Here is a 57,671-nt window from a genome sequence, read left to right on the forward strand (position 1 = left end):
CTGCCGGGCAGGCTGGTGCTGCCGGGCAGGCTGGTGCTGCCGGGCAGGCTGGTGCTGCCGGGCAGGCTGGTGCTGCCGGGCAGGCTGGTGCTGCCGGGCAGGCTGGTGCTGCCGGGCAGGCTGGTGGCCTTGGGCAGAGCCTGCCTGCAGAGCGGGCAGCGGCTGTTGAACAGCACTCGACCGCCGGGCATGGTGCTGATCCAGAGGGGTCGGCCGGTGGGCCGGATCCTGCGGTCGGACCGAGCGCTGCGGCAACACAGACCCCATTGGCGGAAGAGGCTTCGACCGCGCGCGGGCATTCTGTCGAGCAGGGTGCAGCCGCAGGTCAAGCCGATGCCGGAGCCGGATTCGCTTTCGTGCCGGATGATTCGACGGCCGAGCCTGGCGAGACGCAGACGGATGCCGATCGCACGGCTGTCGATCCGGGTTCGAGCACTGAACAGGTCGTTGCGGCAGAGCAGGCCGGAGTCGATGCCTCCGACGAGACAAGCGGCGCGCCCGTTGATGCGGCGTCTGTGGGACAAGCGCGCTCTGATGCTTCGTCGGGTGCTGGGGCTGCCCCGACCGATGCCGCACCTAGTCAGGCTTTCGCCTCTTCAGGCGTCGAATCTGCGGATCGGGCCGCCGCATCCGGTCGAGGTGCGGCCGACTCGGCGGGCGACGAGGGTTCGCAGGCTGCCGCCGGATTGCTGGAATCCGAAGGGACGCAGGCGGTCTCCGAGACAACGGCACCGCGAGAGCGCGACCACGCCGGGGTCGGCGAGGGGCAAGCGCCGTCTAATTCGGAAGTTGCGCAGTCGATTTCGGCTCGGCAGTCCGACCAGGCTGCGGCAGAGGCGGCGTCCAGGGCCGGTTTGGCGCAATCGAGCGAGCAGACCAGTGGCGCGGGCACGAGTGCCGCGGCGCACCACGACGCTGCGGTGCAACGGTCGGAGCGAGGTGTCGCGGATCGGACCACAGCTGGTGCGGCGGAACTGAGTGAGTCGACGACCGGGGCGGGTCCGGGTGGTGCGGCGCCGCAGGGCGGCGCGCGAGCTGCTGTGCAGCAGGGGCGCGCGCAAGGTGCCGTGCAGGAGAGCGGTGCGCAGGGGCTCGCGGACCAAGCCGGTGCGGAGGCCGGTGGGCAGGGGGATGGGGATTTGTTGCGGGCGGTGGAGGGGGCCTGGGCGGAGATTCGGGCGAAGGTTCGGGAGTTCGGGCCTACCGTGCAGGCGTTGCTGTCGGGGGCCTCGGTGGCGCGGATCGAGGGGGAGGTGATCGTATTCGCGCATCAGCATGCGCCGTTGGCGCAGCGGTTGTCGGATCCGCGGAATGTGGAGGCGGTGCGGTCGGCGGTGCGGGCCGTGCTCGGCAGCGATCATCCGGTGCGCTGGGAAGCGGGTGGGGCCGCGCCTCGGCCCGCGGCTGCCACGCCGAAGGCGAGTCGGGGGCGTGGTCAGGCAGGGCAGCAGGCCGTTAGTGCGCCGGGACGTGAATCCGGCACTGCGGCTGGGCGCGCTTCGGATGCGCCTACGCCGCCGCGGTTCTCGCGGCCGAGTCAGGCCAGGGCGGCGGCCTCCGATCCAGCGGCGGGCCCTGGTCGGCGGCCCGCACCGAGTAGTGACGCGCGGTCGTTCCGCGGCGACGACGATATTCCGCCGCCCGACTTCCCGGATCTACCGGATGACCCGGGTCCGATGGATTACGCGCCGATCGATGGCGTCCCGCCGCCCTCCACGCCGGAGGAGGAACAGGAGATGCTGGCCGAATCGCAGACCCCGGTGGCGCCAGGGGATCGACGCGACCCGGATGAGGTGGCCTTGGAGTTGCTCAAAAGTGAGCTGGGTGCCACACGGCTGGATGGTTGACAACCCTCGTTCACAAGACGTTAAGTTAACCGGAGTTCGCACACCACGGTAGTATGAACGGGTGGCCGCGAGCCGCGGTGTGGCGAAGTTCTATGGTATGCGGAGGCATGCGGGTATCTGGAACTCGTCATCGCCGCTGCTTGTCGACTTTTGTACAGCGTCAGGACGGTCGGTCTCCGGACCGATCGGCGAGGTCACTCGCATGGACGGACGAATGTTCGGCCGCCGCACCCTTAAGGAAGGAACACTCCGATATGACCACAGAGGCCTACATTTACGAGGCCATCCGCACCCCGCGCGGACGCGGCAAGAAGAACGGTTCGCTGCACTCGGTCAAGCCGATCGACCTGACTGTTGGTCTGATCCAGGAGCTGCGCGGCCGTTTCCCGAACCTCGATGAGGACCGGATCTCCGATCTGATCCTGGGCGTCGTCGCGCCGGTTGGTGACCAGGGCGCCGATATCGCCCGCACCGCCGTGACCGTAGCCGGCCTGCCCGACACCGTCGGCGGCTTCCAGCTCAACCGCTTCTGCGCCTCCGGCCTCGAGGCCGTCAACCTGGCCGCGCAGAAGGTCCGCTCGGGCTTCGACGACCTGGTCCTCGCCGGTGGCGTCGAGTCCATGTCCCGCGTGCCGATGGGCTCCGACGGTGGCGCCTGGGCACTGGACCCGGCCACCAACTACGACACCTACTTCGTGCCGCAGGGTGTCTCCGCCGACCTGATCGCCACCATCGAGGGCTTCTCCCGCGATGACGTGGACGCCTACGCCGTGCGCTCGCAGGAGCTCGCCGCCAAGGCCACCACCGGCGGCTACTTCGCCAAGTCGATCGTTCCGGTCAAGGACCAGAACGGCCTCGTCGTCCTCGACAACGACGAGCACATGCGCCCCGGCACCACCGCCGAGGACCTGGCCAAGCTGAACCCGTCCTTCGCCGTGGTCGGCGAGATGGGTGGCTTCGACGCCGTGGCGCTGCAGAAGTACCACTTCGTCGAGAAGATCAACCACGTTCACCACGGTGGCAACAGCTCGGGCATCGTCGACGGCGCCGCGCTGGTGCTGATCGGTTCGGAAGAGGCGGGCAAGGCCTCCGGCCTGACCCCGCGTGCACGCGTCGTCGCGACCGCGACCAGCGGCGCCGACTCCACCATCATGCTGACCGGTCCGACCCCGGCCGCCAAGAAGGTGCTGGCCAAGGCGGGTCTGACCCTCGACGACATCGACCTGGTCGAGATCAACGAGGCGTTCGCCTCGGTGGTGCTGAAGTTCCAGAAGGATCTGCAGATCCCGGACGAGAAGCTGAACGTCAACGGCGGCGCCATCGCGATGGGCCACCCGCTCGGCGCCACCGGCGCCATGATCACCGGCACCATGGTCGATGAGCTGGAGCGCCGCAACGGCCGCTACGCGCTGGTCACCCTCTGCATCGGTGGCGGCATGGGCGTCGCCACGATCATCGAGCGCGTCTAACCCCAACCGACAGCTGAGAATTCACGGCGGCGTTCGCGCAGGCCCGGAGGCGGTAGCTTGCGTAACCACGTAGGGACCGCGAGCGCCGCCAATTAGACACAGGAGACACAGAGCTGTGAGCGAGACCAACATGATCGGTTGGGAGCAGGATTCGGACGGCATCGTCGTTTTGACGATGGACGACCCGAACCAGGGCGCCAACACGATGAACGAGCTGTACAAGACGTCGATGACCGCGACCGTCGACCGGCTCGAGGCCGAGAAGGACAGCATCACCGGCGTGGTGATCACCTCGGCGAAGAAGACCTTCTTCGCCGGCGGCGACCTGAAGAACATGATGAAGGTCGGCCCGGAAGACGGCCAGGCCCTCATGGAGGAGCTCGGCACCATCAAGTCGGCGCTGCGTCGGCTGGAGACCCTGGGCAAGCCGGTCGTCTCGGCGATCAACGGCGCCGCACTCGGCGGTGGCCTGGAGATCACCCTGGCGACCCACTACCGGATCGCCGCGGATGTGCCGGGTGTGCAGCTCGGCCTGCCCGAGGCGACCCTGGGCCTGCTGCCCGCCGGTGGCGGTGTCATCCGCACCGTGCGCATGTTCGGCCTGCAGGGCGCGCTGATGCAGTTCCTGCTGCAGGGCAACAAGTACCGCCCGGGCAAGGCCAAGGAGATCGGCCTGATCAACGAGGTCGTCGGCTCGGTCGAGGAACTGGTGCCCGCGGCCAAGGCGTGGATCAAGGCCAACCCCGAGGGTGGCGTGCAGCCCTGGGACAAGAAGGGCTTCAAGATCCCGGGCGGCACTCCGTCCAGCCCGGCCTTCGCCGCCAACCTCCCGGCCTTCCCGGCCAACCTGCGCAAGCAGCTCAAGGGCACCAACATGCCCGCACCACGCGCCATCATGTCGGCCGCGGTCGAGGGTTCGCAGGTCGACATCGACAACGCGTCGCTGATCGAATCGCGCTACTTCGTCTCGCTGCTGACCGGCCCGGTCGCGAAGAACATGATCCAGGCGTTCTTCTTCGACCTGCAGTCGATCAACAACGGCGGTTCGCGGCCCAAGGATGTCCCGAAGAAGGAGATCCGCAAGGTCGGCGTGCTCGGCGCGGGCATGATGGGCGCGGGCATCGCCTACGTCTCGGCCAAGGCGGGCTACGAGGTCGTGCTGAAGGACGTCACCATCGAGGCGGCCGAGCGCGGTAAGAACTACTCCGAGAAGATCGAGGCCAAGGCCCTTTCTCGCGGCAAGACCACCGAGGAGAAGTCCAAGGCGCTGCTGGACCGGATCAAGCCGACCGCGGATGCGGCCGACTTCGCCGGTGTCGACTTCGTCATCGAGGCGGTCTTCGAGAACACCGAGCTCAAGCACAAGGTGTTCCAGGAGATCGAGGACATCGTCACCCCGGACGCGCTGCTGGGCTCGAACACCTCCACCCTGCCGATCACCGGTCTGGCGACCGGTGTGAAGCGCCAGGAGGACTTCATCGGCATCCACTTCTTCTCGCCGGTCGACAAGATGCCGCTGGTGGAGATCATCAAGGGTGAGAAGACCTCCGACGAGGCGCTGGCCCGGGTGTTCGACTACACCCTCGCGATCAAGAAGACCCCGATCGTCGTCAACGACAGCCGCGGCTTCTTCACCTCGCGCGTGATCGGCACCTTCGTCAACGAGGCGATCGCCATGCTCAACGAGGGCATCGAGCCCGCGACCATCGAGCAGGCCGGTCTGCAGGCGGGCTACCCGGCCGCGCCGCTGCAGCTGTCGGACGAGCTGAACCTGACGCTGATGCAGAAGATCGCCAAGGAGACCCTGGAGGCCGCCGAGAAGGGTGACAACACCCTGGGTGTGAAGCGGCACCCGGCACAGGATGTCATCGACTACCTGGTCGAGCAGGGTCGCCCGGGTCGCCTTGGCAAGGCCGGTTTCTACGAGTACGACGAGGACGGCAAGCGTCTCGGCCTGTGGCCGGGTCTGCGCGAGCACTTCAAGACCACCGCCGGTTTCGGTGTGCCGCTGCAGGATCTGATCGACCGCATGCTGTTCATCGAGGCGATCGAGACCCAGAAGTGCTTCGACGAGGGTGTGCTCATCACCACCGCCGACGCCAACATCGGCTCGATCTTCGGCATCGGCTTCCCGGCCTGGACCGGTGGTGTGCACCAGTACATCGTCGGTTACCCGGGCGGCCAGGCGGCCTTCGTCGAGCGCGCCGACTACCTCGCCAAGACCTACGGCGAGCGTTTCGAGGTCCCGGCCTCGCTGCGCAAGTAGTCACGCGGTAATTCGCAACGGGCCGTAGCGACTGCTTGCAGGTCTCGAAAAGGTCAGCCCGCCACCGCATTTCGCGGTGGCGGGCTTTCGCTGTTCCGGGCCGGGGTTGCGGCCGCGCGGGCATTGCGGGATGTGCTGGTTCACCTGAGGGCGCGACCTGGGTCCGCGCCTGCCGTCGGGCGAACGCACTCTGATCCTGGTCAGCGACAACACCTTTTCGAATGCCGTTAACCTGTGCGACCGGCCTCGTCGATACGGTAGGTGATTGTGGTCAGAAGTAAAGGGTCCCTGCTTGTAGCGACCTTCGCGCTCGCATGTGCTGTCGCCCCGGTTGCCGACGCAGCGCCGCCGCCGGTCGCGTCCGATGCCGCACCGGTGCGCTTACTCGGCCAGCAGATCATTCCGTTCGACATGGACTTTCGGGGCACCACGGTCGGCGGGTTGTCCGGTATCGATTTTCAGCCGAGCACCGGCGAATATGTGTTGATCAGCGACGACAGGTCCGAGCGGGACCCGGCGCGTTTCTATACCGCGCGATTCGGCGTGGGCGAGGGCGGCATCGGTCCGGTGACGTTCACCGGGACCTGCCCGCTGCGTACTCCGGACGGCTCGCTGTACGCGCCGAAGTCCTTGGATCCGGAGGAGATTCGGGCCGACCCGTGGACCGGTGACTACTTCTGGACGCAGGAGGGTGAGCGCACCGATGCCGTGCTCGCCGACCCCTCGGTCCGAATCACCCACCCGGACGGCACTTTCGCCGCCGAACTCCCGATTCCGGAGAACGAGCGGATGCGCCCGACCACCGGCCCGCGCCAGAATCTCGCGCTCGAGGGCGCGACCTTCGCGGCGGGTGGCGCCCTGTTCGTGACCTCCGTCGAGGGCCCGATGCTGCAGGACGGTCCTGTCGCAACGGCGAAAACCGCTGCCACCTCACGGATTACGGTGCAGGCGCGTTTCGGCCCGCTGCTCGCTCAGTACGCTTACCCGATGGAGCCGGTCTTCGCCGAGTCGAGTCCGGAGCCGGGCCAGGGCATGAACGGCATTGCCTCGATCCTGGCCGCCGATCCGCTCGATCCCACGAATTTCCTTGTCCTGGAACGCTCTTTCGTGCTCGGCGTCGGCAATAAGATCCGGATCTACGAGGCCGATACCAATGGCGCGACGAACATCCTCGATGCTCCGCTCGGCACCGCCCGACCGGTCGCCAAGCGCTTGCTGGTCGACCTCGCCGACCTCGCGCTCGACCCCATCGACAATATCGAGGGCATGACCTGGGGGCCGCGCCTGCCGTCGGGCGAACGCACCCTGATCCTGGTCAGCGACAACAACTTTTCGGATAAGCAGGTCACCCAGATCGTGGCGTTGGCCGTCCGGTAGCAGGTCGGCCGGCTCGTAGTTCAGCTGGGCCGCAGATCCTCCGCCGCCTGGTAGTACGCGTCCGCGGCGCGGGTGAAGTAGTCGAACAGAACTTCACGCTGTTCGGCGGAATACCCGCCGAGGATTTCGCCGATGGCGCGCCGCGCGGGGGCCAGGACTTCGTCGAGATCGGCTGGCTTATCGATCAATTCGACGATCACCTTGCGGCGGTCACCGGGCACCGGGACGCGCCGCACATAGCCCGCGTCTTCCAGGCGATCGATGAGGCGGGTGGTCGGGCCGGTGGTCAGTCCGCTGCGCGCGCCGAGTTCGCCGGGCGTCATTGCGCCGTTGAGTTCCAGGATGTTCAGGGCGTAGAGGTCCGTCGCGCCCAGGTCGACGGCGCGCGCACCGGCCTGTCCGTGCAGCATGACCGCGCTCAGATAGCGGCGGTAGACCTCGCTCGCGTCCGGGCGCATGGCAGGTGTTGACACGGATACCTCCATCTTCTAATCTCTTCTTCAACGAAGAGACTTCCTAGACGAAGAAAGCTCTTCTAAGAAGAAATCTAGCACGGAGGGCAAAATGAATGCAGCATCGCGTAGCGATTCGATGAGGGGCGACGGTCGGGCGACGGGTGGGCACAGCAATGACACAAAGGCGATCGAAGCCGTACTCGCGGAATTGGTCGACGCATGGGGCCGCGGCGATGCCGACGCCTACGGCACCGTCTTCACCGAAGACGCCACCTACACAAGCTTTCTCGGCACCCTCTACCGCGGCCGCGCCGATATCGTCGCCTCGCATCGCGCCCTGTTCGGCAGCGTCCTGAAGGGCACCCGGCTGGCCGACGACATCGTCGACATCCGCTTCTACGGCCCGGACACCGCCGTGGTCAACAGCCACGGCGACACCTACAAGGGCAAGCCCAAGCAGCTCACCAAGACCCAGACCTACACCATGGTCCGCCGCGACGGCCGCTGGCTGATCGCCGCCTTCCAGAACACCAAGCGCAACAAGCTCATGGAGCGCATCACCTACCTGTCCACCCCCGCCGCCCGCCCCGCCGCCGAGCGCTGAACTCCCACTGCCCCAAAAGGATCCGCCATGAACGCCCCCGCACACCGCCATCGCCGCCGCATCGTCTCCCGCGTCCTGGCCGCCTCCGCCGTCACCCTCGGTGTCGCCGCGGGCGGCGGCTACCTCTGGCTGGACCGGACCTCGGACGTGCACAACCTCGGCACGACCGCCTGCGCCACCGTCACCACGCCCGCGCCGCAGTCGGCCCGGGAAATCTGTGATCTGCTCGACCAACTCACCGACGCCTGGGGTCGCGGCGATGCCGACGCCTACGGCGCCCTGTTCACCGAGGACGCCACCTACACCAGCTTCGTCGGCACCTACTACCAGGGGCGCGCCGATATCGTCGAGGGCCACCGCGCCCTGTTCAAGGGCTTCAAGAAGGGCACCGAGCTCACCGATTCGATTCTCGGCATCCGCTTCTACGGCCCGGATACCGCCGTCGTCACCAGTCGCGGCGATACCTACAAGGGCGACCCGAAACAGCCCGAGGAGCTGTCGAAAACGCAGACCTACACCATGGTTCGCCAAGACGGTCGCTGGTTGATCGCCGCGTTCCAGAACACGCAGCGCAACAACGTCATGGAGCGGATCTCGTTTCTCTACGATCCGGCGACCAGGCCCGCCGCCGAGCGCTGAGGCGGTCGCAACCACGCTGTTTCGAAAGCCACCCACTCGGGTTGATACCGCGCTACGTTGGAGTATGCGTGACATATCGGGCATCGCGAGATCGTTTCGCGATGTCCGATGTCCGTGTGTTTCTCGGTCGCCGGTGACGCCGATTCGATGTGAATTCGAGGTGGTCACATGAATCCACAGATGCGTTCGGGCAAGGCAAACGCCGAATCGACTTCGGCCGAATCGGACACACAGCGGCATGCGCCCATCGAAATGGTCGACGAGCTGGAGGCGATGGGCCTGTCGGGTGCGGTCGAGATCGGCCGGGGCGGGTTCGGGGTGGTGTACCGCTGTGTCCAGTACGCATTGGACCGGGTGGTCGCGGTCAAGGTGCTCTCCTCGGAGATCGATGCCGAGAGCCGGGAACGGTTCCTGCGCGAGGAGCAGGCGATGGGCCGGCTGTCCGGCCATCCCAATATCGTCGACATCCTGCAGGTCGATGTCACCCCGACCGGCCAACCATTCATCGTGATGCCCTTCTGCACTCGAGGATCGCTCGAACAGGTCATTCGGGACCAGGGTCCGCTCACCTGGGCGGATTCGCTGCGGGCCGGGGTGAAGCTGGCGGGCGCGATCGAGAGCGCGCATCGGGCCCAGATTCTGCATCGGGACGTCAAACCGGCGAATGTCCTGCTCAGTGCGTACGGCGAACCGCAACTCACCGATTTCGGAATCGCCAGGATTCCGGGCGGTTTCCGCACTTCCAGCAGTTTGATCACGGGCTCACCCGCCTTCACCGCGCCCGAGGTACTCAAGGGCGACGAGCCGACCGTGCTCTCCGATGTATACGGACTCGGCTCGACGCTGTTCGCCCTGCTGACCGGCCATGCCGCCTTCGAACGGCAATCGGGGGAGAAGGTGGTCGCGCAATTCCTGCGGATCACCACCCAACCGGTGCCGGACCTGCACGGCCACGACATTCCCGACGATGTCGCCGATGCCATCCAGTATGCGATGGACACCGATCCGGGTAACCGGCCCGCGTCGGCCTTCGAGTTCGGCGAGCTGCTGCGCACGGTGCAGCGCGAGCACGATCAGATGCCCGATGAGATGGCGCTACTGGATACCACGGTGGTGGCGCCGGATGAGACGGAACATCCGAACGCGGCCGAGGTGACGGTAACGCGACCGGCGGTGACCGCACGCCGCAGTTGGCCGTTGACATTGCGTCCCGCGGTCTCCCAGCATCCGGCCAACTCGACCTCGGTCGCGCCGACACTGCCCCCGACGGCGACGACGAAATTCCGCCCGCCGACCCCGGCCCGCGAGCCGGTGCCGCGCCCGCGCCTGCTGGACACGCTGCGCGCCGGTGGCCGCCGCCGACTCGCGGTCATCCACGCACCGGCCGGATTCGGCAAGAGCACGGTGGCCGCGCAGTGGCGCAATGAGCTGACCGATGGCGGGGTCCCGGTGGCCTGGCTCGGCGTCGACCAGGACGACGATAACGAGATCTGGTTCCTGGCCCACCTCATCCAGGCGATCCGCCGGGTTCGCCCAGATATCGGCGAGGGCTTGGACCAGGTGCTCGAGGAACGGCCCGCCGACGCGGTCGCCTATGTCATCTCCACGCTGATCGATGAGATCCACGCCGGCGGGACCACCGTCGTGGTGATCGTGGACGACTGGCACCGGGTCGGCGATGCGGGTGCGCGGCGGGCGATGGATGCGTTGCTGGACAACGGATGTCACCACTTGCGCTTCGTGGTGACCAGTCGGGAGCAGTCGGGCCTGCCGACCAGTCGGATGCGGGTGCACGACGAATTGGTCGAAATAGGCTCCTCGGCGTTGCGCCTGACCAGCGCAGAGACCAAGGAAATCCTGGTGCAGCGCAACGGATTCGCACTCACCGATAACCAGATCGAGGAGATCCACGCGGCCACCGACGGCTGGCCCGCCGCGGTCCAACTGGTGAGTTTGTCGTTGCGTGGCAATGTCGATCCGGATCGATTGATCGCGAATCTGGCCGAGGGCAGTCACGGCATCCGCGAGTATCTCGCCGAAAACGTCCTGGACGCCCTCGAACCCAAGATGCTCGACTTCCTGACCTCGATCTCGATCACCGAGCGGGTCAGCGGTTCGCTGGCCTCGGCGCTTTCGGAGGAGCCGGACGGCGAAGCGATGCTCGAGCAGGCCGAACAGCGCGAGTTGTTCGTCCGGCGCATTGCCCACGATCCCGAGTGGTTCCGGATGCAGCCGCTGTTCGCCGAACATCTTCGGGCGCGGTTGGAGCGGGCCGATCCGAGCAAGGTGCGGGCATTGCACCGCAAGGCATCTCGCTGGTATGCCGAACATAATCTGCTGCGCAAGTCGGTCGATCACGCGCTCGCGGCGACGGATCTGAAGATGGCGCTGGATCTGCTCGAGAGCGGCGGCATGGACCTCATCGATAAGTCCCGCCTCGCGACGCTGCTCGGGACGGTATCGAAGCTGCCGGTGCAGCAGGTGGCTTCGCGATCCAAACTGCTCATGGCCGTGGCCAGGGCGAATGTGAATCTGCAGCAGCCCGCCGCGGCGCGCGCGGCCTTGGGCCGCTTGTCCAATGTGCTGGCGCGCGGGTCGTCCACCGATGACGATGCGGATCGGCAGCGCTGCCAGGCAGCGGTGCTCGCGGCCTCGGATCAGATCGCGCGCGACCACACCGAGGGTGTTCTCGACCAGGTGGCCGAATGCCTGGAGAAACCCGATGAACTACCCGCCTGGACCGTATCGACCGCCGCGAATCTGACCTCCTTCGTGCGCTTGTGCGAATTCGACTTCGACGGGGCGCGCGAAATCCAGGAATGGGCGGCGCCGTTTCACGCTCGATCCAAGGATCCGCTCGGCGAAGTTTTCGGACTGTGCGGCAAGGGTGCGGCAGCCTATGAACAGCTCGATATCGCCACTGCCACAAGCTGTTTCCAGCAGGCGTGGGAGGCCGCACGGCAGAAGTCGGGACCGCGCTCCGATGCGGTGCGGGTGGCCGCGGCGCTGCTCGGCGAAATGAGTTACCGCCGGGGCGATCTGGATACCGCCGACCGGCTGCTCGACGACAGTCATCAGTTGGTCACCCGGGTCGGGCCGGTCGACTTCCTGATCTCCACCTTCGTGGTCGGTGCCAGGGTCAAGGCCGCGCTCGGCGATCTGTACACCGCGACCGCCCGCCTCGACGAGGGCGATCGAATCGCGGCCGATAACAGACTGATCCGGCTCGCCTCTCATATCCGCGCCGAGCGGCTGCGCCTGGGACTGCTGACCGATACCGCGGCCCGGCGCGTCGCCGATGCCGCGACCGGATACGAATCGGATATCTCCGGAACCATTCACCAGGCCCATCGGATGACGGGCGCGGCGGCACTGGCCGCCGAGGCGGAGGAGATCGCCGCGATCCGCGCGCTGCTGTCCGAACGTCAGCTGCGCGCCGACGATCGCGCGGTGCGCCGGGCCCGCGCGCTGCACGCTCGCATGGTCGAACAGCACCGTCCTCGAGCGGAATTGGATACCGTACTGCTGCTCGCCGAATGTCTGGCCGCCTCCGGCTGGGTCGGCGAGGCCACCGGACTGCTGCTGCCCGCGGCGGCCACCTGCGCCGAACACGGTTGGACCATGCCACTTTTGGATGCGGGACCCGGTGTGCTCGGCATCCTGCGCGTGCTGCGCACCGAAGTGCGTGCGACACCGGGACAATCCGGCGAAACGACGCTGCCCGCCCTATTCCTGGATGAACTCCTGGGCTAGGACGGGCAGTATCAGTCGCTGATTACGGCTGCCACCACGGGCGCAGCGGCAGACCCGATTCGCCGTTCGGGCCCAGCTTGACGCCGAGCACCTGGTGCAGCTGAACCACGTTGCGCTGGAAGCCGAGTCGGCAACCGGCCATGTACAGGCCCCACACTTTCGCGGTGCCCTCGCCGACCTCTTCGACGCAGGCATCCCAGTTGGCGACCAGATTCTTACACCACTCGTGCAGGGTGAGCGCGTAGTGCTCGCGCAGGTTCTCCTCGTGGATCACCTCGAGGCCGATATTCTGGATCTCGGAGATGATCCGGCCGGAGCCGATCAGTTCGCCGTCCGGGAAGACGTAGCGGTCGATGAAGTCACCGGCCTTGGTGGTCCGGGTGTTGTCCGGCCTGGTGATGCAGTGGTTCAGGAACAGGCCGCCCTCGCGCAGCTTGCTCTTGATGTAGTCGAAGTAGAACGGGTAGTTGTGCACCCCGATGTGCTCGGTCAGGCCGATCGAGGAGACGGCGTCGAAGTCGACCTCCGGAATATCGCGGTAGTCGGAATGCCGCACTTCGGCGAGGTCGGACAGACCTTCTTCGGCGATCTTCTGCTGCGCCCATTCCGCCTGTTCCGCGGATAGTGTCGCGCCGATGACCTTGACGCCGCGCTTGGCCGCGTAGCGCACCATACCGCCCCAGCCGCAGCCGATATCGAGCAGCCGGTCGCCCTCCTTCAGCCGCAGCTTGTCGAAGACCAGGCGGTACTTGTTCTCCTGGGCCTGCTCCAGCGTCCAGTTCTCGTCCCCGTAGGTCGCGCAGGTGTAGGTCATCGAGGGGCCGAGGACGTATTCGTAGAAGGTGTTGGAGACGTCGTAGTGGTGGTGGATGGCCTCGGCATCGCGAGTCTTGGAGTGCCGCAGGCCCTCCAGCGCGATCCGGCGCCAGCGCGGCAGCGTCTCCTGCGGTGGCGGCGCGATCGGCTTGAGCCGCTCCCAGCCGAGCGAGCGCGCGATGGTGACCAGCGCGAGCGCCGACGGACGACGGAACTTCAGCCCATCCATCGCCCGCAGAATGTCGTACGGATCGCCGGGGTGCACGCCGGTGGCGGTCATATCGCCGGCGATGTAGGCACGGGCCATGCCGAGATCACCCGGCGCGGTGGCCAGATAGTTGATCCCACGCGGGGACTTGATCTCCAGGGTGTATTCCGAATCCTCCGGCCCGGTCGCGCTGCCGTCGTAGGCGGTCAGCCGAATCGGAACATCGCCGTCGATCAGCGTCTCGAAGATCTCGGCAATGCTGAGTTTTGTCCCGAGGTCCGCGAAGACATCGGAACGGTCCTTGAATGTAGTCATTTGCGTTGCACCGCCTTCGAATACAAATCCAGCAGTCGCTGGTCCGGGTCGTAGCGCTTCTTCAATTCGGTGTAGGTCTCGCCGCCGTACAGGGCCGCGAATTCATCCTTGCCGTAATACGAATCCGAGTACAGGGATTTGTGCCCGTCGAACTCGGTGACGGTCTGCTCGATCGCGCGGTTGGCCTTGCCCTCCTGCTGACCTGCGACGGTCGGCACCGCGGACCAGAATCCGACATTGACGTAGGTACGGTTCGGCTGCAGCGGATACAGCGGCCATGGACGCCCCGTTGCAGATGCGTCGTTTTCGCGCAGTCGCAGCGGGCACAGCCAGATCGGTTCGATCGGAATTTCGCGCAGGAACCATTCGACGAAATCCGCGGTCCGCTCGACCGGAACCTCGACGTCCTGCACCACACGCTCGCGCGGCGGATTGCCCTGGCGGGCCTCCAGTTTGTCGCCGATATCGTACTTGTGATCGAGTGCGATGAGCTTCCAATAGAAGCTGCTGCGCCGGTAGCGCTTCGGCCAGAACCGGCGGATCTTCGGGTTCTGGGCGCCGAAGGCGCGCGAACACCAGAACCAGTCGGTGTCCCAACGCCAGAGATAGTCGTGGATGCTCAGCCGGTCGCGTTTGGGCCGGTCGGAGTCGTGCTGGATGGACCGGTAGTAGATGTCCATGCCGGTGTAGTCGCTGACCGGGCCGGGCTCGTCGGTCTGTCGGCCGAGCGTCAGATAGCTTTCGTCGGCGGTGAAGACCACGCCGTCGAGGTAGTCGACGCGTTCGCCGTCGTAGGTCTTGTCCGTGACGATCCGGGCGAGCGTGGACTCCAGCTCGCGCAGGTCGTGGAAGCGGACGTGGCGCAGCGCTACATAGGGCTGGACGGTCTCCAGTTCGATCTTCAGTCGGACCGAATAGCCGAGGGTGCCGTAGGAGTTCGGGAAGCCGCGGAACAGGTCCGCGTGCTCGCCATCCGGTGTCGCGGTGATGATCTCGCCCGCCCCGGTCAGCACGTCCATCTCCAGTACCGACTCGTGCGGCAGACCGCTGCGGAACGAGCTGGATTCGATGCCGAGGCCGGTGACCGCGCCGCCGAGGGTGATCGTCTTGAGCTGCGGCACCACCAGCGGGGCGAGCCCATAGGGCAGTGTCGCGGCGACCAGATCCTCGTAGGTGGTCATCCCGGCGACGTCGGCGGTCCTGGCGTCCGCGTCCACCGCGATGACCTCGGCGAGGCCGGAAACATCCAGGCCGGGTGCGGTGTTCTTGGCCCTGGCCCGGAACAGATTCGAGGTCTTCTTCGCCAGTCGCACGTTGGCGTTCGCGGGTATCGCGCGGTAACTGGCCAACAGTCGGTCCACACCCGCTCGATGCGCGGCGAACCCTGATTCGTGTGCGGCCGATGCGTGTCCGGCCTTCCCCAACAGACTCACTGCCACTCCTCGACGCTAGTACGCACCGGTAACACAAGCCACTGCGAGGTCACCGACGAGGGATAAATGTCACGCATCTGTTGCATCGGGAATACCCAGGACTCGCCGTGTCAGTCCGGCGGCGGTCCGGGCGGTTTCGAACACCCGCTTCGCACGACATATTGCATGGATCCCCTCCGGCGCAATCTGATCGGGAAGCCTAACAGTGCGGACCGGTCGGCGCGCGGTGATCAACAGGACCGACCTGGTCGTCGCACCGCGGTGGGGACAGGGCAGGATAGAGGCAAATCACTGCCCGGACAAGGAGCTCATCGTGGGACAGGTCAGCGCCAGCAGTTCGATCGCCGTCGCGGCGGATCCGCAGCGCGCACTCGAGGCCATCGCGGATTACGAGAAGGTGCGTCCGCGCATCCTCTCCGCGCACTACCGGGACTACAAGGTGGTCGAGGGTGGTCAGGGCGCGGGCACCGTTGCCGAATGGACCCTGCAGGCCACCGAGAAGCGGTCCCGCAACATCCACGCGGTCGTGTCGGTCTCGGATTCCATCGTGACCGAACGTGATTCGAATTCGACGCTGGTGAACACCTGGACGGTGACGCCGGACGGTACGGGTTCGCAGGTCACGCTGCGCACGTCGTGGAAGGGTGCGGGCGGTATCGCGGGGATCTTCGAGGGGATCTTCGCGCCGTTGGGGCTGAAGAAGATTCAAGCCGAGGTGCTCGCGAACCTGCAGCGCGAACTCTCCTGAGATAGCAGGGAAAGGCCCGACACACGTCGGGCCTTTTTCTTATCCGGCCGCGATATCGAAGAGATTGCCCTCCGGATCGGCCAGCGTCGCCCATTGCGTGCCGTACTCGTCGAAATCGCCGATGTGCTTGGCACCGAGGCCGATCGCGCGATCGATCTGCTCGCGCCAGTCCGCGGCCTTCAGATCCAGGTGGATCACATTCTTGCCCGGCGTCTTATCCGGCACCTGGATGAACATCAGTACCGGCGCCACGCCTTCGGCCATCCCGACCGTCGCGAACTCCGGGCTCGCGTTGTCGTCCAGGGGACGGTTCAACAGCTCGGACCAGAAACCGGCGAGCGTCGCGGCGTCGGTGCAGTCGAAGGTGATATGCCCGATCGTGAGTGTCATTGCGGTTCTCCCTCTTTCAGAGCCGACCGATGGGCCAGCAGACTTCGGTGCGGTAGGCATTGGGGTCCTCGATTTCGCCCGGACCGAGGACGTACAGCTCACGGATGGGTTCGGCGAGCGAAGTGTCGTGTTCGGCGACATGGCTGCCGAGGGCACCGTAGGTGCGGTCGAAATCGTCGAACGGGCCCGAGTGCACGGTGATCGCGAACCGGCGCGCGGGCAGTTGGATGACCGAGAGTTCGCTCGGTAGCGCAATCCGCGGGTCGGCCGGAATCGGGATGAAAGCGGCGACCTCGCCACTGTCGTCCTCGAAGAATTCCATCGAATAGGTCGCGCCGTCGGCACCGGCGGGCGCGATATTCGTCGCGGCCAAGGTCTCGTGCAGCAGCGGATATGCGGCGGCGCACCAGTCGCCGATCGCATCCCGGCTCACCGAATCGACGTACGCGAGTGCCGGAAATGCCGCGATCGACCGGTATTCGACGGTGATCGGCGCGGCCGGTGTGAGCAGCGAGCGCAGCGAAGCAACCACCGACTGCGTGCGCTGCAACTCCGCTTCCATGCGTTCGAGATGTGCCCGCAACGCGGCATCCCGGGCCTCGGTATCCGCGGCCGCCAGCACCGCCTTGATCTCCGGCAGCGGCATATCCAGCCCCCGCAGCCGACGGATCAGATGCGCCTGCGCAACCTGATCGACCGAATACCGCCGATACCCCGACCCCGCGTCGACCGCAACGGGTTCCAGCAGCTCGACCTCGTGGTAATACCGCAGCGTCTTCACACTGAGGTACGTCAACCTCGCGAACTCCCCGATCGACACTGTCGCTGCCATATCTCATAGCGAACACCCTCCAGCTAGAGGAGAGTCAAGGACCCGCGAATATCGTGCCGGACAGGGATCGAACCCATGCTGCATTGCGCGGTCGATCTCGGTTGCGGCCGCTGCCGCGATCGACGAGTCGTGGCGCGCAATTTCAAGTAGCCGCCGCCGGAAGTCCTGCTAGCGTCAGCTGAGATGGACAATTTCAGTCATGCGTTGTTGTCATTCGCGCGGGGCCATCTCGGTGTGGCGATCGAGCAATATTCGGCGTTTCAGCAGCAGGTACCTGACGGGCAGATAAGGATCGATCACGAGGCGGGCACGGCATGGGTCGGGGAGCGGGCGTTGCACCGTTCCGGCCAGCTGGGGACCTTCGCCGAGGATTTGACGTTCATGTGGGCGTGGGCGAAGCCGGCTCTTGCGGGACTGCCGGGCGTGGAGCATTCGACGCGGTTGCGTGATATCGGTGTGCGGCACGGGATTCCGGAGTTCACCGAAGAGTTGTTGGATCTGGGCGAATTCTGGGACCCGAAGCTCGCCGCTGATCATTTGTCCTTGATCGCTCTCGGCGCGCTGCGATCCCGCGGGGCGATGATGTTCAACCACGGGGGCCGTGCGTACACCTACCTCGTCACCAGCGATGAGACCCTGACCTACGCCGAGCCGGATCCGGCACGCGTGTGCGAATATCTGCGGATGGCGGCGCTTCTGCTGCCCGGCGACGGAACGCGAGACGTTGTCACGGGGTATGCCAGGACACACGAGCTGGCCGCTCGCCCGATCCCGGAGGGCATAGAACTGACACTGCCCGACGGCTACCGGTTGGTCGCACGTGTCGACGCGAGCGACAACATCATCGATGCGAGCATGATCGGCCCGGACGGCCGGCCGTATCGTCCAGACCAGCCGCCGGCACCGCGGCATCCTTCGTCCGTGCCTCCGTTCATCCCAGACGCTCTGCTGGTCGAGCTAGCACCCGCGGTGGCGATCACAATGGGGCTGAAGGGCGGACTACTCGACTTCGCCGAGGAACTGACCGAGCTGGAGCATCCGCAGTCGACCTGGGATCCGGTCGGCGGCCGATTCGGCTTTGCCGAATTGCCGAATTTGTCGGTGGCGGCCGTCGAAATCGGTTGGTACGACCGGGGTTCCCGAACGTGGGTTTGGGCCGACAACGACTGGGCGGGGAGCGTCGCGGTCCGCGGACTGGCGCGCGCCCATGGTGCGGACCAGCTCGCCGCGGACCGCGTCGACCTCACGGCAACCATGCCGCACGACGACAACACCTGTGATCTGCTGTCGGCCGCCGCTGTTCAGCTCGGCGGCGCCGTGGGCTGGGCAGTTGTTCCCGGCGACGGTGGCCACCATGCCGTCGCGCTGATCGACGAGCGCATTGTCCCGCCTGCTACGGATCCGGAGATGGCCTGCGCCGTCTTCGATGCCGCGGCGAATATGCTGCACCCACTGACCAATGCGGAGAACCGATACCGTGTCATGCGAGAACTGGTTGTCGGCTACTTCCGGCACTACGGCATCCCCACGCTGTATTTCGATGAGCCGCACCGATTGATGGGCTACTTCGGGCTGTACGAGGTGCGCGTCGATTTCGGCGTCGACGGCGCGGTCGGGCGAGTTGGCTACGGTTTGATCGGCAGCGCGCCAACTGTTCGCTGACGGGGTCGCGCGGCTTCCTGAAGAACACGTGGGGGCCGGGCTGGCTTCCGGGGCCGAAGCGACGTGCTGCAGCGACTTCTTCAGGCCCCAGTACGCTGGCCGCGTGAGCTACGACCACGTCTTGTTGCCGTCCGGTGTCGCGATGACGATCGCGCAGGTCGACGCGTATCTGGCTACCCAGCAGGGACGACCCGAGACGGAACCGGTCGCGGCGATGGCGGCGGAGCTGAACAGGCGCAATGCCGAACTACCCGAGCAGGACGGATTCCTGAGCACGGTTCCGGTCGGCGGCGCGGCGACCGGTGCGGTATTGCACGTACCGTGCCCGTACGACGCGATCGGATTCGTCCGGCAGGTGCTGTTCGAGATCGCGACACCGCTGAACTACGCCGTCTACGATCCGCAGCTGGCCTGGCTGATGGATCCGGCCGGACATGTGCCCGCGCTGGTCACCCACGGTGGCGCGGGCGAATTCCCCTATTTGACGAAAGCCCTTGCCGACCAGTGGATTCTCGAGCTGGCCCCGCCGAATCCGTATCTGGTCGTCGAACGTGACGAGCAGGTCTACATTCAGACCTACCGCGACAAGTCCGGAACATTCACCCTCGAGTATCGAGATGGCGCCCCGGACCGGCACTTCGGCATCACCGTCACCGACCCGCAGACCGTCGCGGATCTGATCTGGGACTGGGCCGTCGACGACCGTACCCGGCTGCAGGCCCTGCCCTGGAGTCGAATCACCGTCTGACGCTTACTGATTCTGCACCGCCAGCCGACCGGCCAGGGCAATGAACGAGGCCCCGAACACCCGGCGCATCCAGGTGACCACGGCGGGCCGGGAAATCACCTGGTTGCGCACGGCGGCCGCGCAAGCTCCGTAGATCGCGAACACCACGAAGGTGGCGAGCATGAACAGCCCGCTCAGTTCGAGCATGCGCGCCAACGCATTCGGGGCACTGGTCGGCACGAACTGGGGCAGGAAGGCGAAGAAGAAGATCGTCAGTTTCGGGTTGAGGATATTGAGCAGCACTGCCGAGGTGATCACCTGCCGGGCCGACGGTGTTCCGGTCTCCGCCTCGGGCACGGCCAGTGCGCCCTTGTCCCGGAACGTATTCCACGCCATGTACAGCAGGTAGGCGACACCGAGATACTTCAGCGTCTGGAAGGCGACGGCACTCGCATTGAGCAGTGCGGCCAGTCCGGTGACGGCCGCGACCATGTGCGGAATGATGCCGAGCGTGCAGCCGAAGGCCGCTATCACGCTGGCCTTCGTCCCCCGGGAAAGTCCGGCCGCCAGCGTGAACAGCACGCCGGTGCCGGGTGTGGCGACGATGACGAGCGTGGTCAGCAAGAACTCGATGCTCATCCCCGACACAGTAACCCGTGCCCGGCCGAACGCAAGCTACAGTGCCCGCCTACCCGATAGCGCGCGGCCGAGAGTGAGTTCGTCGGCGAATTCGAGATCGCCGCCCATGGGCAGACCGGAGGCCAAACGGGTCACCGACAATCCCGGAAAATCGCGCAGCATCCGCACCAGGTAGGTGGCCGTCGCCTCGCCCTCGGTATTCGGATCGGTCGCGATGATCACCTCGCTGACATCGACGCCGTCCTCTTGATTGCCGATGCGTGCCAACAGCTCTCGAATGCGCAGCTGATCCGGTCCGATGCCGCTGAGCGGATCGAGCGCGCCGCCGAGCACGTGATAGCGCCCGCGGAATTCGCGGGTGCGCTCGATGGCCTGCACATCCTTCGGCTCCTCGACCACGCAGATCATGGTGCGGTCGCGGCGCGGATCCGAACAGATGCGGCACATTTCGTTATCCGAGACCGTGCCGCAGACAATGCAGAACTGCACGCCGTCGCGCACCTTCTGCAAAGCGGCCTGCAGCCGGTCGATATCGGGCGGCTCGACCTGGAGCAGATGAAATGCGATGCGCTGCGCGCTTTTCGGACCGATGCCGGGCAACTTGCCCAACTCGTCGATCAGATCCTGGACCGGGCCCTCGTACAAAGACGTCCCCGGATCAGAAGTCGGGCAGACCCGGCAGCGACCCGCCGCCGGCCAGCGGGCCGAGCCGCTCGGCAGCCAGCTGCTGCGCGTTGGACATGGCGTCGTTGACCGCGCCGATCACCAGATCCTGCAGCCCCTCGACATCGTCGGGGTCGACGATCTTCGGATCGATGCTCAGCGTGACGACCTCACCGGTCGCCTTGATGGTGACCTGGACCAGGCCGCCACCGGCCTGCCCCTGCACTTCGGTCGCCGCGATCTCGGCCTGGGCCTGCATCACCGCCTGCTGCATCTGCTGCGCCTGGGCGAGTAATTGCTGCATATCGAACTGACCACCGGGCTGCACGGCTTGTCCTCTCTGCGGAAAGTGTCGTCGTCCAGCCTAGTGGGCGCGGCAACAGCGGTGCCCGCAGCCCCGAGCCGCCAGATAACAGTTCGATTTTTAACCAGATGTCCGCGAGGGCACCGTCTTACGATCGATACAGGGTCGGGGACCGGGTGTGGTGAGTTCTGGAGACAGCAATGCGCGCAAACCGAGTTCTTTTCATGGGCACCGCGGTGCTCACGCTGGGATTTCCCAGTCTGTTCCTGGGGGCAGGCCTCGCCGCCGCCGACTCCGGCATCGTCGACCCCGAGGTTGCCGACGCCGAGGTGGTCGACACGGCGGTGGACTATGGCGGCGGGTGCGTCCTTTATCCCGACAATCCGACCGCCACCATCGACTCGCTGCGGTCGCACTGTTCGGCCGAACAGCAGGACGCGATCTTCCGCAATGCCCCGCGCGGCGAGGTGCCGAGGGGAGTTACGAACGGCTGGGTGACCAGGCCGCCCATCATGGAGGTGGTGGCCCCGGCCTTGTGGATCGGTAAGACGTTCTACACCGGCCCCGACGGTGGCTTTCTGGTGAACCGGGTCACCCAGGCGGGCCTCGAGGCCTGGCAGGCCGATGTGTACACCGCACCTGCGATCACCGATGGCGGCCCGACCTGGGCGTTGAACTATGCCCCGTCACCGACCCCGCAGGTCTACGACGAGATCCGTGAGGTCACGCCCAATGTCTGGTTCGGCTACTCCTGGTGGCGCGGCTACTTCCAGACCACCTTGCTGCTCACCTTCGCGTTGACCTATTAGCTCGCGCGGTGCGCGTGACATCCCGTGCTGCGCAGGCGCAGCCCCCGGCAATGTCACCGCAGTCGACGACGAAGGCGTGCCGTGCGTGGTCGAGATCGATGCAGTCCGCATCGGTGCATTCGGCGGTGCGGCCGAGGTGGACGATGAGGGTGCCGTGGCAATGGTCGGTGGCGGATTCACAGGACGGACACGTCGGCGCGCGCATATGGCCTCCAGACGAGATCGGTTCGTGAATCGGTCATAGCACCCGCCCCGGACAGGTAGTGGGAGATCGGTCGCGTGTCGCGACGGCATCGGGACGGCGGCTGTCCGGAAACCGACTGTTCATGCTGCGTCCCCACGGTGTCAGCGAGCGCAGCGAGCGAACCGTGTCACAGCGCGCATCGCGCACGCCGGAGCCGAGCGCCAGCGAGGCGCAGGCGTGAGCGACGGGCCCGGAGGCGGCAGCTTGCGTAACCACGAAGGGCCCTGGGAACACCGCAATTCGAATACAGCCGGCTCGGTTGTGGTGAACTTGCTGCATGGGCATCAAGGTGTCGCTCGAACACCGGACCACCTACACCTTCGACCGGTCGGTGGAGGTCCATCCCCATGTGGTGCGTTTGCGGCCCGCGCCGCATTCGCGGACCAAGATCGAGGCGTACTCGATGCGGGTCACCCCGGGCGATCACTTCTGCAACTGGCAGCAGGACGCGTTCGGGAATTTCCTTGCCCGGCTGGTCTTTCCGAATCCGGCGCGGGAGTTGTCCATCACCATCGGGTTGATTGCCGATCTCGAGGTGATCAACCCGTTCGACTTCTTCATCGAGGATTACGCCGAACACTTTCCGTTCGCCTACAGCCCACAATTGGTTGCGGACCTGGATCCGTATCTGCGTCCGGTCGATGAATCCGAGCCGGGTTCGGGACCCGGTGCGCTGGTTCGGGAATGGGTGCGTGCGTATATGCCGACCGATCGGCCGCGCACCATCGATTTCCTGGTCGCGGTCAATCAGGCGCTGCGTGATGACGTCGGGTACGCGATTCGGATGGAGCCCGGTGTGCAATCGCCGGACCACTCCCTGCGCAGCGCGATCGGGTCGTGCCGTGATTCGGCGTGGTTGCTGGTGTCGATACTGCGGGAATTCGGCTTGGCGGCGCGGTTCGTCTCCGGATATCTGGTGCAGTTGGCACAGGACGTGCCCGCACTCGACGGGCCGTCGGGACCGCCCGCCGATTTCACCGATCTGCATGCCTGGACCGAGGTGTTCCTGCCCGGTGCGGGGTGGGTCGGCCTCGATCCGACCTCCGGCCTGTTCGCGGGCGAGGGGCATATACCGCTGGCCGCGACACCGAATCCGACCTCGTCGGCGCCGATCACCGGCACGACCGGGCGGACCGAGACGACCATGGATTTCGCCAATACCGTGCGGCGGGTCCATGAGGATCCGCGAACCACATTGCCCTACACCGCATCCCAGTGGGAGCGGATCACGGCCGCGGGTGCGGCGGTCGACGAGCGCATGGCCGATGTCGGGCTGACCATCGGTGGCGAGCCGACGTTCGTATCGATCGATGATCAGATCAGCCCGGAATGGACGACCGAGGCGGACGGGGCACGCAAACGCGAACGCGCCGTCGATCTCGCCGATCGGTTGCGTCGCAGCTATGCGCCGACCGGGTTGGTGCAGTATCGGCAAGGTAAGTGGTATCCGGGAGAACCGTTGCCGCGCTGGGAGATTGCGGTCGCGTGGCGCACCGATGGTGAACCCGTCTGGACGCGTCAGGATCTGCTTGCTGATCCGTGGACGCCACCGAGGATGGTTGCCTCGGTGCCGGAGGGGGAATCCGTCAGTGTGGCGCCGATGGCTGAGCACTCGGGGGATATGACGCGGCACCAGTCGACTTCGGCTGATGGCGCGCCGAGCGATGGCTCATTGGTCGGCTCAGGGCCAGGTGATGGCGTCGGGAAACTTGCGGTGCTGGAGCGCGGTTCGATCAGTGGCCTCGGGAGTTCGTCAGGGCCGCAGTCTCATTCGAATGTTTCAGGCGGTGGATTCCCTACCGCGATGACCGGGGATGGGTCGGCTCCAGGCACCGAATCAACTGTTCGTACGCGGTGGCCGGCGCCCGCGGGTCCCGAATCCGCCCGGTCGCTGATCGCGCATATCGCCGCAAGTCTCGGCCTGCCGGACACTCAGGTGCGTCCGGCCTACGAGGACCCACTGGCCCGGCTGGCGGGCAGTGTCCGTGCGCCCGAAGGTGATCCGGTAGACCCGGCCGATGATCTGGAACAGGATTCGGCGCAAGCGCGCAAGGAACTGTTGGCGCGGCTCGACACGGCCGTGACCGTGCCCGCCGCCTATCTGCTTTCGCTGTATCGCCGCGCGGACGGTGCCGGGTGGGCCAGCGCCGACTGGCGGATGCGGCGCGGCAAGTCGTCCGACCAGCCCGAGGGGCGAATCGTATTGTCGGAGGGCGACGCTCCGGCCGGTCTGCGCTTGCCGCTGGATGCCGTCTCGTGGCAGCCGCCGCGTCCGCGCCCGGACAGTGATCCCCTGTTCATGGGACCGCTGCAGTTCCCGCGGACCGAACCATCCGCTGTGGTGGAGAACCCGGATTGGGAGCCGACCACCGCACTCGTCGGCGAGGTCCGCAATGGCCGACTGCACGTCTTCCTGCCACCGCTGGAAGAACTCGACGACTTCCTCGAGCTGATCCAGCGCGTCGAGGCCGCCGCGGCGGCGGTGGGGCAGCCGGTGGTGCTCGAGGGCTACGCCCCGCCCGTCGATGCCAGGCTGCGCAGGCTCTCGGTGACGCCGGATCCCGGCGTGATCGAGGTGAATGTGCAGCCGACCGCCTCCTTCGGCGAACAGGCCGAACTGCTTTCGACGCTCTACGAGCAGGCCGGACTGGCCCGGCTCGGCACCGAATCCTTCGATGTCGACGGGACGCACAGTGGAACCGGCGGCGGCAATCACATCACGCTCGGCGGGGTCACCCCCGCGCGCTCACCGCTGCTGCGCCGCCCGGATCTGCTGGTCTCGCTGCTGACCTACTGGCAGCGGCATCCGGCGCTTTCATATCTGTTCGCCGGTCGCTTCGTCGGCCCGACCTCACAGGCGCCTCGCGTGGACGAGGGCCGCGAGGACGCACTGTACGAATTGGAGATTGCCTTCGCCGAAATCGCTCGGCTGAGCAGGGATTCGGACGCGCCGTGGCATATCGATCGCGCGCTGCGTCATCTGCTCACCGACCTCACCGGCAATACCCACCGCGCCGAATTCTGCATCGATAAGCTCTACAATCCGGAAACGGCAAGGGGCCGACTGGGATTGGTGGAGCTGCGCGGCTTCGAGATGCCACCGCATTTCCAGATGGCCATGGTGCAGTCGCTGCTGGTGCGCGGCCTGGTCGCCCGGTTCTGGGCGGAACCGTTGCAGGCCAGACTGATTCGGCACGGCGCAAATTTGCACGGCCGCTATCTGCTGCCGCATTTCCTGATGGCCGATATCGCCGAGGTGGCCGCCGACCTGCGTGGGCACGGCATCGAATTCGACACCAGCTGGCTCGACCCGTTCACCGAATTCCGCTTCCCGCGCATCGGGACCGTGGTGCTCGGCGATGTCGAACTCGAACTGCGCGGTGCGATCGAGCCGTGGAAGACCCTCGGCGAACAGACCGTGGCGAGCGGCACCGCCCGCTATGTCGACTCCTCGGTGGAGCGGTTGCAGATCCGGGTGGTCGGCGCGGACCGCGACCGTTTCGTGGTGACCTGCAATGGGATGCCGGTGCCGCTGCTCGCCACCGACAAGGCCGATGTGCAAGTGGCCGGAGTGCGCTATCGCGCGTGGCAGCCGCCCAATTCGCTGCATCCGACCATCACTGTCGACGCGCCGCTCGTATTCGATCTGATCGATGCCGAGACTGGGTTGTCCCGCGGCGGCTGCACCTATCACGTCGCGCATCCGGGTGGCATGGCATATGACGAGCCGCCGGTCAATGCGGTGGCTGCGCAATCGCGCCGCAACCGGCGGTTCGAGGCGGCGGGCCACACCACTTCCCGGGTCGATCCAGGGGTGCTACGTGCGAAGATGGCAGCACAGTCCATCGACATCGGTGCGCCGGGCATCCTCGATCTGCGCCGGGCGCGCACGGTGTGGGGACTGGTCAGCGATCGGTAAGCGAGGGGCGGAGGTCGGCGCGGTGACTATGCGCGACGAAGCGCGCGGCTCGGGTGCTCGGGAATCCGAGACGACGCTGTTGAATGCCGGACGGCTGAGTGTACGCGAGCAGGTCGCGGAACAGTTCGCCAGATATCGCGCCGAGGGTGCGGACACCGCGGGCTACGACGAATGCGGTCGGCCGACCGGCGGGTATTACGACGAGCTCGTCGATTCCGCGGGTGGTGTGCGGCGCATGTGGTCGGAGCTGTCCGCCGATTTCGTGGAATTGGGCACGACCGGACTCGGGCGGCTGGACAGCCGGGTGCGCAGGCTCATCGATGACGACGGCATCTACTACACCGAGGTGGGTGCGGCGGGCGAACCGCCCATGCCGACCGCCTGGCGGCTGGATCCGATTCCGTTGCTGGTCTCCGCCGACGACTGGACTCGGCTGGAGGCCGGGCTGGTGCAGCGCTCGCGGGTGCTCGACGAGGTGCTTACCGATGTCTACGGCGCGCGCCGCACCATCACCACCGGTCTGCTGCCGCCGGAGGTGGTGTTCGGCAATTGCGGATATGTGCGGGCCGCGCACGGCATCACGATTCCCGGGCGGCACCAGTTGTTCCTGCACGCCTGCGATCTCAGCCGGTGGAGCGACGGACAGTTCCGCGTGATCGCCGACTGGGCGCAGGCGCCGTCGGGTGCCGGATACGCGCTGGCGGATCGGCGGGTGGTGTCGACGGCGATTCCCGAGGCCTTCGAACATTCCAATCCGCGGCCGCTCACGCCGTTCGCGCGGGCCATGCGATTGATGTTGATCGAGTCCGCGCCGATGGCCGATGACAATGATCCGGTCGTCGTGGTGCTCAGTCCCGGTGTGCATTCCGAAACCGCCTTCGACCAGGCCTATCTCGCCTCGACGCTGGGTTTTCCGCTGGTGGAGAGCGCGGATCTGGTGGTGCGCGACGGTGCGCTGTGGATGCGCTCGCTCGGCAGGTTGAAGCGGGTCGATGTGGTGCTGCGGCGGGTGGACGCCGAATTCTCCGATCCGCTTGACCTGCGGCCGGATTCGCGGCTCGGGGTGGTCGGGCTGGTGGAGGTGCTGCGGCGCGGCGCGGTGACCGTGGTGAATACGATTGGCAGCGGATTGCTGGAGAATCCCGCGCTGGCCGGATTCCTGCCGCGGATCTCGCGGGCCCTGCTCGGCGAGGAGTTGGCGCTCGAGAGTGCGCCGACGTACTGGGGTGGCAATGACAGCGAACGTTCGCATCTGATCGCGAATCTGGATCGGCTGATCATTTGCTCGGCGGTCGACGGTGCGACGCGGTTCGGTCCGGAACTGTCGAATGCCGAACGCGCGGAACTCGCCGCTCGGATCGAGGACTGCGGCTGGCAGTGGGTCGGGCAGGAGCCCGCGCAGTTCTCGGTCGCGCCCGCAGTGCAGGGTTACGGCGGACTCGCCTCGGCGCCGGTCGGTATGCGGTTGTTCTCGCTCGCCCGACGCGGCGGCTATACCGCAATGGAAGGTGGCCTCGGCCAACTGTGCCAACGCCTGCAACCCGAGCGGGTAGTCATAAAGGTTGCCGCCAAAGACATTTGGGTCCGCGCCGCCCCGACCGCCGTCGCCGCCATCAGCACCGAACCCGCCCCCGAGGAACGCGAACGCCGCGCCCCGACAATCGAACCGGTCAGCTCCCCCCGCGTACTCAACGACCTGTTCTGGATGGGCCGCTACAGCGAACGCGCCGAAGCCGTTGTGCGCCAACTGATCGCAACACACGACTGCTACCAGGACTACCGCTACCGCCACTGGCTGGATGGCGCCGACGCGCTACCCGTACTCATGGCCGCGCTGGCCCGCACCACCGGAACACCGGCTCCGCTCAGTGTGCTGCCCGGTGATGTGCATGGTGCCGGGGTAGTTGAGAAGGTGGCCGCTGAGCCGAGTGCGACTGGGGCGGAGCCGCGCCCGTCAGCTGCACGGTCACAAACGCAGTCGCAGGCGGCAGGACCTGGTCCGCGTGCAGCAGGGGCGTCGGGTCCGGCCGGAGCGGAACCGCCTGCGTCGCAGTCGGCCGGTCAGGGCCCCCAGGCGCCGGGAGCGCCGTCCGGTTCCGGCGAGCCCGGGTCGGATACGACTTCCGATGCGCAGCAGCCACCTTCGGCAGGGTCCGGTTCGCGTGCAGCCGCATCGGAACCGCCCGGATCGCAAACGCAGTCGCAGGCCGGGCAAGGCGCGAGTGCCGCGGGAGCGGCGCCGGGCTCCGTCGACCCCTCGAAGCCGGTTGCTGCGATTACGGCTCGGTCGGTCGTGTCTGAGGAGGGGCGGGAGGGGCACGACTATTTGGTGGCGTTGACCGTTGATCGGGATATGCCGGGGTCGATGGCGTTTGCGATCAGTCGGTACGGGTCGGCGGCGCGGGCGGTGCGCGATCAGTTGTCGGTGGATACCTGGATGATTCTGGGTGCGGTGGATCGGGCGCTGGAGGAGTATCGATTCACCGGTGACGATCAGGAATCGGCATTGTCGGCGGTGCATTCGCTGTCGTTGGCGGCGCTGCTTTCACTGTCCGGTATCGGTGCCGAATCGCTGGTGCGCGATACCGGTTGGTACGTCATGGATATCGGCAAGCGCATCGAGCGGGGGCTGTCGTTGACCGCATTGCTCGGGGCCGCGCTGACGACGGTCTATCCGCCGGAAGCCGAGCGGGTGGTCACCGAAACGGTGCTGCGGGCGACCGAGTCGTCGGTGAGTTACCGTCGGCGGCACCGGGATTCGGTGCGGGTATCGGCGGTGGCCGGGCTGCTGCTTTTCGATGCAGGGAATCCCCGCTCGCTGGCCTATCAGCTCGATCAGCTCGATGCCGACTTCCAGGCGCTGCCGGGTGCGTCGGGATCCTCACGCCCGCAACGACTACTGGCCGATGCCCAGCGCATGCTGCGCCGAGTGGATCCGGCCGATCTGGATATCACCGATGCCGAGGGCCGACGCACCGAACTGGCCGAGTTGCTGGAGGGCGTGCATTTGCGGTTGCGCAAGATCTCCGAATCCTTCGAGACCACGAAACTGGCGCTGCCGGTCGGCATCCAGCCGCTGTGGGGTAGCACGAGGGTCGTTGGATGATCGCGCGCAACGCCGCCGCCCGGCACTACCGGGTCGAGCATCGCACCACCTACAAATATTCCGACGAGGTCACCAGCTCCTATGGGCGCGCCTATCTGACACCGCGGGAGTTTCCCGGACAGCGCCTGCTCTCGCACGAGATCCATATCGATCCGACGCCGTCGGACCGCTCGATCGGCACCGACGTGTACGGCAACACCACCTCGTATTTCCATGTCACGGCAGAACATACGAAGCTCGTGGTCACCGGCGAATCAGTGGTCGAGGTCGACGTACCCGATGCAACCGCGGTGAGCGCCACCGGCAAGCCTTGGGAGCAGGCCCGCCCGTCCACCGCCACCGGCCCGCTGGCGGTGGAATTCACCCTCGACCTGCATCCGCCCGAGATCACCCCCGAGGTCACCGCATACGCCGCCGAATCCTTGACGCCCGGCAGGCCGCTGCTGGAAGCGGTGACCGAACTCAACACGCGCATCCACGACGACTTCACCTACAAATCCGGCTCGACGACGGTATCCACCAAAGTCGCCGACGTCTTCGCCGCACGTGCGGGCGTCTGCCAGGACTTCGCCAGGATCGGCGCCGCCTGCCTGCGCTCACACGGGCTGGCCTCGCGCTATGTATCCGGTTATCTGGCAACCGATCCGCCGCCGGGGAAGGAACGCATGGTCGGCGCGGACGCGACGCACGCCTGGTCCGCGGTATGGGTTCCCGGCGATACCGCGCACGACCGGACCGGTCACTGGATCGGCTTCGACCCCACCAACGACCAATTCGCCGACGAGCGGTACGTAACTGTCGCATGGGGTCGCGATTATGCCGATGTGCCCCCGATGCGTGGCATCATCTACACCGACGCCAAGGAGAGCTCGATCACGGTATCCGTCGACGTGGCGCCGGTAGAGGTGTAGCGATATGCGCGATTTCACCTGTCCGAACTGCGGACAACAGTTGGCCTTCGAGAATTCGGTGTGCCTGTCCTGTTCCAGCCCACTGGGTTTCAGTCTCGCCGATCGCGCGCTGGTGGTGATCGGCGATCCGCCGGGCGACGCGGCGGTGGATCGGTCGCGAGGCGTTGTCGATCGCGACCGCTTCCGGCTCTGCGACAACTTGCATGTGGCGGAATGCAATTGGTTGGTGCCCGTGCCCGGTACCGAGGTCTCGGTCAGTGCGATCGTGCCGCCTCCCTCGGGTATGTCGGAGGATGCCTGGCAGATCACGGCGTCGACCGCGGATGGCAATGACGGACCGCGACTTTGCGAATCCTGCCGCCTGACCCGCACCCGCCCCAACGATCTCGACGCCGCGGGCCTGCGGGCCTTCGCCGAGGCCGAGGCGGCCAAGCGCCGCCTGATCATGGAACTGGTCGAACTCGGTCTGCCGGTCGTCGGCCGCGACCGGAACCCGCACACCGGCCTGGCCTTCGACCTGCTCTCCAGCGCCACCGACCGGGTTGTCACCGGCCACAAGAACGGTGTGATCACCGTGGATCTGGCCGAGGCCAACGACCCGCATCGCGAACAATTGCGCATCGAGATGGATGAGCCGTACCGCACCCTGCTCGGCCACTTTCGCCACGAAATCGGTCACTACTACTTCTCGGTGCTGGTCGCAGATGACGATGCCGCGCAACGCTTCCGGAATCTGTTCGGTGATCCGGACGCCGACTACCAAGCGGCACTGGACCACCACTACTCCGAGGGCGCACCCGCGGGCTGGGAAAATGGCTACGTCTCTTCCTACGCCACCATGCACGCCGCCGAGGACTGGGCCGAAACCTTCGCGCACTACCTGCACATTCGCGACACCCTCGACACCGCCGCCGCCTTCGGCATCGCCCCCGCCGGCGCGACCCTCGACCGTCCCCAAGTCGGCCGCGCCGGCTTCGACCACATTATCGACCTCTGGCTTCCCCTCGCCTGGTCGCTCAATATGGTCAACCGCTCAATGGGCCACGACGACCTCTATCCCTTCGTCCTGCCCGACCCGGTGCTCGAAAAAATGCGCCTGGTGCACGACCTCTGCACCACGCCGGAGCCCCGCTGAGCTAGCCGACCCCGTTGGTCGCGATCACGTGGTCCGCCATGCCTTCCGGTCCCCACTGGTTCTGCGCCAGCGCCTCGTATACGCAGATCAGCAGTAAAATCCGGGCTCGCTGTCCGGCCGTCAATTCGGTGTCCAGATACGAATCCTGGACACGCAGGCCGGCGCCGGATACCCGGCGCGGGTTCGGCTCGGACAGCAACCAGAACAACTCCGGACCGATCAAGGTCGAGCGGCCGCCGGTTTCGGTGAACCACCGGGACGCGTATTCGATCATCAGATCGGTGAATGTTTCTCCGCTGCTGATCGATTCCGCGAACTGGTTCAACGCCCCTGAGCGATCGATGCCGCTCTGGATCACCGACGCGAGCCGGCCCGCGACCTCCCGGAATTGTTCTACGCCCTGGTCTTGCCAAACGGTAAAAGCCATCGCTTACTCCATCGACGTGTCCGATTGTGGCTGAAGCAGTTTCGAGTCAGAAGGGGTTGATCGTTGTCTTGCCGCCCGTGCCGTTGGTCGCGAATGTCGGAGTGATCCGCGGCGCGGCTGCTGTCCGAGGCAGCGCGCTGGCCAGCAGCTTTTTCGGAGCGACGGGCAGCGGGTCGGTATTCTCCAGGATCGCGGCGCCCCGCGTGGACACGACACGCTCTTCCTGCGGTGCCGAATCCCAATCGTCCTGTGCCGCGTCGTCCCAATCGTCCTGCACGAGGTCCCAATCCTGCTCTGCCGCTTGATCGCGGACTTCTGGCGTTACCGGTGCGAGGTCCGTCGGCATCGCCGGTGTGCGATCCTCCTGCGCTGCGGGGATCTGCTGCGCTGCTGGGACCTGCTGCGCTGCTGGGGCCTGCTGCGCTGCTGGGGCCTGCTGCGCGGTGCGGCCGCGCCCGAACAGCATCAGGGTGAGATGCACCGCGAACAGCATGGTCAACGGCATACCGGCGTACAGGGACAAAGACACGGGGCTACCCCCGATTTCGCGCGCGTACTCGATATTTCCGGCCACCGACACCAGGGTCCAGAAGACGAACAGCGCGGTGGCGTACCACCAGGCCGAACTGCGCCGCTTGAAGGTGGCGGTGGCAATGATCGAACCGATGACCAATCCGTCGATGGCGATCGGCACATTCGCGGCGAGCGCCGGAGCCACCAGGTTTCGCACCGACAGGTCGTGCAATGCGGCAAAAGACATTTCGAATGAGGTGAGTGCGACGACGCCCGTGACGATTGCCGAAGCATGTAGCGGGCGCGGCCGCCATGCCCGTAGCCGGGTGACGAAGGACGGCCGACGATCCGTCGATACCGACTGTTCCTCGAGCAGTTCCGATTCCGTAGCTGTGATCGTCGCCATAGCGGGAGCGTATCGTGCATCACTCCATATTCCGCCGAGGCACCCGGCGAAGAGCGCGGCGCGTTGCCCCGACGCTCAGGCGCGCAGGCGTTCTCGGCGGAGTTGGTCCACCTCGGGGAGGTGCAGTGGGGGGAGTTCGTCCACGCCGAGGACGCGCGCGAGCAGGAGGTCGGCGAGTTCCGGATTGCGGGCGAGGGCGGGGCCGTGCATGTAGGTGCCGATGGTCGAGCCCTGGACCACGCCCTCGAGTCCGTCGCCCACACCGTTGCCGACGCCGCGGGTGACGTGCGCGAGCCCGGTCGCGTCGCCGCCGAGTTTGGTTCCGCCGCGATGGTTTTCGAAGCCGGTGAGGGCGGCGGTGAGACCGGGGAGCAGCGGGGTGGTCGTCACCTCGCCGATGGCGCGCTTGACCTGCGGGGAGGTGGTGACATCGATGAGGCCGACGCCGTCGACGCGCTCGCCGGAGGAGGTCTCGTACCAGTGGCCGAGCACCTGGATTGCGGCGCAGATGGCAAGTACCGGAGCACCTTTCGCGGCGGCCTGCTGCAGGCCGGGATAGCGCTGCAGGTGCCGGGTGGCCAGGCGCTGCGCCGAATCCTCCGCTCCGCCAAGGGTATAGATGTCGAGCGACTCGGGAACCGGGTCGGACAGCGTGATTTCGACGATCTCGGCGTCGTGGCCGCGCATGCGCAGCCGCTGCCGCAGCACCAGCGCATTGCCGCCGTCGCCGTAGGTGCCCATCACATCGGGCAGCACCAAGCCGATTCGTACCGTCGATTCAGGCCCGCCCGTCACTCGGCCACCACCCCTCATCGAATCGCTACGCGATGCTGCCATCAGTTCTGCTCCTCCAGATCGCGGTTGAGATCGCGGAACGCGGTGTAGTTGGCCAGCACCTCGACCCGCCCCGCCGGACAGGATGCGATGGCGTGCAACGGATCCGGCACCGTGGTGTGCCGGACTCCGGCATAGGTCAGGCGCACCGCGAGATCGGTGGCGCGCTCACCGGCGGCCACCACCTGAATGCCCTCGAAGTGCTCGAATCGCACATCCCACAGCCAGGACAGATCCTCGCCGTCGGGCACCTGCCCGTTCACCGCGATCACCAGACCTGCCGAATCGGGCTCGATCATCGACAGCGCCTCCTGCCAGCCGGCCGGATTCTTCGCCAGCAGCAGCCGGGCGGCATGCTCGCCGACCTGCACCGTCCGATAGCGACCGGCGATCTCGCGCACCGTACCCGCCGCGGTCGTCGCCGCCGCCGGATCCGCGCCGAGGGCGACCGCCGCGGCGACCGCCTGCGCGGCATTGCCCTTGTTGGCCCGTCCGGGCAGTGCCAATTTCAGCGGCAGCCGGACACCGTCGGGTCCGACCAGCTCATCGCCGTCCAGCCACCAATTCGGTTCGGGTCGTTCGAAATCCGTGCCGGTGCTGCGCCAATGCGCACCCTCCCAGACGATCGGCTCACCGCTGCGCGGACAACTCGTCGCATCCATCGACCAACCGCTGCCCGCCGCGACCCACACCACATTCGGGTGGTCGTAGGCAATGGAGGTCACCAGCACATCGTCGCAGTTGGCGATCACCACGGTCTGCGGATGCCGCGCCAGTCCGGCGCGCAGCTTGCGCTCGATCATATTGATCTCGCCGACCCGATCCAGCTGATCGCGGCTGAGATTCAGCAGGACCACCACGGACGGATTCAGCGAATCGGTGACGTGCGGCAGATGCAGTTCATCCACCTCGATCGCGGCCAGCGGCGTCCCGCGGTGCGCACTCAGCGCGGCCACGATGCCCGCGTCCATATTCGCGCCGTCGGCCTGCGTGGCGACCTTGCCGAGGGTACTCAGTGCGGCCGTGGTCATCCTGGTGGTGGTCGACTTGCCATTGGTGCCGGTCACCAGCACGGTGCGCCGCCCGCGGCCCAGCTGATCCATGATCGTCTTATCGATCTGCAGGGCGATCAGCCCGCCGATCATCGACCCCTTGCCGCGGCCCGCCTTCTGCGAGGCCCACGACGCTGCCGCCGCCGCCCGCAGCGCGAGTCGCCCGCGCACCGTTATGTCTGCCACGCCGCGAGTCTATGTGTTCTGCCCGGCGGCGCATTCGCTGCGGCCCACCCGCTCGGCCGCAGTGACCGTACTCACTCCCGGTACAGCTTGGCGTTGTAATTTTCCGGCGAGTAGTAACGCTCCAATTCCTCCACCGACTCCGTCACATTGGTCTGGACCTCTTTGACGAGTCGGCCGGGACTGGGCAGATTGTCGACCGGCCACTGCTCCGGTTCCCACAGGTGACTGCGGATGAACGCCTTTGCGCAGTGGAAGAAGATCTGCTCGATATCGACCTCGATCGCCAGGATCGGGCGATGGCCCTTGACCACCATGTCGTCGAAATACGGTGCGTCGCGAACCAGGCGCGCCCGGCCGTTGATGCGCAGCGTTTCGCGGCGGCCCGGAATCATGAACAGCAGCCCGACGTGCGGATTGCTGAGGATATTCAGGTAGCCGTCGGCCCTGCGATTCCCCGGCCGTTCGGGAATGGCGATGGTGGTGTCGTCGAGCACCTTCACGAAACCGGCCGGATCGCCCTTCGGTGAGGTGTCGCAATTGCCGTCGGCATCGCTGGTACTGAGGGCAATGAACGGGGTGGCCGCGATCCAGTCGCGGTCGCGGGGATGCAGTGCGATGCGCTCCTTCGTCGCTGCTCGCGGCATGACCTCCCCGAGCAACTGCCGCAGCTCGGCCGGGTCGGTGATCTGATTCGTTTCGGTGATCTCGCCCATACTTCGATCAAAGCACCGGCACGGGTCGCCGACGATCGAATTATGTTCCCGCGAGGGGAGATCGATCACAGTCGCACGTCGAACAGGTTCGGCTGGCCCGCGGCATAGCGGTCGGCATCGATGCGGCGCAGCGGTTCCAGTTCGGTGGCACGGTAGAGGGTGAACTTACGGCAGCGTTCGGCATTCGAACCCGAAACGTCGAGAATGGCATTGACCGCGTCGCGCGCGGATTCGTTGGCGCCCTCCATGGTTGCCAGATCGACATTGGTGCGCACGTAATCGCCTGCCAGGAACAGGTTTTCGAGCGCGCCGTGGGCCTGCGGCCTGCACTCCCACGATCCGGCGGTATTGATGAGTAGCGGATCCGCATTGGCATTGCGCCGCTGGGACTCCTGCCAGCTGATGCCCGGATCGAGGAACCAGGAGTGCAGATCGGCATCGCGCAGCAGATCGTCGCGGTCGTTCAGATGCGCCCGCAGTTGCGCCCACACCTCGCGCGCGATCTCCTCGTGCGTGCACTCCTTGGCGGGCTTGCCGTAGAGCATGCCGGGGGAGTTCCAGTCGGAGATATCGACCGAGAGGCAGTCCTGCACCGTGCCGTCGCCGAATTCGGTGAGTTTGCGCGTCCACAGCTGATTCTGGGTGATCGAGGTCAGCGACCACGGGGCATCGATATAGGCGGTGTGACCGTGTGAAATATCCATCGGCCTGCGCAGATAGAACTGGATTCCGTTCATCCAGTCGACGAAGAGGCGATCCATCGCGGCCAGTTCCGGGCGCACCTCGAGTACGTCGGGCGACCAGAGCGCGCGGGCCCGTTCGGCGGACAGCGCGACCACGAAATAGTCGGCGTCGATGCTGCGCTGTGCGCCGTTTTCATCGACGATGCGGGCCGAGGCGATCCGCCGATCGCGCACCTCGAGTCCGCGTACCTCGGCCCCGACCGCGAATTGCACGCCGAGGTCGCGCAGTCGCTGCACCCATGGATCGATCCATACCGAATTGGTCGGGCCGTTGAGCACCCGATCCAACGCGCCGTCGTTGCCGATTTCGAAGGGGTTGCCCAGGAACTGTTCGCCCATGGTGCCGATGGTGCGGACGCTGGCGACATCCTCCTTCGCGGCGACCATGATGCTGGTCAGCGTGCGCGAGAGCAGGGCGCGGAATTCATGGGAGCGCTGGTGGCCGCCGACGAAATCACGCCATGAGGTTTGCTCCCACTGTCCTAACCGCCTGGCATCGCAGCTGGAGTTGAATACCAGCAGGCGATCGGCGAAGTAGGCGCCTTCCTCGGCGGGCATTTTCAGGGTCGTCGCGATTGCCGCGCCCATCGTTTCGCGGAACGCGTCCGGAGTGAAATTCGTGCGGGCCTTGGGGCCAAGGGGAAGTCGGAAATCATCGCCGCCGCGGCGGGCGAAACGCGCCTCCGGCACGCCGATCAGATTATTCCAAACGCCATTCGGATTGCCCGCGAACGGAATTCGCCGCATGGTGTCCGGAATGTGTTGATAGAAGCCGGGAAAGAAGCGGAAGCCGTGCTCGCCGGGTAGATCCGGCCGTCCGCCCGACCCGCTGCCCGGCACCGGAATACTGCGCGCCTTGCCCCCGAGCGCACGTCTCTCGAATACGGTGACCTGGAACCCACGCTCGGCCAATTCGTGCGCCGCGGTCAATCCAGCGACCCCACCGCCGAGCACCGCGACCCGCCCGCCGCCGGGGCTACCCGCGGCAGGCGCCGGTCGCAGCCCACCGGCCGTCAGCGCCCCCGCCGTTGCTGCCCCCATCGCAACCGTGCCGCGAAGCATCGTTCTTCGCGAAACGGTCCACTGTTGATGTGCCATGCGCTTCTTTGCTGCCCTAAGCCTTTGGACCGATCTCTACCGCCGCCAAACACTGTAAAGCGACTGCTTGTGGGTGAGCCGACCCACCCCTGCCGCCGCCGGACCCGGTCGGCCTCGCATTCGACCAGGTCACGAATACAGCGGGGCAGACACTACCGGGCGGTGTGACCGGGTCGAGTTAATTTCTGGAACCGGGGTTGTACGCAAACTTCGCAGGTCAGAGCGTAGTTGTGGCGGTGTTGGCGAAAGGGGGCAGGTAAATCGCGTGCGGCTGAGCCGGGCTGTCTATCGCAGGCTGTGTTGGCGAGACGGAAATGGACCTGCGCGATGGCTCTGGGCCGTACGAACCAGGGTTGCTTGCCGAGGGTCGGCTCCGGCGCCGGGGGCGTGGTCGGGACCGGTTGCGCTGCTGTGGCAATCGCGTGGCGGTTGGCTCAGGCGTCCACCGATCGGGGGTTGCATGCCGAGGGTCGGCTCCGGCGCTGGGGGCGCGGTTGGGACCGGTTGTACTGCTGTGGCAATCGCGTGGCGGTCGGTTCAGGCGTCCACCAATCTGGGTTGCTTGCCGAGGGTCGGCTCCGACACCGGGGTAGCGGGCGAAACCGGTTCCGCCGCTGTGGTATTCGCATCGCGACGTCCCGCCTTCGTCGCCGCGAACGCACCCGCGATCACGATGGCTCCGCCGAGCAGTGACAGCGGTGTCGGGTCCTCGCCGAAGGCGGCCCAGGCGGCGAGGATGCCGACCACAGGGACGAGCAGGGACATGGGGGCGACCGTGCTCGCCGGGTACCGGCTCATCAGGTAGGTCCACAGACCCGAGCCCGCGATGGTGCCGAGCGCGACGATGTAGGCGAGGCCGAGTAGCGCGTGCCAGCCGCCGGGGGACGTGACGTCGGTCAACGCATGCAGGCCGGTCGTCGGCCCTTCGATGAATGCGGACAGCGCGAACATCGGGATCGGCGGCACAACCGACATCCACAGCGTCAGATGCAGTGGGTTGACCTCGCCGGACGCCGTGGCCAAACGTGAGCCGATATTGCCGAAGGCCCACCCGAGCCCGCCCGCCAGCGTGAGCAGCACCGGCAACAGCGCCGCATGCTGTGCGCGATCGAGCCCGATCACCCCAATGCCCGCCACGGCGACGCCGATGCCGAGCAACTGCGTCACCCGCAACCGCTCCCGCAGGAACAGCGCACCCAGGACAACCGTGAACGGCGCGGAGGATTGCAGCACCAGCGAGGACAACCCGGTCGGCATGCCCACGCGCATCGCGGTGAACAGGAACGCGAATTGCAGAATCCCGAACCCGATCCCATACAGCAGCAACCACCGCAGTGGCACCTTCGGCCGCGGCACGAACGCCAGCACCGGCACCGCGATCACCACGAACCGCAGCGCAGCGAAGAAGAACGGCGGAAAGTGGTCCAGCCCCACCCGAATAGCAATGAAGTTCAGCCCCCAGAGCAGGACAACGGTAAGCCCGAGCAAGCGGTCACGATTGGTCACGTTCCTTATCGTCGGTAATGAAACCAATAAGAACAATCGAATAAATATGCACTATCGATGTAGCATTGCTTAATGGTTTTCGGCAGTCGTCCGCCTCTGACTCCCGACGCCGCGCGATCGGTCGGCAACACCGGCGAGCGCGGCGCTGTCGCGGCGTCGGTGTCAGCACTTGCGACCGAGGTCGCAGCCTCGCCGCCGGCTGCAATGTCGGAACAAGCCGCGGCTGCGCGATCGGGCCGCGCAGGAATGCCAGGGATCGCAGTCTCGCTACCGGGTGCAGGGGTGGCGTATGCCGCGGTGTCGCTGATGGTTGCGGTTCAGGTCGCGGCGTGGCCTTCGGTGGCAGTGTTGGCGTACGCGGGTGCGCTATCGGGTGGTGCGGGGATGCCGGCGATCGCAGGTTCGCTATCGGCTATAGGAGCGGCGCGTGTCGCTGCCGCCTGAGGACGTGCGGATTGGGCCGCCGATGGCGGTTGAACGGCTGCGGGTGCTACGGGAATTCGCGGATCGCGGGACGATCGCGGCTGTGGCCGAGGCGCTTTCGATGACTCCTTCCGCGGTATCGCAGCAGCTCAAGGTGCTTGCCAAGGAGGCGGGTGTCGCGTTGCTCGAGCCCGATGGGCGCCGGGTTCGGCTGACCGATGCGGGGCAGGCGCTTGTCGTGCGCGCTGACGAGGTGCTCGCCGCGATGGACCGTGCGGTGGCCGAGATGGCGCACTATCGCGGGTCCGCGCGCGGCCGGGTCCGGGTCGCGCTGTTCCCGTCCGGTGCGGCGCTGCTGCTGCCGCGGGTGCTGCCCGCACTGGCCGACAGTGGTGTCGAGGTCGTCGCCCGTGACGAGGACCTGCCGCCGAGTGAAGTGCCGCGGCTGCTCGCCGACTACGACATCGTTCTCACCCATCGCGACGAGCGCTCAGCCGGTATCGCGGGTCCTCGCGTCAGCACTACGGTCATCATGCGCGAACCCACCGATGTCGTTGTCGCACCGACCCATCCGCTCGCAACTCGCACCGAGGTGACCCCGGCCGAACTCGCCGAGGAGACCTGGCTCAGTGTCCGCGGCGGCTTCCCGGTCGACGACGTGCTGCGCTCCATCGCAACCATGACCGGCGTCCAACCTCGTATTGCCCAGCGCCTCAATGACTTCCGCGTCATCGAAACCCTCGTCGCCGCCAACTACGGCGTCGCCCTCATGCCTCGCTGGGCCGTCGCACACCCGGATCTGGCTGTCCTACGCCTGTCCGGCGTGCGCGCCGCCCGCCTGTACGAACTCGCCACCCGCCCCCACGCCGCCACCCGCCCCGCCATAGCCACCGTCCTGCAAGCCTTCCGCACCGCCGCAGCCGAAATCGCCGCCGAATAGCCCAGCCCCCGGCAGCCTGCTGTCGCACACCCAATCACCACCTCGCAGAGGCTGCACCGTATGCGCCGTGCTCACTACCAGTGCGCCAGCCGGATCTCGGGCACGTCCGCTGATCACGGGGCTGGCGACTGCCGTGCCCGTGCGGTGGAATCCGTTGGCGCATAGCGTGTGGCGCTGTCGCACGGGCGTGCATCCTGTGCGCCGTGGACGGGGTGGCAGGTTTCAGGCTCGCAGAGGCCGCACCCCTATGTGTGGTGCTCACTACCTGTGCGCCAGCCGGATCTCGGGCACGTCCGCTGATCACGGGGCTGGCGACTGTCGTGCCCGTGCGGTGGAATCCGTTGGCGCATAGCGTGTGGCGCTGTCGCATAGGCTGCAACTTGTGCGAGGGTTCCAGCCGCTATGCGGCAGCTGAATTCCGGGGTACGGCAGCAGATTTCGGCCCGGGGTGCGGCCCCGGCAACGTGCTCGGGGCCGCAAGGGTTTCGAAATGCTAGTGGTGGCGGGGCGGGCCGGGCCGGTACTGCTGGGTGCCGATGTAGCCGAAATCGTCGGCGACCATGGCGGCCAGTTCCAGGAGGGCACGCCGGGTCGGCTTGCTCACCAGTTCCAGGTCGATCTCCGCGCCCTCGGCGAGGTGGTCGTCGAACGGCACCACCTGGACCGCGCGGGTGCGGTCGAGGAACAGTTTGCGTAGCTGGTCCAGGTCGACGGTGGAGGCGCCGCGGCGAGATGCGTTGACCACCACCACCGTTCGCTCGACCAACTTGCCGTAGCCGTGGTGGTCCAGCCAGTCCAGGGTGGCCGAGGCGCTGCGGGCGCCGTCGATGGCGGGTGAGGTCACCAGCACCAGCGAGCTGGCCATATCGAGCACACCGGCCATGGCCGAATGCATCAGACCGGTGCCGCAGTCGGTGAGGATGATGTTGTAGAACGACTGCAGAATGCCGATGGCCTGGCGGTAGTCGGCCTCGCTGAAGGCCTCGGAAACCGCCGGATCCTGTTCGCTGGCAAGCACTTCCAGTCGGCTCGGTGCCTGGGACGTATGTGCCCGGACATCGGAGTACCTGGTGATGTGGTGATCCTCGAGCAGATTGCGCACGGTGGAGCGGGTCTGCCGCGGCACCCGATGCGCCAGCGTGCCGAGGTCGGGATTGGCATCGATCGCGATGACCCGGTCACCACGCAGCGACGAGAACGTCGATCCGAGTCCGACGGTTGTCGTGGTCTTGCCGACGCCGCCCTTCAGCGACAGGATCGCGATCCGATAGTCCCCGCGCACCGGCTGATTCACCCGGTCGACGAGATCGCGGAAGACGACATCCGCCGCGGACTCACCCGGATTGATCATGCCGCCGGAGGCCTTGTGCACGGCGCGTCGCCAACCACTGCGCGGCGCTTTGCGCGCCCGCTTGAGCAGGTTCAGGTCATTGACCGAATGTCCCGGCTGACCCGGCTGCGGCACATGCTGGGGCTGGAACGGCTGCTGCGTATTCGGCGGGCCGCCTTGCCATCCCGGCGGCGGCCCCTGTTCGGTATACGGCACCATCCCGGTGCCCGGCCTTTGCTCGCCATACGGCATCAGACCGGTGCCCGGCCCCTGTTCGGCATACGGCAGCGGTTGCTGACCCATGGGCGGCTGCCCCATCGGAGGCTGTTGCCCCATGGGCGGCTGCTGATACATCGGCGGCTGCTGCACCGGTGGTGGCGGCGCCCAACTGTAGATCGGCGGCTCGGCCGGACTTTCCACCGGGACCCGCCGGACCAGCCCATCGGGCCCGATCTCCTGGCGGTATTCGCCATAGGACGGCTCGGGCTGCACCGGATGGTTACCGCTCTGGCCGGGACTCGGCTGATACGGCTGCGCGAATTGACCTGTGTTGTACGGCGTTCCAGGCGGCGCGAACCCGTCGGGCGGCCCGTACTGCTGCTGCGGCGGAACCCCGGCCTGCGGGTAACTGTTCTGATCTGTTGGCCCGCCCGGGTATCCGGTGAACTGTCCGGGCTCCGACTGTTCGGACTCATCGGGCTGTTCGGTGACCTCGGCGGCCTCGTGCTCGTCGGTTGCGGGCTCCGCGTCGACGGGTACGGATTCGGATGTTTCGTCCGGCGCCGAGGAGTCGGTGGTGACCTCGGCCGTATCCACCGAATGACTCTGCAGCCAGGGCGGAGAAGTCGGGTTGTGGTCGTTAGTTGTCACAGTTCCCCCATCTGCTCGGGAATTCGAGCAGAGAGCTCGGCGCTTGAAGTGCGAATCAACGCTAGCACGGGGTACGCGGCCCCGCGCCGTGGTATACACGGCCGCCGCGCCGCGTGAAGCACGGCGACCAGCCGTAACTCGAAAACGCTGTCCAACAGCAAGATCGAGAGCCGGGCGCCCCGGTCGGCAACAAAAATGTCACCGCTGGGCGCCCGATTCCCACCGTACTCTCCGGCCTGAGCCGAAGTACCCGGATCGACTCGAGCGGCTCAGTGCGCCCGGTTCACCGCCGACACCACGGCCCGCAGCGACGCGGTGGTAATCGAGGTGGCGATGCCGACACCCCACACCACCTTGTCGCCGATCGCGCACTCCACATAAGCCGCAGCCTGCGCGTCGTCGCCCGCGGACATCGCGTGCTCGGAGTAATCCAGTACTCGCACATCGAATCCGACCGTCGCGATCGCGTCGACGAATGCGGCGAGCGGTCCATTGCCCGCGCCGGTGACTTCCTGCTCGACGCCGTCGACCTTCACCACCGCGGTGATCGAGTCCACGCCGCCGTCGGTCTCCGATGCGGTGACCTTCTGGCGCATCCGCTCCAGCGGCCGGATCGGGCTCAGGTATTCGTCGGCGAAGACATCCCACATCTCCTTGGGCGAAACCTCGCCGCCCTCACCGTCGGTGATCTTCTGGATCGCCTGGGAGAACTCGATCTGCAGGCGGCGCGGCAGCACCAGCCCGTGATCGGTCTTCATGATGTAGGCGACGCCGCCCTTGCCGGACTGCGAGTTGACCCGGATGACGGCCTCGTAGGTGCGGCCCACATCCTTCGGATCGATCGGCAGGTACGGCACCTCCCAGACGATGTCGTCGACATCGGATTCGGCGGCGTCGGCCGCGGCCTTCATCGCATCCAGACCCTTGTTGATCGCGTCCTGATGCGAACCGGAGAACGCGGTGTAGACCAGGTCGCCGCCGTAGGGGTGGCGCTCGTGCACCGGCAGCTGATTGCAGTATTCGACCGTTCGGCGGATCTCGTCGATATCGGAGAAGTTGATCTGCGGATCCACGCCGCGGGAGAACAGATTCATCCCCAGCGTCACCAGACAGACATTGCCGGTGCGCTCACCGTTGCCGAACAGGCAGCCCTCGATGCGATCCGCGCCGGCCTGGTAGCCCAGTTCGGCGGCGGCCACCGCGGTGCCCCGGTCGTTGTGCGGATGCAGCGACAGCACGATCGAATCGCGGCGAGCCAGGTTGCGGCTCATCCACTCGATCGAATCGGCGTACACATTCGGGGTCGCCATCTCGACGGTCGCGGGCAGGTTGATGATCATCGGCTTGTCGGGGGTGGGCGCGATGATCTCGGTGACCGCGTCGCACACCTCCTTGGCGTAGGACAGTTCGGTGCCGGTGTAGGACTCCGGGCTGTACTCGTAGCGCCAGTTGGTGTCCGGGTAGCGCTGCTCGACCTCCAGGCACAGCGTCGCGGCATCGGTCGCGATCTTCTTCACCGCCGCCTGGTCCGCGCGGAACACCACACGCCGCTGCAGGACCGAGGTCGAGTTGTAGAAGTGGACGATCACATTGGTCGCACCGGCGCACGCCTCGAAGGTGCGCTCGATCAGTTCCGCGCGACACTGGGTCAGCACCTGGATGGTGACGTCGTCGGGAATCGCCCCGTCCTCGATGATCTCGCGGACGAAGTCGAAATCGGTCTGGCTGGCCGACGGGAAGCCGACCTCGATCTCCTTGTAACCCATCCGCACCAGCAGGTCGAACATGCGGCGCTTGCGGGCCGGGCTCATCGGGTCGATCAGGGCCTGGTTGCCGTCGCGCAGGTCGACGGCGCACCAGCCGGGGGCGCGGTCGATGATCTTGTCCGGCCAGGTGCGGTCGGGCAGCGTGATCGGCTCGACCTCCTCCGCGAAGGGCCGGTAGCGGAAGGTTGGCATGGAGGAGTTCTTCTGCCGGTTCCAGTCGGGCTGGTCGGCCGGGGCGGGCTTGCTCGGTGCCGTAATGGTGCGCGAACCGGATACAAAGGCGTCAGCAGGGGACATGCGATTTTCTCCAGGGTGTGGTGGATCCCAGTTATCGGGTCGACCGGCGCGGCAGAACCCCGCGACGGGAGGCCAGTCCGATCAGACCCCGTCGCGGCGGCCGAGAAGAAGTGCCCGCTGCATGATGTCGGCGAGTTTACCGTGCCCCGGCACACTGCCGAAAGCCCGGTCCCCATCGTCCGGTCATCCGACGTAACGATTAGCGTTCCGACCGGCTGGAGGTAGGTTCAAATGACTTGGCTGGAACAACTGGCGGTCTTCGGCGCGGGCATCGCGGCGGGCGGCATCAACACCATCGTGGGATCGGGCACCCTGATCACCTTCCCGGTGCTGCTCGCCTTCGGAATTCCGCCGGTCACGGCGAACGTTTCGAACACCATCGGTCTGGTCCCCGGTGGCGTCAGCGGGGCGTACGGCTATCGGCGCGAACTCGAGGGCCAGCGGGCCAGGTTGGTCCGGCTCGGCAGCGCGTCCCTGCTCGGCGGCACCACCGGCGCGATCCTGCTGCTCATTCTGCCTGCCGCGGCCTTCAAGGCGATCGTGCCGGTGCTGATCATCGCGGCGCTGATCCTGGTCGTGGTCCAACCGCGGTTGGCGCGCTGGGTGAAGGAGCGCCGCGCCGCCGATAGCGGTCCGGCGCCCGAACACGGTGGCCTGATCCTGTACGTCGCGATATTCCTGTGCGGCATCTACGGCGGTTATTTCGGCGCGGCCCAGGGCGTGTTGTTGATCGGGTTGCTCGGTGTGTTCGTGCACGAGGACATCCAGCGGCTCAACGGGGTCAAGAATGTGCTCGGTCTGCTGGTGAACGCGGTCTCCGCGGTGGTGTTCACCCTGATCGCCGATGTCGACTGGCGGGTCGCCGCGCTGATCGCGGTCGGTTCGATCATCGGCGGTCAACTCGGCGCGAAAATGGGCAGGCGAATGCCGCCCACCGCATTGCGTGCGGTGATCGTCGTGGTGGGCAGCATTGCCGTCGTCCGACTGTTGATGACGTAGACGAAGGATGTACGTGGCACTCGAGATGCGAAACCCTTAGTGCGGTCGCACTTGTCGCGCAGCCGGATTGGTCCCAAAGGGGGACGACGGCGGCCGGGTCCACAACGCAGGATGATCGATATGCGCGGGTGGAAGATCGTCGGGTTGGCACTGGCGGCCGTGTTGGTGCCGTCATTGGTTTCGTGCTCTCGGCCCAGTGCTGCGGTTACGCAGGTCGCCGAACTGGTTGCGCAGGCCGATGCGGCGCCGACCCCGAAACTCGATTGGGCGCAGTGCCCCGAAGCGGAGTTGAGCAGGTATCAGTGCGCGACGGCCGCGGTCCCGATCGACTACGCGCAGCCGAACGGTGCGACGCTTTCGCTGGCCGTCGTCAAACAGCCGGCAGCGGATAAGGACCGTCGCGTCGGCACCCTGTTCAGCGCGGTCGGCGGACCTGGCGGTTCGGGCTTCAAATGGGCGAGTCACGGTGAGTTGTCAGCCGGTGAGGTGGCCCGCCGATTCGATGTGATCACCTTCGATCAGCGCGGTATCGGCCGCAGCGGTCAGGTGCGCTGCTTCGCGAATTCCCAAGAGCAGCACCGGTTCTGGTCCGCCATCCTGCTCCCGCCTGCGAATGCCGAACAGGAGGCCGCGGCCGCGCGCAGTGCCCGCGACCTGGCCGCCGGTTGCGCCGCGCACAGCCCGGAGCTGCTGCCGCACCTCACCACCGTCGATGCCGCGCGTGATCTGGACCTGCTGCGCCGCGCGGTCGGCGAGGCGACCATGACTTACACGGGCGGTTCCTACGCGAGCTATCTGGGCGAGGTCTACGGCGCGTTGTTCGGCGACCGGGTTCGCGCGCTGCAACTCGGCTCGATGATCGACCCGGACGCCTACACCAACGATTCGCGCGCCCAGATCGCCGACTCCGCGGCGGGTACCGAAGAAGTGCTCGCGGAGTTCCTGCGGCTGTGTGCCGAAGCCGGACAACCGCGCTGCGAGTTCGCGGGCCCGACCAAAACCGATGCCGCCGCACTTCGCGTCCGCAACGACGCCGTTCTGGACCGGCTGCGCCAGGGCCCCATCGTGGTCGGCCAGGGTGAACGCACCCGCGAGGTAACCCTCACCGAGGTGCTGCCCGCACACGCCACCATGCTCTACGACACGAAGCAGGGCTGGCCCGCACTGGCCGAACTGCTCACCGAACTGGAGCGCGGCTCGGCGGGTAATCCCGATGTCGTACAACAGATTCTGGATGCGGGCGGGTTCGCCGAAGACTTCCTCGACGCCTTCACCGCAATCACCTGCGCGGACAACAGCTTTGGCCACGAACCGGAGCAATGGCCCGCCATGGCCGACGAACTCGCCGGTTTCGCACCGCATTACGGTGCCATGTGGCTCTACTTGCGACAGGCCTGCGGCGCTTGGCCCGCGTCGGCCAAGGGGTATCCGCAGCGCATCACCGGTCCGTGGATTCTGCGTTCGGACAAGCCCGCTCTGCTGTTCAACAACCGCTTCGATCCGGTCACCCCATTGACGGCCGCCCGCAGGGCGCAGCAGGAGTTGGTCAATGCCAGGCTGGTGATCATCGAGGGCGGTTACGGACACCTGGTGGTGAGCGACTGCGCGGGCAGGCTCCAGGAGCACTACCTCGTGGACCTGCAACTCCCCGCGCCCGGCGCTACCTGCAAGCCGGACAAGGCCCCGTTCACCGACTGAAACGTCAGTACCGGAAACCGCTCGACCAAGATCGTCCATTCTTGCGACTACCACTGTTCAGGACTCCCGAATCCCGGTAGTCTGCGCTCGGCCATGCGTGATGAGGGAGGTGGCCCGGGTGCATAGACGTGCCTTTTTCAAGGCAGCCGGTGCAGCCGCGATGCTGGGTGTCGCGGGTACCGCATTGGGCAGGGCGACAGCCGATGCCGCAGATCCGATGTGGGACAACCTTTTCCGCATGTGGGTTCCGGAAATCTTTGCGCCACTTCCCGATCCGCCCGAGCATTCACCCGCGATCGTCATCGGCTCCGGCTTCGGCGCTTCGGTCACCGCACTGCGTCTGGCCGAGGCCGGCATCGCCAATACCGTGCTGGAGCGCGGTTCGCGCTGGCCGAACGATCCGTGGCGGGAGATCTTCACCGGTGACGATCTGCCCGACGGCCGCGGCTTCTGGCATCGCACCAACTTCACCGGCGTCACCAAGGTGCCGACGCATTTCGCCAGCTTCGGCGGGGTGCTCGATTGCACCCAGTACCCGGGCATCGATGTGTGGCGGGCGGCGGCGGTCGGCGGCGGCTCGGTCATCTTTTCCGGGGCGATGGTCGCGCCCGAGCGCCGCTTCTTCGACCACGTCTTCGGCGGCACCGTCGATTACGGCGAAATGGAGCGCGTCTATTACCCGCGCGTGCGGGAGATGTTGCGGCTCAGCCCTATTCCGGCGGACCTGTACGCCGCTTCGCCGTTCGCACATTCCCGGGCCTGGGACGAGCAGGTGCGCAGGGCCGGCTATCAGCCGGTGGCCAATGACTCGATCTTCAACTGGGATGTGCTGCGCGGCGAAATCGCCGGCACCACAAGGCCTTCCGCGACGGTGGCGCGCAGCAATCTCGGCAACTCCAACGGCGCGAAGTTCGACCTGAACCAGAACTACCTGCGCTACGCCGAGGACACCGGAAAGTCCGCCATCTATCCGGGGCACCGCGTGGACGCCATCGCACAGGAATCCGGCGGCCGCTATTCGGTGACCGTGACAAAACTTTCGCCGACCGGCGACGTGATCGGCACCCGCACCATCACCTGCGACCGCCTGTTCCTCGGCGCGGGTTCGGTCGGCACCTCGGAGCTACTGGTGCGGGCCCAGGCCACCGGTGCACTGCCGAACCTCAACGAGCACAGCGGCGACGGCTGGGGCACCAACGGTGACGTGGTGCTGGCTCGCGGCGCCAGTCAGTTGGCCGGCTTCGGACAGGGTGTGCCGAGCGCGAGCCGGATCCTCGACGAATCCGCGGTGCCGCTCACGCTCGAAAATTGGTATATCCCCGGCATTCCGTTCGAGACCGGCGCGCTCGCCTCATTGGGCATGGTGCTCGATCCGGCCCGCGCGCGCTTCGGCTACGACCGCGCCCGCAATACGGTCGGACTGTCCTGGTCGACCAAGAACCGCGACGATATCGTGGCCGCCGCCCGCGCGGTCGATCATCGGATCGCCGAACGCTCCAATGCTCTCGTCGAATACGGCGCACTCGGTTACGACGCGAACGCGCTGTTCACCGCGCACCCGCTGGGCGGTGCGGTGCTCGGGCGGGCCACCGACGGCAACGGTCGCGTGCACGGTCATCCAGGCCTGTACGTGATGGACGGTGCGGCCATCCCGGGCAGCACCGGCACGGTCAACCCCTCGCTCACCATTACCGCACTGGCCGAACGCAATATCGAGGCGATCATCCGCGCTGGGAAGTAGCCCGGCGCGGCGCGTATTACTGTCGGCGGGACCGTTCGGCGTCGAAGGGATCCTCACGTGGCAACACCGACCAGGCCGACCACGCCCGGCCTCGACGACGGACCGAAGCTGGATTTTCCACGCAAGCCGCCCGCGCTGTGGTCGGACCTGGTGATGCTGGCGCTGGCGATCGTCTCGGTCGTGCTGGTCACCTGGGTCAGCTTCTTCGACGTCTCCGCGCACACCTACCGCGCGATCGTGGTGCTCGACTACTCGGTCTGCGCGGTATTCGCCGTCGAATTCCTCTGGCGCTGGCGCCGCGCGGGCTGGCCGTGGACGTTCCCGTTCGTCTATTGGTACGAAGTGCTCGGCATGATCCCGGTGACCAGCCCGTTCTTCCGCGGGTTCCGGTTACTGCGGATCGTGGTGATCGCGGTCCGCCTCGGCCGGGTCGCCGATCGGGCCCTCGGCGATCGCGTGACCGCCGCGGTGGTGAACCGGTTCGTGACGACCATCGTCGAGGTCATCAAGCGCCCCATGACCATCGCCATCATGGACGAGGTCGCGCAGGTGCTGCGCACGGGCCACTACACCCGCAATATCGCGGCGGCGCTGGAGGAGAACCGCGCCGAAATGGACGAGATGATCCTCGAACTCATCAAGAACGATCCGCAGGCCGGTCGGGTCCGCTACATTCCGTTCCACGACGAGATCATCCGGCTCATCGCCGACACCACATTTCGGATCATTTTCCAGGTGCTGGCGGATCCGCGCACGGACGAACTGGTCTCGGACATGATCCGCGAGAACGTGGATCAGATCCGAGACGCCGTGCACGCCGGGGTGCGCGTCGGGCCGTCCAATTACGGCCCGACGCCGCACGAACAGACCGTGCGCTACCACCTCAGCCGTGTGCCGCGTGCCTGATCTCGTCGCGCGGCGCCGCGTAACGCATTGTCTCCCAGACGATCAGCAGCACCAGCACACCGCACAGCAGCCCCAGTGACGCCAGCGCGGGCAGCGCACAGGCCGCCGGAGTCAGCGCGAGCAGCAGTCCGGCGGCCACCAGGCGCGGCACCGTGACGTTCCCGGTCGCGTACTGCTTGAACCCGACCAATGCGATCAGATACAGCACCACACCGCCGTACAGCGCGAACAGCGGTATCCCGTACAGCGCGTCCTTCAGGCTGTGCGCCGATTCGTCGCCGACGTAGTAGAGCACCTTCTTCAGTCCGAGCGAGAGACCGATGATCCCGGCGATCATCGGGAAATGCCAGAAGGTGTAGGAGTTTCGGGCGATCTTGATCTGCCGCTCGCCCTCGGCGTGCTGCAACTCGTGCTCCACCGACAGCGCCGCCACATCGAAGTACGCCCACCACAGCAGACCCGAAACCGCGAGTCCGAGCAGGGATCCGACCGCGATCGGCCACGAAATGGGCAGTCCGGCAACGCCGATGCCGATCGAGACGATCGATTCACCCAGCGCCACAATGACGATCAGCCCGTAGCGTTCGGAGAAATGGCGGGCCGAATTCAATCGCCAGTCCTCGCCCGCGAGCAGGGTCCATCCCATATCGCCGACGATCGCGGCGATCCATAGCACGATCTGCGTCGTGCCTTGTGTCATGGCAGCGATGACGAGCAGGGTGGTCCCGATGGTGATGGAACCGAGACTCCAGCGCAGCACCTGGTTGCGCAGTTGCGAATCCTCGGCGCTGGCCAGCACGAACATGGCCAGATGCACCACGCGCACAATCAGGTACGCGATCGCGAAGACCAGCGGGCCGAACCAGCCGCCGTCTGCGTCGTCGAAGGCCTCCGGAATGGTGAGCGCCGCCAGGAATCCGCCGCCCATCGCGACGAACATGGCGACCCGCGCGATGCCCTCGTCCGCGCGCACCACATTGCCCAGCCAGGAGTAGGCGATCCACAGCCACCACATGACCGCGAGTACCAGCACCGCGCGCAGCATGTTCTTGGCGCTGGTGTCGTGTGCGACCAGGCCGGTGACCATGGTGAACGCGAAGACGAGCACCAGGTCGAAGAACAACTCGAGCTGAGTTACCGACGCATCCTCGGCCGTTGGCAGCAGGCGTGCCCGTTTGGAACCGATCATGGTTCACATCGTCGCATCCGAATACGACAGGTGCGCTCCTATACGGCCTGATAGTTCTCGTTCTCGGTGAAGCCCTCAGCGAACTCGATGAAGTTCTGCACGACGGCCTCGTTCGAGCGGCGCATGGTGCGGCTCACCAGCATGCCCGGAACGGGGATCGGGACGTAGAGCTCGACGTGGTACCAGACGTCGGTGCCTTCCTCGCCCTCGGTGACCTCGAACCAGCCGCCGCCCTTGACCCCTCGGGTGCTGTCGGCGACCTCCCAGGAGGAGCGGGTCTCGGTCCATTCGTACTCCAGGACCTGCAGATCCGAGCCGCCCATCAACTCAGCTTTGACGAATACCCGGCGCGGTCGCAGGTTGTCGTCGCGGCTCGCGACCCGGGCGTCGCTGTAGGAGGTCGACCACTCCGGAAGCATCTCGACCGCGGCCAGTGCATCCATTACCTGCTCGGGATCGGCGTCGACGACGAAACGGATATCGGTCTTTGTACGCATTCCATACCTCCGCCCCCGCCCAACTACATCGGCAAATTGTGCCCAGCGACACAATCGCAAGTCAACTGAGCGGGCAGTGCCCGAAGCCACATCGGCCGCATATCTCGGGGGGATCACGATCGATTATGTACGGCGAGAACAAGTTACGGTTCAGTATTTTCGAACGAATCGCGATTTCGCCGGTCCAGTGGACTTGCCGTAGCAGCTGACGGGGCCGTAAGTCGATCGTGCGCAAGGTATTCGCATCGTCGGCTGCGCAGGAGGTAACGGGCCCGCGGGGAGCGGGCCCGTGGGTGCGGCGGCTCAGTGCGGCGTTGGTTCGATGATCGCGTCCGGGCCTGGGTAGACGAGCGATTCGTGCCCGTCGTCGAATCGCACCACATACGGCGGTGCGCCCTGAGGTCCGCGGACTTCGACGATTTCGCCGTGGCGATCACTCTGTCCCACAACGTGGCCGTGTACGAGGAGCCGGTCTCCGACATTCGCCATCATCGCCCCATTATCGAATGACGGTGACGCGCGTCACAAGGGTTCCCAGTACTACGCGGCGTTTCACTCGTTTCCGACGAGTCGTTCGACCGCGGCCTCGATCAGCTCCTGGCTCTGCGCCTCGGTGAAGATTCCCGGCAGTGTGAGCCGGTCCACGATCAGCCAATTCAGCGCCAGATACAGCAGAATCACCGATTTTTCGTCGCCGGGCAGTTCGGCTTCGAGATGGTTGCGCACATTGAAATCGAGATCCGCGCGCACGGCCTCGGTCATGACCGCGCGCAACTCCGGTCGCCGCGTCGCCTCCAGACGTAGCTCGAGCATGGCCAGGTAGCCGGTGCGGAACGCCTCGATGCGACCGACCGTCTCGCGCATCAACTCGGTGATATGCGCCCGCGTCTTCGGACCCGTTGCCAGGTCGGCCATGGTCGCCGCGCTCGGTGTCAACCGTTCGTAGAACCGCCCGCCCACCTGGGTCAACAGGTCGTCACGATTGGCGAAGTAGTTCGACGCCGTACCCGCGGGCACCCCGGCCTCCTTGTCCACCGCTCGAAAGGTGAGCCCGCGCGCCCCCTCCTTCGCCAACACTTCTATCGCCGCATCGAGCAGCGCTTGCCGCCGCTCCGGATTAGTCCGCACTTGACACCACTCCATCTGTAGTACTACCTTCAAACCACTTCAGTTAGAGTACAACGGATCAGGCGGTATTGATATGCGAAAACTCGTCTACTACGTAGCCGTATCGCTCGACGGCTATATCGCTGGTCCGGCAGGGGAGTTCGACTTCTATCCGCTCGACGACGAGATGGCGACCTGGATCACGGGGCAGTATCCGGACTTCGTGCCGAGTCAGGCGCGGTCGCACATCGGGATGGCGGTGGACGAACCGAATAAGCGGTTCGACACCGTACTGATGGGCCGCGCAAGCTACGAGCCCGCGCTGTCCGAGGGAGTCGCCAGTCCGTATGCGCATTTGCAGCAGTACGTCATTTCGAGCACCCTCGGCCCGATCGATGATCCGCAGGTCGAGGTGGTCGCGGGCGATCCGGTCGGGCTGGTGCGACGGTTGAAAGCCGAAGCGGGTGGCGATATCTGGCTGTGCGGCGGCGGCAAGCTGGCCGGGGCGCTGCTCGACGAACTCGACGAGATGATCGTCAAGAGCTATCCGGTTGTCGCGGGCGGCGGCATATCCGCCTTCTCGGGTGCATTCAACCCGACCCTGTTCACGCCGACCGAGCGCCGGGAGTTCGGCAACGGCGCCCAGGTCACCTGGTTCTCCCGGTCCTGACGATCCCACACCACGAAAGCGGTATTCATATGCGAAAACTCGTGTACTACGTCGGCATGTCCCTCGACGGCTATATCGCGGGCCCCGGCGACGACATCAGCTTCTATCCGGTGGACGACATGTGGGACTGGATCAAGGCGGAGTATCCGGAGACCCTGCCGACTCATGTGCGCCCACATATCGGGCTGGAGGTGGATGCGCCGAACCAGAAGTTCGACACCCTGGTCATGGGTCGAGGCACCTATGCTCCGGCCCAGGCCATCGGCGTGACCAGCCCGTACGCGCATATGCGCCAGTACATCGTCTCGAGTTCCCTCGGCCGGCTCGATGACCCGACTGTCGAACTGGTCGACGGCGATCCGGTCGGTCTGGTGCGTCATCTGAAGCAGGAGGACGGCATGGATATCTGGCTGGCGGGTGGCGGCAAGCTCGCCGCACAGCTACTCGGCGAGATCGACGAGCTCGTCATCAAGAGCTATCCGGTGGTGGCCGGAACCGGAACCCCGGCCTTCGCGGGCGAATTCAACCCCACCTTGTTCACACCCACCAGACGCACCGAATTCGGCAGCGGTGCGCAGGTCACCTGGCTCACCAGAGTCTGATGCCACCGGCCGTGGCGGCAGTCCGCCGCCACGGCATCGGGACCTCACGCGACCTTGTCGTAGACCAGAACGATCGCACCGGAATCCGTGGTGGACAGATCGGTGAGCGACCAGCTGGTTGCGGGCACGCCGTCTTCGAACAGTCGTGCGCCGCCGCCGACGAGTTCGGGGCACAGCGTGATGATCAGCCGATCCAGTTCGCCCGCCGCCAGCAGGTTCTTGATCACGCTGCCGGAGGCCAGTACCACGATGTCGCCGCCTGATTCGGCGCGCAGCAGCTTGACCGTCGCGGCCGGATCGGCCTCGGCAATCCGGGAGTTCGGCCAGGGCGTCTCTGTCACGGAGTGTGAGAAGACCACCTTGTCCACCGCATCGAGCCAGGTAGCGAAGGCCCTGTCGCGTGGCTCGGCGTTCTCGTCGGCGGCGACGGTCGGCCAGTAGCCGCCGAAGCCCTCGTAGTTTTTGCGGCCGAGCAGGGCCGTGGTCGCGGTTGTGGTCAGCTTGACCATCTGATCGCGGGAGGCGTCGCTCACGGCGTGCGGCACGATCCAGCTCATGTCGTAGTCGCCGCCGCTGCCATTGGTCCGGCCGTCGAGCGACAGCGAGATATTGGCGATGACGCGGCGGGTATTGGTCTCGGTCATGTCGGTTCCTTTGTTATCGGTGGCGCCCCGTGCGCCGCTGCAATGAATACTTCCGGCGCGGCCACCCCCGAACATCTCCCAGCCGGCCGATATTCGTGTGGGGCAGGTGGCAGATACCCGGTGGTCGGATGCGGGCGGTCGTGGCAGACTCCGAGGCGCGATGATCGACTCCAGCCAGCACTTTCCGCCCGAGCTGTCGTCGTTCGTCGGCCGCGCCGAGGAACTGGCAACGCTCACCGCAGCGGTCGCGCCCGGACGGGTGCTCTCCCTGGTCGGCCCGGGTGGCTGCGGTAAGACCCGGTTGGCCCTGCGCTCCTGCGCTGCGCTCGCCGATTCCTGGCCCGACGGCATTCGCTGGGTCGGCTTGGAGAACGAACGCGACGCCGATGGCGTCACCCGAGCCATCGCATCGGCGCTCGGCGTACCGCTGGCCGCCGATCCTGTGCACACGCTGACTCGGGAACTGACCGCGCGCAGCATCCTGCTGGTGGTCGACAACTGTGAGCACCTGCGCGAACCGGTAGCGGGGATCGTGTCGGCCATCCTGGCGCGCTGCCCGAGCGCCGGTGTGCTCGCCACCAGTCGGGTGCCGCTCGGCCTACCCGGTGAGCAGGTGTATCGCCTGTCGGCACTCAACCTGGCCGACGCACTGGATCTCTTCTCGGACCGCGCAGGGACCGCGAAACTCGGCCCGGACGCGCTGGCGGCGGCGCGTCGGGTCTGCGACCGGCTGGATCGACTGCCGCTGGCCCTCGAACTCGCCGCAGGTTGGGCGGGCACTCTTTCGTTGGCGCAGTTGGCGGACTCGTTGCGGGATCCGTTCGCATTGCTCGATGACGACACCGGACGCGCCCCCTTCCGGCAGGCTACGCTGACCGCATCGATGCGCTGGAGCCACGACCTGCTGGACCAGGATGAGCGCGAATTGTTCCGGCGTCTCGGTGTTTTCGAGCCCGGATTTGCCGCGCAGGCGATTGCCGGTCTGGCCGAACGGCTGGAAGTCCCGGTCCAGCGCTATCTGCGGGCATTGCGCGGTTTGATCGCCAAATCGCTGGTGTCGGCGGATACGACAGGTCCGGTCGCCCGCTACCGAATGCTCGGTGTGGTGCGCGATTACGCGCTGCTGCGGCTCGACGAGGCGCAGGAGACCGCGGCGCTGCGCGATCTGCATCTGGAACTGATGCTTGCGCTGGTGGAAAGCGCTGCGCTGCTACTGGATTCGGATAAGGACGAGTGGCGCACGCTGCTCACCGTCGAATATCCGAATATTCGTGCCGCCATCGAATGGGGTTTGGATCGGGCCGAGCCCAACGCCGCAGCGGGCCGTAGACTAGCGGCCGCGGTGGCCTGGCTGTGGCACCTGGGCACGCATGCCGCCGATGGCGTTCGGTTATTGGAACATGCTGCGGCGCAAGGGAATGACACCCGTGACGAAACCCAAGCGCGCGTGCTGCTGGCCCAGGCGCTCGTTGCGGACACCGCGCTACCGGGGTCGGTGAGTTATGAAAAGGCATGCGCCGCAGCGAAACTAGCTGAACAGCTCGGCCTGGAGGATGTCGGCCTGCTGGCCCGCGCACTCATTGCCATCGGCACCATCGGATTCGATCTGGAGCGCACGCGCACCGAAGCGTCGGCGGTGCGCGCAGAAGCACAACGGGCCGGCGACGGCTTCGTTACCGATGCCACCCAGGCACTGATCGGCCTGGTCCACCTACTGCGCGACGAACACCGCGACGCGATCGAACAGCTCGAGCCCGCCGTAACGGGACTGCTACGGCGTGGCGACCGCGCCATCGCCTCGTCCGCACTCGGCTGGCTCGCACTGGCGACCGCGCAATCCGGTGCGCTGGCCCACGCCATCGAACTCGCCGAACAGGCCGTGACCACCGCGGCACCCCTTCGCGACTTCCATCGCATCGCACTGGCCCGCACCGCGCTCGCCGAAATCCTGCTGTGGGCAGGCAGATCCGGGTCGGCGGGCGCCGCGCTCGCGCCGATCGATCGGCTCGTCGAGGGAGCGGAGACACCGCCGTTCGTCCCCGGTTGGGAGCGGGTGCACGCCTTACTCGAACTCGACGCCGGACGGCCCCACGAGGCGGCTGCCTGGTGCCGTCGCGAAGGGTGTTGGCAGGAGCGGCCTTCCGACGATCAACTGACCCCCTGGACGCGGTTGGTACTCGCTCGTGCGCTTCGGGAATCGGGAGCGGCAGCGGATTCGGCCGATCTGCTGGACCGGTTATCGGCCACGCCGCTCACGACGGCCCTGCCGTCCGTGCACGCCGCTCTGCTGGAGCAGCGGGCATTACTGGCTCCGGATACCGAGCAGGCAATGCGAATGCATCACGAGGCCTTGCGAATTCGGGACGAACACGGCTTGGTGCTCGCCTGTGCCGACAGCCTGACGGCTCTCGCCGCTGTGGCATTGCGACGTGCGTCGTTCGAGACGGCGGGGTTGCTGTTCGGCGCGGCCGAACGGGCCCGCGCCGACGCCGGATCGGTTGTCCGCGTTGATATCCCCGACGAAACGCGGCTGCTGGAATACCTCGAGCGCGGCCGCGCCATGTCGTTGCGGGCGGCGATCGACTACATCACCCGTGCCCGTGGCAGGCGCAACCGCCCCGATTCCGGCTGGGAAAGCCTCACGCCAACAGAGCGTTCCGTGGTCGAACTCGCAGTCTCCGGCCTGACCAATCCGGAGATCGCCGCGCGTTTGTTCATCGGCCGCGGCACCGTGAAAACGCATCTGGCCCATGTATACGCCAAGCTCGGAATCGCCAATCGCACCGAACTCGCCCGTCTCGCGCCCAGTGATTAGCCGCGCAGAAATGACAGGCGCACTTGGCGGTCCGGGTTGTCGACATTGAGGTCTACCATCGCGATTGATTGCCAGGTGCCCAGGGTCAGTGCGCCGCCGATAACGGGCACGGTGGCGTAGGGCGGGATCAATGCGGGCATGACGTGGGAGCGGCCGTGTCCGCGGGAGCCGTGGGCATGCCGCCAGCGATCATCGGCGGGCAGCAGGTCGCGCAATGCGGCGAGCAGATCGTCATCGCTGCGCGCGCCGAGCTCCATGATCGCGATCCCGGCCGTGGCATGCGGCACGAAGATGTGCAGCAGCCCGTCCTCGCCCGCCTCGCGCGCGAACGACGCGCACTGCGGAGTGATGTCGTACACGACCTCGGAACGTCCCGTGGTCACCTCGATCACCGTGCTCTTCATGGGCTACATCGTCCTCTCAATCGG

47 protein-coding genes and 1 pseudogene (1 of these 48 only partly in view) are annotated in these 57,671 nt (G+C 66.3%); 23 read left to right on the forward strand and 25 right to left on the reverse strand.

Translation table 11 applies throughout. The features are described 5' to 3' along the window. Positions 1-191: pseudogene (locus ACFYOW_RS33625) on the reverse strand (hypothetical protein); the annotation flags it as partial. Positions 192-266: 75 nt separating this feature from the next. Here ACFYOW_RS33625 and ACFYOW_RS33630 point away from each other — a divergent pair. The 4 genes from ACFYOW_RS33630 to ACFYOW_RS33645 all read left to right on the forward strand — a co-directional run bounded on the left by ACFYOW_RS33630 (position 267) and on the right by ACFYOW_RS33645 (position 6,959). Further along, positions 267-1,847, forward strand: a complete 1,581-nt coding sequence (locus tag ACFYOW_RS33630) for a hypothetical protein (protein ID WP_387294100.1) — start codon at positions 267-269, stop codon at positions 1,845-1,847. 254 nt (positions 1,848-2,101) lie between these two features. Next, complete coding sequence (locus ACFYOW_RS33635) at positions 2,102-3,316, forward strand: acetyl-CoA C-acetyltransferase (RefSeq protein WP_387294101.1); 1,215 nt, start codon at positions 2,102-2,104, stop codon at positions 3,314-3,316. 115 nt (positions 3,317-3,431) lie between these two features. After that, positions 3,432-5,582, forward strand: coding sequence for a 3-hydroxyacyl-CoA dehydrogenase NAD-binding domain-containing protein (locus ACFYOW_RS33640; RefSeq protein ID WP_387294102.1), 2,151 nt, complete (start codon positions 3,432-3,434; stop codon positions 5,580-5,582). 267 nt (positions 5,583-5,849) lie between these two features. Continuing rightward, entirely contained in the window at positions 5,850-6,959 is a 1,110-nt protein-coding gene (locus ACFYOW_RS33645; RefSeq protein ID WP_387294103.1) for an esterase-like activity of phytase family protein, read from the forward strand. 20 nt (positions 6,960-6,979) lie between these two features. On the opposite strand, the gene ACFYOW_RS33650 is transcribed toward ACFYOW_RS33645, so the two are convergent. Continuing rightward, on the reverse strand, positions 6,980-7,432 hold the full coding sequence (locus ACFYOW_RS33650) for a MarR family winged helix-turn-helix transcriptional regulator (protein WP_387294104.1): 453 nt from the start codon (positions 7,430-7,432) through the stop codon (positions 6,980-6,982). A gap of 91 nt (positions 7,433-7,523) precedes the next feature. Here ACFYOW_RS33650 and ACFYOW_RS33655 point away from each other — a divergent pair, with 91 nt between their 5' ends. From ACFYOW_RS33655 to ACFYOW_RS33665, 3 genes are all read left to right on the forward strand, one after another. After that, a complete protein-coding gene (locus ACFYOW_RS33655) occupies positions 7,524-8,018 on the forward strand; it encodes an SgcJ/EcaC family oxidoreductase (protein ID WP_387294105.1) in 495 nt (164 codons plus the stop codon). Positions 8,019-8,045: 27 nt separating this feature from the next. Further along, on the forward strand, positions 8,046-8,657 hold the full coding sequence (locus ACFYOW_RS33660; protein ID WP_387294106.1) for an SgcJ/EcaC family oxidoreductase: 612 nt from the start codon (positions 8,046-8,048) through the stop codon (positions 8,655-8,657). Between the two features lie 168 nt (positions 8,658-8,825). After that, a complete protein-coding gene (locus tag ACFYOW_RS33665; protein WP_387294107.1) occupies positions 8,826-12,410 on the forward strand; it encodes a protein kinase in 3,585 nt (1,194 codons plus the stop codon). A 22-nt stretch (positions 12,411-12,432) separates the two neighbouring features. On the opposite strand, the gene ACFYOW_RS33670 is transcribed toward ACFYOW_RS33665, so the two are convergent. Both ACFYOW_RS33670 and ACFYOW_RS33675 read right to left on the reverse strand, forming a co-directional pair. Then, positions 12,433-13,749, reverse strand: coding sequence for a class I SAM-dependent methyltransferase (locus tag ACFYOW_RS33670; RefSeq protein ID WP_387294108.1), 1,317 nt, complete (start codon positions 13,747-13,749; stop codon positions 12,433-12,435). Next, on the reverse strand, positions 13,746-15,182 hold the full coding sequence (locus ACFYOW_RS33675) for an FAD-binding oxidoreductase (RefSeq protein WP_387294109.1): 1,437 nt from the start codon (positions 15,180-15,182) through the stop codon (positions 13,746-13,748). The genes ACFYOW_RS33670 and ACFYOW_RS33675 overlap by 4 nt, the downstream gene beginning before the upstream one ends. A 313-nt stretch (positions 15,183-15,495) precedes the next feature. On the opposite strand from ACFYOW_RS33675, the gene ACFYOW_RS33680 reads away from it, so the two are divergent. After that, complete coding sequence (locus ACFYOW_RS33680; protein ID WP_387294110.1) at positions 15,496-15,930, forward strand: SRPBCC family protein; 435 nt, start codon at positions 15,496-15,498, stop codon at positions 15,928-15,930. A 39-nt stretch (positions 15,931-15,969) separates the two neighbouring features. Here the strand turns inward: ACFYOW_RS33680 and ACFYOW_RS33685 are convergent, their stop codons facing one another. Together ACFYOW_RS33685 and ACFYOW_RS33690 are read right to left on the reverse strand one after the other, a co-directional pair. Further along, positions 15,970-16,320, reverse strand: coding sequence for a VOC family protein (locus ACFYOW_RS33685; protein ID WP_387294111.1), 351 nt, complete (start codon positions 16,318-16,320; stop codon positions 15,970-15,972). Between the two features lie 16 nt (positions 16,321-16,336). Continuing rightward, entirely contained in the window at positions 16,337-17,152 is an 816-nt protein-coding gene (locus ACFYOW_RS33690; RefSeq protein WP_387294112.1) for a MerR family transcriptional regulator, read from the reverse strand. Between the two features lie 183 nt (positions 17,153-17,335). On the opposite strand from ACFYOW_RS33690, the gene ACFYOW_RS33695 reads away from it, so the two are divergent. Continuing rightward, a complete protein-coding gene (locus ACFYOW_RS33695; RefSeq protein ID WP_387294113.1) occupies positions 17,336-18,814 on the forward strand; it encodes a DUF6882 domain-containing protein in 1,479 nt (492 codons plus the stop codon). 103 nt (positions 18,815-18,917) lie between these two features. Then, positions 18,918-19,562, forward strand: coding sequence for a hypothetical protein (locus ACFYOW_RS33700; RefSeq protein WP_387294114.1), 645 nt, complete (start codon positions 18,918-18,920; stop codon positions 19,560-19,562). Positions 19,563-19,565: 3 nt separating this feature from the next. Here the strand turns inward: ACFYOW_RS33700 and ACFYOW_RS33705 are convergent, their stop codons facing one another. From ACFYOW_RS33705 to ACFYOW_RS33715, 3 genes are read right to left on the reverse strand one after another with little or no spacing between them, the layout of a single operon-like run. After that, the gene (locus ACFYOW_RS33705; RefSeq protein WP_387294115.1) at positions 19,566-20,180 is read right to left on the reverse strand and encodes a LysE family translocator; all 615 of its coding nucleotides are present in this window, start codon (positions 20,178-20,180) and stop codon (positions 19,566-19,568) included. 36 nt (positions 20,181-20,216) lie between these two features. After that, complete coding sequence (gene recR, locus ACFYOW_RS33710; protein WP_387294116.1) at positions 20,217-20,825, reverse strand: recombination mediator RecR; 609 nt, start codon at positions 20,823-20,825, stop codon at positions 20,217-20,219. Positions 20,826-20,838: 13 nt separating this feature from the next. Then, positions 20,839-21,171, reverse strand: coding sequence for a YbaB/EbfC family nucleoid-associated protein (locus tag ACFYOW_RS33715; protein WP_387294117.1), 333 nt, complete (start codon positions 21,169-21,171; stop codon positions 20,839-20,841). 176 nt (positions 21,172-21,347) lie between these two features. Between ACFYOW_RS33715 and ACFYOW_RS33720 the strand changes: the two genes are divergently transcribed. The 5 genes from ACFYOW_RS33720 (at position 21,348) to ACFYOW_RS33740 (ending at position 31,271) form a co-directional block, all read left to right on the forward strand. After that, positions 21,348-21,956 (forward strand): hypothetical protein, encoded by a 609-nt coding sequence (locus ACFYOW_RS33720; protein ID WP_387294118.1) that lies wholly within the window; start codon positions 21,348-21,350, stop codon positions 21,954-21,956. Between the two features lie 521 nt (positions 21,957-22,477). Continuing rightward, positions 22,478-26,119 (forward strand): DUF2126 domain-containing protein, encoded by a 3,642-nt coding sequence (locus ACFYOW_RS33725; RefSeq protein ID WP_387294119.1) that lies wholly within the window; start codon positions 22,478-22,480, stop codon positions 26,117-26,119. A gap of 28 nt (positions 26,120-26,147) precedes the next feature. Further along, a complete protein-coding gene (locus ACFYOW_RS33730; protein ID WP_387294269.1) occupies positions 26,148-29,225 on the forward strand; it encodes a circularly permuted type 2 ATP-grasp protein in 3,078 nt (1,025 codons plus the stop codon). Then, entirely contained in the window at positions 29,222-30,136 is a 915-nt protein-coding gene (locus ACFYOW_RS33735) for a transglutaminase N-terminal domain-containing protein (RefSeq protein ID WP_387294120.1), read from the forward strand. The genes ACFYOW_RS33730 and ACFYOW_RS33735 overlap by 4 nt, the downstream gene beginning before the upstream one ends. 4 nt (positions 30,137-30,140) lie before the next feature. Further along, positions 30,141-31,271 carry a putative zinc-binding metallopeptidase gene (locus ACFYOW_RS33740; protein ID WP_387294121.1) on the forward strand — a complete coding sequence of 377 codons (1,131 nt, stop codon included), beginning with the start codon at positions 30,141-30,143 and terminating at the stop codon, positions 31,269-31,271. Between the two features lies 1 nt (position 31,272). Here the strand turns inward: ACFYOW_RS33740 and ACFYOW_RS33745 are convergent, their stop codons facing one another. The 7 genes from ACFYOW_RS33745 to ACFYOW_RS33775 form a co-directional block, all read right to left on the reverse strand. Continuing rightward, positions 31,273-31,698: a hypothetical protein gene (locus ACFYOW_RS33745; protein WP_387294122.1), complete on the reverse strand. Its 426-nt coding sequence runs from the start codon at positions 31,696-31,698 to the stop codon at positions 31,273-31,275. 46 nt (positions 31,699-31,744) lie between these two features. Next, entirely contained in the window at positions 31,745-32,617 is an 873-nt protein-coding gene (locus ACFYOW_RS33750; RefSeq protein WP_387294123.1) for a DUF2637 domain-containing protein, read from the reverse strand. Between the two features lie 75 nt (positions 32,618-32,692). Continuing rightward, a complete protein-coding gene (locus ACFYOW_RS33755) occupies positions 32,693-33,430 on the reverse strand; it encodes a type 1 glutamine amidotransferase (protein WP_387294270.1) in 738 nt (245 codons plus the stop codon). 23 nt (positions 33,431-33,453) lie between these two features. After that, positions 33,454-34,689, reverse strand: coding sequence for a MurT ligase domain-containing protein (locus ACFYOW_RS33760; protein ID WP_387294124.1), 1,236 nt, complete (start codon positions 34,687-34,689; stop codon positions 33,454-33,456). 71 nt (positions 34,690-34,760) lie between these two features. Next, positions 34,761-35,402 carry a pyridoxamine 5'-phosphate oxidase family protein gene (locus tag ACFYOW_RS33765; protein WP_387294125.1) on the reverse strand — a complete coding sequence of 214 codons (642 nt, stop codon included), beginning with the start codon at positions 35,400-35,402 and terminating at the stop codon, positions 34,761-34,763. 65 nt (positions 35,403-35,467) lie between these two features. Beyond that, positions 35,468-37,186, reverse strand: a complete 1,719-nt coding sequence (locus ACFYOW_RS33770; RefSeq protein WP_387294126.1) for an FAD-dependent oxidoreductase — start codon at positions 37,184-37,186, stop codon at positions 35,468-35,470. Between the two features lie 594 nt (positions 37,187-37,780). Next, positions 37,781-38,749: an EamA family transporter gene (locus tag ACFYOW_RS33775; protein ID WP_387294127.1), complete on the reverse strand. Its 969-nt coding sequence runs from the start codon at positions 38,747-38,749 to the stop codon at positions 37,781-37,783. A 466-nt stretch (positions 38,750-39,215) separates the two neighbouring features. On the opposite strand from ACFYOW_RS33775, the gene ACFYOW_RS33780 reads away from it, so the two are divergent. Further along, positions 39,216-40,112: a LysR family transcriptional regulator gene (locus ACFYOW_RS33780; RefSeq protein WP_387294271.1), complete on the forward strand. Its 897-nt coding sequence runs from the start codon at positions 39,216-39,218 to the stop codon at positions 40,110-40,112. Positions 40,113-40,605: 493 nt separating this feature from the next. Here ACFYOW_RS33780 and ACFYOW_RS33785 read toward each other — a convergent pair whose 3' ends face one another. Beyond that, positions 40,606-42,258, reverse strand: coding sequence for an AAA family ATPase (locus ACFYOW_RS33785; RefSeq protein ID WP_387294128.1), 1,653 nt, complete (start codon positions 42,256-42,258; stop codon positions 40,606-40,608). Between the two features lie 323 nt (positions 42,259-42,581). Then, positions 42,582-44,375, reverse strand: a complete 1,794-nt coding sequence (leuA, locus tag ACFYOW_RS33790) for a 2-isopropylmalate synthase (RefSeq protein ID WP_387294129.1) — start codon at positions 44,373-44,375, stop codon at positions 42,582-42,584. A 231-nt stretch (positions 44,376-44,606) separates the two neighbouring features. On the opposite strand from leuA, the gene ACFYOW_RS33795 reads away from it, so the two are divergent. The 4 genes from ACFYOW_RS33795 (at position 44,607) to ACFYOW_RS33810 (ending at position 49,719) form a co-directional block, all read left to right on the forward strand. Further along, a complete protein-coding gene (locus ACFYOW_RS33795) occupies positions 44,607-45,374 on the forward strand; it encodes a sulfite exporter TauE/SafE family protein (protein WP_387294130.1) in 768 nt (255 codons plus the stop codon). Positions 45,375-45,494: 120 nt separating this feature from the next. Next, the gene (locus ACFYOW_RS33800) at positions 45,495-47,072 is read left to right on the forward strand and encodes an alpha/beta hydrolase (protein WP_387294131.1); all 1,578 of its coding nucleotides are present in this window, start codon (positions 45,495-45,497) and stop codon (positions 47,070-47,072) included. 118 nt (positions 47,073-47,190) lie between these two features. After that, positions 47,191-48,813 (forward strand): GMC oxidoreductase, encoded by a 1,623-nt coding sequence (locus ACFYOW_RS33805; protein WP_387294132.1) that lies wholly within the window; start codon positions 47,191-47,193, stop codon positions 48,811-48,813. 57 nt (positions 48,814-48,870) lie between these two features. Continuing rightward, positions 48,871-49,719, forward strand: a complete 849-nt coding sequence (locus ACFYOW_RS33810) for an ion transporter (protein WP_387294133.1) — start codon at positions 48,871-48,873, stop codon at positions 49,717-49,719. Here ACFYOW_RS33810 and ACFYOW_RS33815 read toward each other — a convergent pair. The 4 genes from ACFYOW_RS33815 to ACFYOW_RS33830 all read right to left on the reverse strand — a co-directional run bounded on the left by ACFYOW_RS33815 (position 49,697) and on the right by ACFYOW_RS33830 (position 52,548). Continuing rightward, entirely contained in the window at positions 49,697-50,908 is a 1,212-nt protein-coding gene (locus ACFYOW_RS33815) for a low temperature requirement protein A (protein ID WP_387294134.1), read from the reverse strand. The two genes, ACFYOW_RS33810 and ACFYOW_RS33815, sit on opposite strands and share 23 nt — an antisense overlap. Positions 50,909-50,946: 38 nt before the next feature. Continuing rightward, a complete protein-coding gene (locus tag ACFYOW_RS33820) occupies positions 50,947-51,405 on the reverse strand; it encodes an SRPBCC family protein (RefSeq protein WP_387294135.1) in 459 nt (152 codons plus the stop codon). A gap of 303 nt (positions 51,406-51,708) precedes the next feature. After that, complete coding sequence (locus tag ACFYOW_RS33825; protein ID WP_040686020.1) at positions 51,709-51,897, reverse strand: DUF1918 domain-containing protein; 189 nt, start codon at positions 51,895-51,897, stop codon at positions 51,709-51,711. Positions 51,898-51,957: 60 nt separating this feature from the next. Further along, positions 51,958-52,548, reverse strand: coding sequence for a TetR/AcrR family transcriptional regulator (locus ACFYOW_RS33830; protein WP_387294136.1), 591 nt, complete (start codon positions 52,546-52,548; stop codon positions 51,958-51,960). A 58-nt stretch (positions 52,549-52,606) separates the two neighbouring features. Between ACFYOW_RS33830 and ACFYOW_RS33835 the strand changes: the two genes are divergently transcribed. Both ACFYOW_RS33835 and ACFYOW_RS33840 read left to right on the forward strand, forming a co-directional pair. Continuing rightward, positions 52,607-53,182 (forward strand): dihydrofolate reductase family protein, encoded by a 576-nt coding sequence (locus tag ACFYOW_RS33835; RefSeq protein WP_387294137.1) that lies wholly within the window; start codon positions 52,607-52,609, stop codon positions 53,180-53,182. A 29-nt stretch (positions 53,183-53,211) separates the two neighbouring features. Further along, positions 53,212-53,784, forward strand: a complete 573-nt coding sequence (locus ACFYOW_RS33840) for a dihydrofolate reductase family protein (RefSeq protein WP_387294138.1) — start codon at positions 53,212-53,214, stop codon at positions 53,782-53,784. A 44-nt stretch (positions 53,785-53,828) separates the two neighbouring features. Here ACFYOW_RS33840 and ACFYOW_RS33845 read toward each other — a convergent pair whose 3' ends face one another. Continuing rightward, positions 53,829-54,428 carry a dihydrofolate reductase family protein gene (locus tag ACFYOW_RS33845; RefSeq protein ID WP_387294139.1) on the reverse strand — a complete coding sequence of 200 codons (600 nt, stop codon included), beginning with the start codon at positions 54,426-54,428 and terminating at the stop codon, positions 53,829-53,831. Positions 54,429-54,588: 160 nt separating this feature from the next. Between ACFYOW_RS33845 and ACFYOW_RS33850 the strand changes: the two genes are divergently transcribed. Next, on the forward strand, positions 54,589-57,243 hold the full coding sequence (locus ACFYOW_RS33850; RefSeq protein ID WP_387294140.1) for a LuxR C-terminal-related transcriptional regulator: 2,655 nt from the start codon (positions 54,589-54,591) through the stop codon (positions 57,241-57,243). Here the strand turns inward: ACFYOW_RS33850 and ACFYOW_RS33855 are convergent. Together ACFYOW_RS33855 and ACFYOW_RS33860 are read right to left on the reverse strand one after the other, a co-directional pair. Continuing rightward, entirely contained in the window at positions 57,240-57,647 is a 408-nt protein-coding gene (locus ACFYOW_RS33855; protein ID WP_387294141.1) for a secondary thiamine-phosphate synthase enzyme YjbQ, read from the reverse strand. The genes ACFYOW_RS33850 and ACFYOW_RS33855 overlap by 4 nt on opposite strands. Before the next feature lie 16 nt (positions 57,648-57,663). Continuing rightward, a protein-coding gene (locus ACFYOW_RS33860; protein ID WP_387294142.1) for a MarR family winged helix-turn-helix transcriptional regulator crosses the window boundary here: on the reverse strand, positions 57,664-57,671 show its end. The gene runs 460 nt beyond the window's last position; only the last 8 of its 468 coding nucleotides appear in the window; its start codon lies off the right edge, out of view; its stop codon occupies positions 57,664-57,666.

Source organism: Nocardia sp. NPDC006982 (genome assembly GCF_042869435.1).
In the GTDB taxonomy this organism is placed as follows: Bacteria; Actinomycetota; Actinomycetes; order Mycobacteriales; family Mycobacteriaceae; genus Nocardia.

Bases quoted from the DNA above. Each gene is read 5' to 3' on its own strand.
- ACFYOW_RS33765 (WP_387294125.1), bottom strand. From the start codon at position 35,402: ATGGGCGAGATCACCGAAACGAATCAGATCACCGACCCGGCCGAGCTG.
- ACFYOW_RS33850 (WP_387294140.1), top strand. From the start codon at position 54,589: ATGATCGACTCCAGCCAGCACTTTCCGCCCGAGCTGTCGTCGTTCGTC.
- ACFYOW_RS33820 (WP_387294135.1), bottom strand. From the start codon at position 51,405: ATGCGTACAAAGACCGATATCCGTTTCGTCGTCGACGCCGATCCCGAG.
- ACFYOW_RS33855 (WP_387294141.1), bottom strand. From the start codon at position 57,647: ATGAAGAGCACGGTGATCGAGGTGACCACGGGACGTTCCGAGGTCGTG.
- ACFYOW_RS33815 (WP_387294134.1), bottom strand. From the start codon at position 50,908: ATGATCGGTTCCAAACGGGCACGCCTGCTGCCAACGGCCGAGGATGCG.
- ACFYOW_RS33770 (WP_387294126.1), bottom strand. From the start codon at position 37,186: ATGGGGGCAGCAACGGCGGGGGCGCTGACGGCCGGTGGGCTGCGACCG.
- ACFYOW_RS33830 (WP_387294136.1), bottom strand. From the start codon at position 52,548: ATGGAGTGGTGTCAAGTGCGGACTAATCCGGAGCGGCGGCAAGCGCTG.
- ACFYOW_RS33635 (WP_387294101.1), top strand. From the start codon at position 2,102: ATGACCACAGAGGCCTACATTTACGAGGCCATCCGCACCCCGCGCGGA.
- ACFYOW_RS33845 (WP_387294139.1), bottom strand. From the start codon at position 54,428: ATGACCGAGACCAATACCCGCCGCGTCATCGCCAATATCTCGCTGTCG.
- ACFYOW_RS33740 (WP_387294121.1), top strand. From the start codon at position 30,141: ATGCGCGATTTCACCTGTCCGAACTGCGGACAACAGTTGGCCTTCGAG.
- ACFYOW_RS33725 (WP_387294119.1), top strand. From the start codon at position 22,478: ATGGGCATCAAGGTGTCGCTCGAACACCGGACCACCTACACCTTCGAC.
- ACFYOW_RS33795 (WP_387294130.1), top strand. From the start codon at position 44,607: ATGACTTGGCTGGAACAACTGGCGGTCTTCGGCGCGGGCATCGCGGCG.
- ACFYOW_RS33800 (WP_387294131.1), top strand. From the start codon at position 45,495: ATGCGCGGGTGGAAGATCGTCGGGTTGGCACTGGCGGCCGTGTTGGTG.
- ACFYOW_RS33665 (WP_387294107.1), top strand. From the start codon at position 8,826: ATGAATCCACAGATGCGTTCGGGCAAGGCAAACGCCGAATCGACTTCG.
- ACFYOW_RS33660 (WP_387294106.1), top strand. From the start codon at position 8,046: ATGAACGCCCCCGCACACCGCCATCGCCGCCGCATCGTCTCCCGCGTC.
- ACFYOW_RS33705 (WP_387294115.1), bottom strand. From the start codon at position 20,180: ATGAGCATCGAGTTCTTGCTGACCACGCTCGTCATCGTCGCCACACCC.
- ACFYOW_RS33720 (WP_387294118.1), top strand. From the start codon at position 21,348: ATGCGCGCAAACCGAGTTCTTTTCATGGGCACCGCGGTGCTCACGCTG.
- ACFYOW_RS33840 (WP_387294138.1), top strand. From the start codon at position 53,212: ATGCGAAAACTCGTGTACTACGTCGGCATGTCCCTCGACGGCTATATC.
- ACFYOW_RS33735 (WP_387294120.1), top strand. From the start codon at position 29,222: ATGATCGCGCGCAACGCCGCCGCCCGGCACTACCGGGTCGAGCATCGC.
- ACFYOW_RS33685 (WP_387294111.1), bottom strand. From the start codon at position 16,320: ATGACACTCACGATCGGGCATATCACCTTCGACTGCACCGACGCCGCG.
- ACFYOW_RS33825 (WP_040686020.1), bottom strand. From the start codon at position 51,897: ATGATGGCGAATGTCGGAGACCGGCTCCTCGTACACGGCCACGTTGTG.
- ACFYOW_RS33835 (WP_387294137.1), top strand. From the start codon at position 52,607: ATGCGAAAACTCGTCTACTACGTAGCCGTATCGCTCGACGGCTATATC.
- ACFYOW_RS33780 (WP_387294271.1), top strand. From the start codon at position 39,216: ATGGCGGTTGAACGGCTGCGGGTGCTACGGGAATTCGCGGATCGCGGG.
- ACFYOW_RS33750 (WP_387294123.1), bottom strand. From the start codon at position 32,617: ATGGCGACGATCACAGCTACGGAATCGGAACTGCTCGAGGAACAGTCG.
- ACFYOW_RS33745 (WP_387294122.1), bottom strand. From the start codon at position 31,698: ATGGCTTTTACCGTTTGGCAAGACCAGGGCGTAGAACAATTCCGGGAG.
- leuA (WP_387294129.1), bottom strand. From the start codon at position 44,375: ATGTCCCCTGCTGACGCCTTTGTATCCGGTTCGCGCACCATTACGGCA.
- ACFYOW_RS33655 (WP_387294105.1), top strand. From the start codon at position 7,524: ATGAATGCAGCATCGCGTAGCGATTCGATGAGGGGCGACGGTCGGGCG.
- ACFYOW_RS33690 (WP_387294112.1), bottom strand. From the start codon at position 17,152: ATGGCAGCGACAGTGTCGATCGGGGAGTTCGCGAGGTTGACGTACCTC.
- ACFYOW_RS33670 (WP_387294108.1), bottom strand. From the start codon at position 13,749: ATGACTACATTCAAGGACCGTTCCGATGTCTTCGCGGACCTCGGGACA.
- ACFYOW_RS33755 (WP_387294270.1), bottom strand. From the start codon at position 33,430: ATGAGGGGTGGTGGCCGAGTGACGGGCGGGCCTGAATCGACGGTACGA.
- ACFYOW_RS33730 (WP_387294269.1), top strand. From the start codon at position 26,148: ATGCGCGACGAAGCGCGCGGCTCGGGTGCTCGGGAATCCGAGACGACG.
- ACFYOW_RS33695 (WP_387294113.1), top strand. From the start codon at position 17,336: ATGGACAATTTCAGTCATGCGTTGTTGTCATTCGCGCGGGGCCATCTC.